The organism is Treponema socranskii subsp. socranskii VPI DR56BR1116 = ATCC 35536, assembly GCF_000468115.1.
Taxonomy (GTDB): Bacteria; Spirochaetota; Spirochaetia; order Treponematales; family Treponemataceae; genus Treponema_D; species Treponema_D socranskii.
Genome location: NZ_AVQI01000080.1, coordinates 56,783 through 114,453, shown reverse-complemented (window position 1 = coordinate 114,453; position 57,671 = coordinate 56,783). Strand labels below are relative to the sequence as shown.

General features: G+C 48.4%; 52 protein-coding genes (2 of these 52 running past the window's edge). 26 read left to right on the top strand and 26 right to left on the bottom strand.

From position 1 onward, the window contains the following. The 4 genes from lnt to HMPREF0860_RS11365 form a co-directional block, all read left to right on the top strand. A protein-coding gene (gene lnt / locus HMPREF0860_RS11380; RefSeq protein ID WP_021331485.1) for an apolipoprotein N-acyltransferase crosses the window boundary here: on the top strand, positions 1-78 show its 3' portion. It extends 1,710 nt beyond the left edge of the window; the window shows 78 of its 1,788 coding nt (coding positions 1,711-1,788); its start codon lies beyond the left edge, outside the window; the stop codon is at positions 76-78. A 113-nt stretch (positions 79-191) separates the two neighbouring features. Next, on the top strand, positions 192-644 hold the full coding sequence (locus tag HMPREF0860_RS11375) for a YegP family protein (protein WP_021331494.1): 453 nt from the start codon (positions 192-194) through the stop codon (positions 642-644). A gap of 253 nt (positions 645-897) precedes the next feature. After that, complete coding sequence (locus HMPREF0860_RS11370; RefSeq protein WP_021331467.1) at positions 898-2,190, top strand: NCS2 family permease; 1,293 nt, start codon at positions 898-900, stop codon at positions 2,188-2,190. A 2-nt stretch (positions 2,191-2,192) separates the two neighbouring features. Then, a complete protein-coding gene (locus HMPREF0860_RS11365; RefSeq protein WP_021331447.1) occupies positions 2,193-2,687 on the top strand; it encodes a deoxycytidylate deaminase in 495 nt (164 codons plus the stop codon). Positions 2,688-2,726: 39 nt separating this feature from the next. Here the strand turns inward: HMPREF0860_RS11365 and HMPREF0860_RS11360 are convergent, their stop codons facing one another. Further along, positions 2,727-4,181: a monomeric [FeFe] hydrogenase gene (locus tag HMPREF0860_RS11360; RefSeq protein WP_021331471.1), complete on the bottom strand. Its 1,455-nt coding sequence runs from the start codon at positions 4,179-4,181 to the stop codon at positions 2,727-2,729. Positions 4,182-4,599: 418 nt separating this feature from the next. On the opposite strand from HMPREF0860_RS11360, the gene HMPREF0860_RS11350 reads away from it, so the two are divergent. After that, complete coding sequence (locus tag HMPREF0860_RS11350) at positions 4,600-5,268, top strand: hypothetical protein (RefSeq protein WP_156002200.1); 669 nt, start codon at positions 4,600-4,602, stop codon at positions 5,266-5,268. After that, positions 5,258-6,184, top strand: a complete 927-nt coding sequence (locus HMPREF0860_RS11345) for a hypothetical protein (RefSeq protein WP_021331477.1) — start codon at positions 5,258-5,260, stop codon at positions 6,182-6,184. Before HMPREF0860_RS11350 ends, HMPREF0860_RS11345 begins: the two co-directional genes overlap by 11 nt. Before the next feature lie 6 nt (positions 6,185-6,190). Here HMPREF0860_RS11345 and HMPREF0860_RS11340 read toward each other — a convergent pair whose 3' ends face one another. The 6 genes from HMPREF0860_RS11340 to HMPREF0860_RS11315 all read right to left on the bottom strand — a co-directional run bounded on the left by HMPREF0860_RS11340 (position 6,191) and on the right by HMPREF0860_RS11315 (position 14,460). Further along, positions 6,191-7,324 carry an AI-2E family transporter gene (locus tag HMPREF0860_RS11340; RefSeq protein WP_021331465.1) on the bottom strand — a complete coding sequence of 378 codons (1,134 nt, stop codon included), beginning with the start codon at positions 7,322-7,324 and terminating at the stop codon, positions 6,191-6,193. 3 nt (positions 7,325-7,327) lie between these two features. Then, complete coding sequence (gene serS / locus HMPREF0860_RS11335) at positions 7,328-8,626, bottom strand: serine--tRNA ligase (protein ID WP_021331463.1); 1,299 nt, start codon at positions 8,624-8,626, stop codon at positions 7,328-7,330. A gap of 71 nt (positions 8,627-8,697) precedes the next feature. Then, positions 8,698-9,402, bottom strand: coding sequence for an SIMPL domain-containing protein (locus tag HMPREF0860_RS11330; RefSeq protein WP_021495793.1), 705 nt, complete (start codon positions 9,400-9,402; stop codon positions 8,698-8,700). 75 nt (positions 9,403-9,477) lie between these two features. Then, complete coding sequence (locus HMPREF0860_RS11325) at positions 9,478-11,100, bottom strand: outer membrane protein assembly factor BamD (RefSeq protein ID WP_021331438.1); 1,623 nt, start codon at positions 11,098-11,100, stop codon at positions 9,478-9,480. After that, on the bottom strand, positions 11,097-11,465 hold the full coding sequence (locus HMPREF0860_RS11320) for a hypothetical protein (protein ID WP_021331497.1): 369 nt from the start codon (positions 11,463-11,465) through the stop codon (positions 11,097-11,099). Before HMPREF0860_RS11320 ends, HMPREF0860_RS11325 begins: the two co-directional genes overlap by 4 nt. After that, positions 11,449-14,460, bottom strand: coding sequence for a chromosome segregation SMC family protein (locus HMPREF0860_RS11315; protein WP_021331458.1), 3,012 nt, complete (start codon positions 14,458-14,460; stop codon positions 11,449-11,451). The genes HMPREF0860_RS11320 and HMPREF0860_RS11315 overlap by 17 nt, the downstream gene beginning before the upstream one ends. A 221-nt stretch (positions 14,461-14,681) precedes the next feature. Here HMPREF0860_RS11315 and HMPREF0860_RS11310 point away from each other — a divergent pair, with 221 nt between their 5' ends. After that, positions 14,682-15,800, top strand: a complete 1,119-nt coding sequence (locus HMPREF0860_RS11310) for an N-acetylneuraminate synthase family protein (protein ID WP_021331472.1) — start codon at positions 14,682-14,684, stop codon at positions 15,798-15,800. A gap of 474 nt (positions 15,801-16,274) precedes the next feature. Here HMPREF0860_RS11310 and secA read toward each other — a convergent pair whose 3' ends face one another. Continuing rightward, complete coding sequence (gene secA / locus HMPREF0860_RS11305; protein ID WP_021331493.1) at positions 16,275-19,085, bottom strand: preprotein translocase subunit SecA; 2,811 nt, start codon at positions 19,083-19,085, stop codon at positions 16,275-16,277. A gap of 65 nt (positions 19,086-19,150) precedes the next feature. On the opposite strand from secA, the gene HMPREF0860_RS11300 reads away from it, so the two are divergent. The 4 genes from HMPREF0860_RS11300 to HMPREF0860_RS11285 are packed head-to-tail and all read left to right on the top strand — an operon-like array spanning position 19,151 to position 21,778. Further along, on the top strand, positions 19,151-20,359 hold the full coding sequence (locus HMPREF0860_RS11300) for an LIC_12708 family protein (RefSeq protein WP_021331436.1): 1,209 nt from the start codon (positions 19,151-19,153) through the stop codon (positions 20,357-20,359). Between the two features lie 43 nt (positions 20,360-20,402). After that, positions 20,403-20,966 carry a hypothetical protein gene (locus HMPREF0860_RS11295; protein WP_021331488.1) on the top strand — a complete coding sequence of 188 codons (564 nt, stop codon included), beginning with the start codon at positions 20,403-20,405 and terminating at the stop codon, positions 20,964-20,966. An 18-nt stretch (positions 20,967-20,984) separates the two neighbouring features. After that, on the top strand, positions 20,985-21,416 hold the full coding sequence (locus HMPREF0860_RS11290; protein ID WP_021331440.1) for a hypothetical protein: 432 nt from the start codon (positions 20,985-20,987) through the stop codon (positions 21,414-21,416). Between the two features lie 8 nt (positions 21,417-21,424). Beyond that, positions 21,425-21,778 carry a hypothetical protein gene (locus tag HMPREF0860_RS11285; protein WP_021331451.1) on the top strand — a complete coding sequence of 118 codons (354 nt, stop codon included), beginning with the start codon at positions 21,425-21,427 and terminating at the stop codon, positions 21,776-21,778. A 167-nt stretch (positions 21,779-21,945) separates the two neighbouring features. Here HMPREF0860_RS11285 and HMPREF0860_RS11280 read toward each other — a convergent pair whose 3' ends face one another. Further along, positions 21,946-23,346, bottom strand: a complete 1,401-nt coding sequence (locus HMPREF0860_RS11280) for a formylglycine-generating enzyme family protein (RefSeq protein WP_021331460.1) — start codon at positions 23,344-23,346, stop codon at positions 21,946-21,948. A gap of 101 nt (positions 23,347-23,447) precedes the next feature. Continuing rightward, entirely contained in the window at positions 23,448-24,755 is a 1,308-nt protein-coding gene (gene hisS, locus HMPREF0860_RS11275) for a histidine--tRNA ligase (RefSeq protein WP_021331502.1), read from the bottom strand. Positions 24,756-24,789: 34 nt separating this feature from the next. Here hisS and HMPREF0860_RS11270 point away from each other — a divergent pair, with 34 nt between their 5' ends. Continuing rightward, the gene (locus HMPREF0860_RS11270; RefSeq protein WP_021331454.1) at positions 24,790-25,584 is read left to right on the top strand and encodes a type III pantothenate kinase; all 795 of its coding nucleotides are present in this window, start codon (positions 24,790-24,792) and stop codon (positions 25,582-25,584) included. Positions 25,585-25,700: 116 nt separating this feature from the next. Here the strand turns inward: HMPREF0860_RS11270 and lepB are convergent, their stop codons facing one another. Both lepB and HMPREF0860_RS11260 read right to left on the bottom strand, forming a co-directional pair. Continuing rightward, positions 25,701-27,446 (bottom strand): signal peptidase I, encoded by a 1,746-nt coding sequence (lepB, locus tag HMPREF0860_RS11265; protein ID WP_021331442.1) that lies wholly within the window; start codon positions 27,444-27,446, stop codon positions 25,701-25,703. Continuing rightward, on the bottom strand, positions 27,443-27,691 hold the full coding sequence (locus HMPREF0860_RS11260; protein WP_038081821.1) for a hypothetical protein: 249 nt from the start codon (positions 27,689-27,691) through the stop codon (positions 27,443-27,445). The genes lepB and HMPREF0860_RS11260 overlap by 4 nt, the downstream gene beginning before the upstream one ends. Positions 27,692-27,776: 85 nt before the next feature. On the opposite strand from HMPREF0860_RS11260, the gene HMPREF0860_RS11255 reads away from it, so the two are divergent. Then, positions 27,777-28,127 (top strand): Hpt domain-containing protein, encoded by a 351-nt coding sequence (locus HMPREF0860_RS11255; RefSeq protein ID WP_021331489.1) that lies wholly within the window; start codon positions 27,777-27,779, stop codon positions 28,125-28,127. Here the strand turns inward: HMPREF0860_RS11255 and HMPREF0860_RS11250 are convergent. Continuing rightward, positions 28,102-28,905: a TatD family hydrolase gene (locus tag HMPREF0860_RS11250; protein ID WP_162147018.1), complete on the bottom strand. Its 804-nt coding sequence runs from the start codon at positions 28,903-28,905 to the stop codon at positions 28,102-28,104. The genes HMPREF0860_RS11255 and HMPREF0860_RS11250 overlap by 26 nt on opposite strands. A 55-nt stretch (positions 28,906-28,960) precedes the next feature. Here HMPREF0860_RS11250 and HMPREF0860_RS11245 point away from each other — a divergent pair, with 55 nt between their 5' ends. Continuing rightward, positions 28,961-29,179: a hypothetical protein gene (locus tag HMPREF0860_RS11245; RefSeq protein ID WP_021331480.1), complete on the top strand. Its 219-nt coding sequence runs from the start codon at positions 28,961-28,963 to the stop codon at positions 29,177-29,179. 106 nt (positions 29,180-29,285) lie between these two features. Here the strand turns inward: HMPREF0860_RS11245 and miaA are convergent, their stop codons facing one another. From miaA to HMPREF0860_RS13640, 8 genes are all read right to left on the bottom strand, one after another. Further along, positions 29,286-30,263 carry a tRNA (adenosine(37)-N6)-dimethylallyltransferase MiaA gene (gene miaA, locus HMPREF0860_RS11240; RefSeq protein ID WP_021331423.1) on the bottom strand — a complete coding sequence of 326 codons (978 nt, stop codon included), beginning with the start codon at positions 30,261-30,263 and terminating at the stop codon, positions 29,286-29,288. Next, positions 30,264-31,508, bottom strand: a complete 1,245-nt coding sequence (locus HMPREF0860_RS11235; protein ID WP_021331424.1) for a class I SAM-dependent rRNA methyltransferase — start codon at positions 31,506-31,508, stop codon at positions 30,264-30,266. 77 nt (positions 31,509-31,585) lie between these two features. After that, on the bottom strand, positions 31,586-32,212 hold the full coding sequence (locus HMPREF0860_RS11230) for an HAD family hydrolase (RefSeq protein WP_021331431.1): 627 nt from the start codon (positions 32,210-32,212) through the stop codon (positions 31,586-31,588). Positions 32,213-32,319: 107 nt separating this feature from the next. Then, positions 32,320-33,312: a glycosyltransferase family 2 protein gene (locus HMPREF0860_RS11225; RefSeq protein ID WP_021331498.1), complete on the bottom strand. Its 993-nt coding sequence runs from the start codon at positions 33,310-33,312 to the stop codon at positions 32,320-32,322. 9 nt (positions 33,313-33,321) lie between these two features. Next, positions 33,322-36,891, bottom strand: a complete 3,570-nt coding sequence (locus HMPREF0860_RS11220) for a hypothetical protein (RefSeq protein WP_231364448.1) — start codon at positions 36,889-36,891, stop codon at positions 33,322-33,324. 321 nt (positions 36,892-37,212) lie between these two features. Next, a complete protein-coding gene (locus HMPREF0860_RS11215; RefSeq protein ID WP_038081818.1) occupies positions 37,213-37,428 on the bottom strand; it encodes a hypothetical protein in 216 nt (71 codons plus the stop codon). A gap of 308 nt (positions 37,429-37,736) precedes the next feature. Then, positions 37,737-38,054: a HigA family addiction module antitoxin gene (locus tag HMPREF0860_RS11210; protein WP_038081853.1), complete on the bottom strand. Its 318-nt coding sequence runs from the start codon at positions 38,052-38,054 to the stop codon at positions 37,737-37,739. Then, the gene (locus tag HMPREF0860_RS13640; protein ID WP_081670815.1) at positions 38,029-38,310 is read right to left on the bottom strand and encodes a type II toxin-antitoxin system RelE/ParE family toxin; all 282 of its coding nucleotides are present in this window, start codon (positions 38,308-38,310) and stop codon (positions 38,029-38,031) included. Before HMPREF0860_RS13640 ends, HMPREF0860_RS11210 begins: the two co-directional genes overlap by 26 nt. 635 nt (positions 38,311-38,945) lie before the next feature. On the opposite strand from HMPREF0860_RS13640, the gene HMPREF0860_RS11205 reads away from it, so the two are divergent. Both HMPREF0860_RS11205 and HMPREF0860_RS11200 read left to right on the top strand, forming a co-directional pair. Next, the gene (locus tag HMPREF0860_RS11205) at positions 38,946-39,269 is read left to right on the top strand and encodes a nucleotidyltransferase family protein (protein ID WP_021330160.1); all 324 of its coding nucleotides are present in this window, start codon (positions 38,946-38,948) and stop codon (positions 39,267-39,269) included. After that, on the top strand, positions 39,259-39,600 hold the full coding sequence (locus HMPREF0860_RS11200; protein ID WP_021330161.1) for a HepT-like ribonuclease domain-containing protein: 342 nt from the start codon (positions 39,259-39,261) through the stop codon (positions 39,598-39,600). Before HMPREF0860_RS11205 ends, HMPREF0860_RS11200 begins: the two co-directional genes overlap by 11 nt. 318 nt (positions 39,601-39,918) lie before the next feature. On the opposite strand, the gene HMPREF0860_RS11190 is transcribed toward HMPREF0860_RS11200, so the two are convergent. Beyond that, positions 39,919-40,770, bottom strand: coding sequence for a class II fructose-bisphosphate aldolase (locus HMPREF0860_RS11190; protein ID WP_021330157.1), 852 nt, complete (start codon positions 40,768-40,770; stop codon positions 39,919-39,921). Positions 40,771-40,925: 155 nt separating this feature from the next. Here HMPREF0860_RS11190 and HMPREF0860_RS11185 point away from each other — a divergent pair, with 155 nt between their 5' ends. From HMPREF0860_RS11185 to thiI, 8 genes are all read left to right on the top strand, one after another. Next, the gene (locus HMPREF0860_RS11185) at positions 40,926-42,407 is read left to right on the top strand and encodes a rhamnulokinase (RefSeq protein ID WP_021495784.1); all 1,482 of its coding nucleotides are present in this window, start codon (positions 40,926-40,928) and stop codon (positions 42,405-42,407) included. Between the two features lie 9 nt (positions 42,408-42,416). After that, on the top strand, positions 42,417-43,037 hold the full coding sequence (locus tag HMPREF0860_RS11180; RefSeq protein ID WP_021495780.1) for a class II aldolase/adducin family protein: 621 nt from the start codon (positions 42,417-42,419) through the stop codon (positions 43,035-43,037). A 59-nt stretch (positions 43,038-43,096) separates the two neighbouring features. Continuing rightward, complete coding sequence (locus HMPREF0860_RS11175) at positions 43,097-44,404, top strand: ABC transporter substrate-binding protein (RefSeq protein WP_021495779.1); 1,308 nt, start codon at positions 43,097-43,099, stop codon at positions 44,402-44,404. A gap of 94 nt (positions 44,405-44,498) precedes the next feature. Further along, the gene (locus tag HMPREF0860_RS11170) at positions 44,499-45,401 is read left to right on the top strand and encodes a carbohydrate ABC transporter permease (RefSeq protein WP_021495783.1); all 903 of its coding nucleotides are present in this window, start codon (positions 44,499-44,501) and stop codon (positions 45,399-45,401) included. Further along, positions 45,398-46,228: a carbohydrate ABC transporter permease gene (locus HMPREF0860_RS11165; protein ID WP_021331597.1), complete on the top strand. Its 831-nt coding sequence runs from the start codon at positions 45,398-45,400 to the stop codon at positions 46,226-46,228. The genes HMPREF0860_RS11170 and HMPREF0860_RS11165 overlap by 4 nt, the downstream gene beginning before the upstream one ends. Positions 46,229-46,230: 2 nt before the next feature. Further along, positions 46,231-47,688 (top strand): FGGY-family carbohydrate kinase, encoded by a 1,458-nt coding sequence (locus HMPREF0860_RS13945; RefSeq protein WP_021495789.1) that lies wholly within the window; start codon positions 46,231-46,233, stop codon positions 47,686-47,688. Between the two features lie 29 nt (positions 47,689-47,717). Continuing rightward, the gene (locus HMPREF0860_RS11155) at positions 47,718-48,953 is read left to right on the top strand and encodes an ROK family protein (RefSeq protein WP_021329243.1); all 1,236 of its coding nucleotides are present in this window, start codon (positions 47,718-47,720) and stop codon (positions 48,951-48,953) included. 116 nt (positions 48,954-49,069) lie between these two features. Next, positions 49,070-50,227, top strand: coding sequence for a tRNA uracil 4-sulfurtransferase ThiI (thiI, locus tag HMPREF0860_RS11150; RefSeq protein ID WP_169720809.1), 1,158 nt, complete (start codon positions 49,070-49,072; stop codon positions 50,225-50,227). Between the two features lie 10 nt (positions 50,228-50,237). Here the strand turns inward: thiI and HMPREF0860_RS11145 are convergent, their stop codons facing one another. Next, complete coding sequence (locus tag HMPREF0860_RS11145) at positions 50,238-51,371, bottom strand: MGDG synthase family glycosyltransferase (protein ID WP_021329231.1); 1,134 nt, start codon at positions 51,369-51,371, stop codon at positions 50,238-50,240. Between the two features lie 10 nt (positions 51,372-51,381). Further along, a complete protein-coding gene (locus HMPREF0860_RS11140; RefSeq protein ID WP_156005623.1) occupies positions 51,382-53,025 on the bottom strand; it encodes a hypothetical protein in 1,644 nt (547 codons plus the stop codon). Between the two features lie 338 nt (positions 53,026-53,363). On the opposite strand from HMPREF0860_RS11140, the gene HMPREF0860_RS11135 reads away from it, so the two are divergent. Both HMPREF0860_RS11135 and priA read left to right on the top strand, forming a co-directional pair. Then, positions 53,364-54,188, top strand: coding sequence for a uracil-DNA glycosylase (locus tag HMPREF0860_RS11135; RefSeq protein WP_038080260.1), 825 nt, complete (start codon positions 53,364-53,366; stop codon positions 54,186-54,188). After that, entirely contained in the window at positions 54,185-56,179 is a 1,995-nt protein-coding gene (priA, locus tag HMPREF0860_RS11130) for a replication restart helicase PriA (protein ID WP_021329235.1), read from the top strand. Before HMPREF0860_RS11135 ends, priA begins: the two co-directional genes overlap by 4 nt. A 104-nt stretch (positions 56,180-56,283) precedes the next feature. Here priA and truA read toward each other — a convergent pair whose 3' ends face one another. Beyond that, positions 56,284-57,075 (bottom strand): tRNA pseudouridine(38-40) synthase TruA, encoded by a 792-nt coding sequence (gene truA / locus HMPREF0860_RS11125; RefSeq protein WP_021329239.1) that lies wholly within the window; start codon positions 57,073-57,075, stop codon positions 56,284-56,286. A gap of 8 nt (positions 57,076-57,083) precedes the next feature. Beyond that, positions 57,084-57,671 carry the 3' portion of a DUF2225 domain-containing protein gene (locus HMPREF0860_RS11120; RefSeq protein ID WP_021329245.1) on the bottom strand. 297 nt of this gene lie beyond the right edge of the window, so 588 of the gene's 885 nt are visible here — the last part of the coding sequence; its start codon lies beyond the right edge, outside the window; the stop codon is at positions 57,084-57,086.

Here is a 57,671-nt window from a genome sequence, read left to right as displayed (position 1 = left end):
GTTTTAATAATAGCCTACTGCCTCTACCTTTCGCTCGCCTTCGTTTTCGGCGACGACTTTATCTACGAAGCGCATTAACAAAACGCCGTCCCTTAAACTTTGCCTCCGAATCGATAACACAAAGCGATGACAGCTTGTCACGCGTGCGATTTGTTTCTATAATAAACGCGATAAAAGGAGGCACTATTGCCATGAGCAAATTTATCATCAAAAAGGCAAAGACCGGACTTATGTTCAACTTTGTCGCGTCGAACGGTGAAGTCGTTGCAACATCCGAAGTGTACACGACGAAAAAAGCGTGCAAAAACGGTATCGCAAGCGTTCAGCGGAATTCGGGATCCGATGTCGAAAACCTTGCAGATAAAAACAGCGTTCACGTCAAAGGCGCAAAGTACGAAACGTATAAAGACAAGCGCGGCGAATTCCGCTTCCGCCTCAAAGCGACGAACGGACAGATCATCGCCGTCGGCGAAGGTTACAAAGCGCTCGCAAGCTGCATGAACGCGATCAAGTCGATCAAAACGAATGCGAAGAGCGCCGAAGTCGTCGACGAAACGAAAGTCGAAAAGACCGAAGTCAAAAAGCCGGCGGCAAAAGCGAAAAAAACCGCGTGTACCGGCTGCGGCTGTAAATCGAAAAAATAAACAGCTGCTTAAAGCAAGCGGAAAAAAACTGTTCGAAAACCGCAAGTCTATTGGCTTGTTCTGAATCGACGGGCTGTTGAAAAAGCAAACGCCTTTTGAGACAGCCCCTTTTCATTGCCTGAAATTTTATTAATCGGTACCGTATCCGCACGACAAGCTTTGATCGGAATGCCGGACGCGGTCAACTGAAATAATTATTAATTATAAACGGCAAGACTGCCGCATTGAAACAGATTGAGGAGATCTAATAAAAATGGAAAAATTTTTTAAATTAAAAGAACGCGGAACGACGATTCGCACGGAAATCACCGCCGGCTGCACGACCTTTTTGGCGATGGCCTATATCCTCGCCGTAAACCCCGCAATCCTTTCGCAGGCGGGCATGAACGCAGCTTCGGTTTTTACCGCGACAGCGATTGCGGCGGGCATTGCGACGCTCGTTATGGCATTTACCGCGAATCTTCCGGTAGCCCTCGCACCGGGCATGGGACTGAACGCATTTTTTACGTTTACCGTCGTTTTAGGCATGGGCTATTCGTGGCAGACGGCGCTCACCGCCGTTTTTCTCGAAGGCATTTTGTTTATCGTTTTATCGATTTTTAAAGTCCGCCAAGCGCTCATCAAAGCGATTCCGGCAAACTTAAAAAAAGCGGTTGCAGTCGGCATCGGTTTATTTATCACGCTCATCGGTTTGCACGACGGCGGCATCGTTTCCGGAGATACCGGAACGATCATCGGTTTTGTGCCGATGAAAGGCGCCGCCCTCGTTGCTATCATCGGCCTCGTCATCACGATCGTTTTGCTCTGCTTAAAAGTAAAAGGCGCGATCATCATCGGCATGATTTTGACGACGATCATCGGCTACCCTTTCGGCGTAACGAAAATTCCCGAGGGCTTCAGCCCCCTCTCACTTCCGGCAGCTCCGCTTTTCTTTCAGTTCGATTTTTCGACAGTGCTTTCGCTGAAATTTTTTACCGTATTTTTTACCTTCCTCTTTGTCGATATTTTCGACACGATCGGAACGCTTATGGGCATCGCCGAACAGAGCAATTTGAAAGATAAAAACGGCGACATCAAAAACGTCAACGAAGCGTTGCTCTCCGATGCGGTCGGAACGGTCGTCGGTTCAATGCTCGGTACGTCGACGATAACGAGCTTTGTCGAAAGCACGGCGGGCGTCGCCGAAGGCGGGCGCACGGGGCTCACATCGGTGACGACCGCTCTCATCTTTTTCCTCGCGCTCTTTTTGAGTCCGCTCTTTTTGCTCGTGCCGTCGGCGGCTTCCGCACCGGCGCTCATCGTCGTCGGCTTTATGATGATGAGGGCAGCCGCGAATATCGAATTTACCGATCTTTCCGAAGGCATCCCCGCTTTTATCACGATCATGACGATGCCGTTTTCGTACAGCATCGCAACCGGCATTTCATGGGGCGTTATGAGCTACGTCGTCTGCAAAGTCGCTTCGCGCAAAGTCAAAGACATTTCCGCGCTCACGTGGGTGCTCTTTGCCGTCTTCGTTGTAAAAACCGTACTCGACGCAGTGTAACTATGGCCGACGAAACGAAATACGCGCGCCCGAGCTGGGACGAATATTTTATGGAAGTTTGCCGCACGGTCGCAAAAAGGGCAACCTGCGACCGCGGCAGAAGCGGCTGTGTCATCGCGCGCGACAATCAAATTCTCGTAACCGGCTACGTCGGAAGCCCTGCGGGGCTTCCCCACTGCGACGACGTCGGACATTTGATGCGGAAAATGATCCACACGGACGGCACGATTTCACAGCACTGCGTCAGAACCGTACACGCCGAACAGAATGCGATCTGTCAAGCGGCAAAGCGCGGCATCGCGATCGACGGCGCGACCGTGTACTGTAAGATGACGCCGTGCAGAACCTGCGCCATGCTCATCATCAACTGCGGCATAAAGCGCGTCGTGTGCGAAATGCACTACCACGACGAAAAAGATTCGCTCGATATGTTCAAACAGGCGGGTATTCCGATCGAACACGTAAACGACAAAACGCAAACCTACACGAATATGTAGCCCCGCTCGCAAATCGATACGCTTTTATCGGAAGCGCGCTTATGTTCCGCCTTTGGCGTAAGCGGCAAGCAGTCCTTCGGCGACACCGGGATTCGTGATAACCGACGGACCTCCGATGCAGCCGCTTTCGCACGCCATCACTTCGACAAGGTTCGGTGTGCTTTCGTTTTTCGCAATCTTCCCCTGATTTATCATTCCGTATGTCGCAAGCTTTTTCATACCGGCTCTGTCGAGTCCGTTGATTTGGGCGGCTTTGAGGATGCTTTGATCTTTCAGACGCACCCGCACCGCTTCCGCTACCCCGCCCGTCTTTGCAAATCCCCTTCCCGTCGACGTCGGAATGTGATCGGGCAGTTTTGCAGGGAGAGAAGCGATATCGATATTTTTTGCGATAAAAAACGCTCTGAGCTCTTCGACCGAAAGCACGTAATCGACCGCATCGTCATCGAAACCCTCCCTCCGCTTTGCAAGGCAGGGACCGATAAACACGGTAACGCAGTCGGCATCTTTTTGCTTTGCGATCTCCGCCGTGTAATGCATGGGGCTTCGCGTTTCGGACACGCAGGGCTTCAAAGCCGGCACGTGAATGTTTACCGCGCGCACATACGCCGAACAGCATGACGTCGTCATAAGCACGTCACCGCGCGCCATACGCTCTTCGAATTCTTTCGCTTCTTTATCCGCGCAGATATCCGCTCCGATCGCGACTTCGAGTACGTCGTCGAAGCCCAGAGCCGAAAACGCCGCTTCGAGCTGACCGGGAGCGGATTTGAATTGAGCTGCGATCGAGGGCGCATAGAGCGCGACGACGCGGCGCTTTTTTTGCATAATATGCTTGATAACGTCGACGAGCTGGCTTTTATCCATCATCGCACCGAAGGGACACTCGCTCATGCAGCGCCCGCAAAAAATGCATTTATCGTAATCGATTTTTTCGTGTCCCGTTTCGTCTTTGCTGATCGCGCCGACGGGGCATGCTTCTTCGCAGGGTACGGGAATTTTAATAACCGCATGATACGGACAGTTTTGCATGCACAGCCCGCAGTTGACGCACTTCGCTTCATCGATAACCGCTCTCCGGTCTACCGTGATCGCTTTGCGCGGACAGTTCATCATGCACGGGCGCGCAAAACAGCCCTGACACGCGTTCGTAATCATGTAGTGCGTTTTTACACACGCGTTGCACGCATCCTGCAAAACGGTGAGCATGGGCCAAGTCGGAGAATCCCGCTCGAGAGCATCCTTCGCGTATTCGGCAAGCGGGCGGTCGTCGTCGTAATTTTCGATCGATATGCCGAGCCTGGCAAGGACTCTCATGCGCAAAATCGCCCTGTCGTGGTAAATACAGCAACGTATCGATTTCGAATCGAGAGGCGCCATTTCGCGAGGGATATAATGCACGCCTTCGGCAAGTTTGCCGTCGAGTTGGAGGTGCGCGATACGCACAAGAATTTCACGCTTTACGTTTGCAGCGTTGTTGTTGATATTGAGCATCGTTTTTCCCTCATGCAGCTGTTCGTTTACGCGCGGCAGTATAACATATTTTTACAGTTTGCGCCAGAAAACGAATACGCGTACGGAAAAGAGCATCGGAAAATCATATTCTCTAAAAATCGGGCGCAAAAAAATCGGTCGTACTTCCGGCAGCGGCCCGCTTCAATCATCCCGCCCCGCTTCCGTATAGTCGCATTCAAAAAGACGTATTTACGGGTTTAAAGCCCTTGTGGGCGTCGGATCCCGACGTAAAAATTTATTCGTGCTGAGGGTTTAATACCCCGACGCTTGCGTCGTGGTTGTTGATTCGGTCGCATAATACGTATCGATCGCATCGCATGCAAACTGTGATGCGACCGCCCGTTTGCGCTTCAAATTCGCTTGGATTTTTTCGTAAAATTGTGTTATGCTTATCGGTATGAAGCGTACAATGAGGATAGTGACGCTCGGCGTTCTCGTTGCGGTTTTTTTTGCCGCCTCGTGTTCGGACAATCAACTGCTTATCGTCTCCGATTCGGGCGAAACGCTCCGAGCGAAAACCGCAGCAAAAGATGCGGATACGTTGTGGACGCGCGAAATCGAAAAAGAGCGCTTGGTGCAAACGATCGCTGCAAGCGAAGCGGTTTCGCCTTCGATAAAACTCAGCCCTGAAACGATGATCGCCTCTCTCGCCGCATCGGAAGCGGTGTATCCGTACATACAAGATTTTGCAAGCCTCGACACATCCCTCATGTCGCCCGACCTGCAAAAGGCGCTCGACGCTTTTGTCGCAGCCCTTTCCCGCAACGAGAGTGCGGACGCATCGTTCGCTTCTGAAAATTTATTTTCATACGTTTTTTTTCTGTCCGATTTGAAAAGCGGATGGAAAGCGCATTTCGGTTTTGACTTTCCCGACGCGAAAACACCGCTTTTTACTTCATCGCTGTGCGGCGCGCCTTTTATCGACGAAGCGGGGGCGGAAGTTCCCGTGCGTTTCGGTTTTTCGGGCGGCTTTATCGATGTGTTGCTGTATTTTGAAAAAGACGGAGAGACCTATACGATTAACAATATCGAAATACGGAAATGGGAGCGGGTCAATGGAAAATAATAATTTAACCGGTATAGAACGACAGCTCGTACTCCAATACCTGATCGACGGAAACGTTCCGGTCACCGTAACGCCGACGGAAAAGAATAACGGGGCGGAAGATGCGATACAGCCGCTTTCGTCGGCCGTGTTTCCCGTCGCGCTCAAAGCCGAACAGATCGCTTCGGGCGGCAACGGTATAATTTTATTAAAAAATCCGCCTCAGTCGGTGATAGGGTTTGCAGGCAAACACGTTCGCGTCGAATTTTATTTCAACCGTGTCGGTCTTTTTTTTATCACGGAAATGCGATCGGTAAAATCGGGACTCGCCTTTGTCGTCCCCGAAGCGATTTGCCGTATCAAAGATGCGGAAGCGAAACACGATTACGATTTTTCCGCGACGGTTTACTATTCATGCAGCAACAAGGCGACCGTCAATTTCGACTGCGTGCCGTGCAAGGGCTACGAGCTTTTTGCACGCCCCGTGTGGGCTTCGATTGCGCTTGAAAATCAAAAGACGGCAAAAGCTTATCTCGAACGATTTGTCACCGAAGCGAAAAAAGAAAAAAACGCGGGTAACGGGTTGCAGCTCATTCCGATATGCCGCTACCTCACGGAACGGCAGACGAAAATCGAATCGTTTTCAGGAAGCGTAAAACCGCTCGATATTTTGTACGTCGATCACGAGCGGATCGTTTTCGGCAGTGTCGATGAAAATTTTCAGCTTTCACACGGTGCCGAATATGCGCTCAAACTGTCCTTTTCGCTGCGGGAAGGCCCCGTCGCAAGCCGCGATGCCTTTGCGACCTGTACGCCGGCAAAGGTATACCGCGCGGATGAAGGGGGGCGTACGTGTGCGGATTGCGTCTATACGTCGCTGCAGGAAGAAGACCGCAGATTTATATACGAAAAAGCGACGAAAAATTTATGCGCGTGACGAGCATTATGCTTTGTTTTCACCGTTCTTTTCCACTTCGCTTTCCTCTTCGTATGCCGTAAATTCGAGCCGCGTGTCCTGCGGTTTATTGCCGAGTAAAATCGCGACGGGATGCAACAGCGGTATGTTTTCGCAGATGATTTTTATGATGACGGTGAGCGGAACTGCGAGGATCATGCCGACAAAGCCCCACATCCAGCCCCACAGCGAGAGCATGACGAGGATGACGAAGGGCGAAATGCCGAGGTTGTGCCCTTCGATGCGCGGTTCGATAAAATTGCCGAGCACTATATTGACTGTCGTCGTTCCCGCGACGATAAAAACGATCGGAGCCGGATGCGGAAAAAACTGCAGAAGCGCAAATACGGAGGTTGATCCGACCGAAACGATCGAACCGAAAGTCGGAATGAAATTCAGCACAAAGGCGAAAAATCCCCACACGACTGCAAAGTCGAGGCCGACGATTTTTGCCGACGCATAGATGAGCACTCCCGTCGCAAGCGAGATAAAAAATTTTATCGAAACGAAGCGCACGACTTGGATCATAATTCGCTTAACGATTTCGAACAGACGATTTTTCATCCGTCCTTCAAACGCTTCTTTGAGCTTTTCGCCGGTCACGTGCATTTCGACGAGCAAAAAGATAAACATCAATACGATGACGAGGATGTTGCGAACGACGGACACCATATTGGCCGAAAGGGAAAACAGCATACGGCGTATCATAATGCCGATATTGAACTGTTCGCCGAGCGCGCTCTGCAGATTGTAAAAAAAACTTTTATCCGCATCGAAACCCAAATTGAATCTGTTTGCAAAAAATTTATAGATCGAAAGAAATTTCGATTCGTATTTCGAATATTCGGAAAGGATCGTACGAAGGCTTGCGAATACGAGAGTACCGAGAACCGCGATGGCGACGACAAATAAAATTGTTACGATGACAACATTGAATATCCACGGCAAGTGAATTTTATTCATGCCGCGGACGATCGGCAAGAGCACGAATGAAAACATAATCGCGATGATGACGGGGATGACGACGCTCGCCGTTATTTTCAAAACGGTAAAAAGCAAAATCGTCGCGATGAAGATCAATAAATACGCGATCTGCCGTGAAATTTGTTCTCTGCCGGTCATCGCTTAAGCTCCGCGCTTTGCGTTTATCGAATCGAAGCCGCATATCGGACGCAACACTTCGGGAACGGTAACGGAGCCGTCTTCGTTTTGATAATTTTCGATGATCGCGAGCATCGCGCGGCCGGCCGCGATCGCCGTTCCGTTCAGCATGTGGACGTATTTGTTTTTGCCGTCGTCGTCTTTGTATTTGATGTTGAGCCTTCTTGCCTGATAGTCGGTGCAGTTCGACGTCGACGTTACTTCTCCGTAGTCACCGTCGGGATGCGCTTCGTCCGCTCGGCCGGGCATCCACGCTTCCAAATCCCATTTGCGGTATGCGGGCGCTCCCAAATCTCCGGTACACGTGTCGACGACGCGAAAGGGAATACCGAGCCCGATAAAGATTTCTTCTTCGATCAGGCGGAGCTTTTCGTGGATTGCGTCCGATTTTTCAGGCAGGCAGTACACGAACATTTCGACTTTATCGAATTGGTGAACGCGGTACAAACCTTTGCTGAAATGTCCTGCCGCTCCCGCTTCGCGTCTGAAACAGTGCGAAAGCCCGCAGTAAAAAAGCGGCAGTTTCGATTTGTCGAGTATTTCTCCCGAATGATATCCGCCGAGCGTGATTTCCGCCGTCGCGACGAGGCAAGTGCCTTCATCTTCGATACAGTAAACGTTCGATTCGTTTCCGCGAGGGTTGAAGCCGATGCCTTGAAGCACTTCCTGCTTTGCGATATCGGGCGTTACGAAAGGCGTAAAACCGCGCTTCCGTAAAATGCCGAGTGCGTACATGATGAGCGCCTGTTCGAGAAAGACCGCTTCGTTTTTTAGGTAATAGAATTTGGGGCCGGAAACCTTCGTTCCGCGCTCGAAGTCGATGATATCGAGCGCTTCTCCGAGCGCTACGTGATCTTTGGGCGGGAACGAAAAAACGCGCGGCGTGCCGACTTTTTTTACTTCGAGGTTTTCCGTATCGACTTTACCGATCGGGGCTTGCGGGTGCGCCATATTCGGAATTTTCCGCGCCGCTTCTTCGAGCTTTGCTTCCGTTTCCGTTAATGTTTTTTCCGCATCCGCGATGGCATCTTTGAGCTCTTTCCCTTTTTCGATAAACTCCCGGCGCTTTGCCTCTTCGAGCTTTCCTTTCATCAACGCGGCGTTTTCATTGCGCTTCTGCTGTAACTGCTGCAGACGCGTGACAAGAGATGTCCGCTCGTCGTAAAGGCGCACGACTTCATCGGCGTCGGCCGTCATATTGCGGTTTTCGATATTTTGTTTTACCGCTTCGAGATTGTCTTTGATAAATTTATAATCAAGCATATATATCCCTTATTAATAATGGTTGTCTAAAAATTTCGATTTTTAACGGTTTCCCTTGATTTTACTGCGCGTTATTGCAAAGCGTACGTGATCGTGACGGTCGAACTCACTTCGATTTTTCCGGACGACAGCGTTGAAACGGCTCCGCTGCTCATCGCCGCCGGTGCGTAGTTCATCATATTGATGCCGCCCGCATCGCTTTCTTCGATGATCGTAATCGATTCTCCGATTTTGCAGCCGGCAGCTCCAGCCAAAAGGGATGCCGTATCCTGCGCTTGCTGTACGGCGAGCGTCCGTGCCTGCCTCACAAGAGAGGTATCGTCGGAAACGGTAAACGTGAGGGACGTCAGTTCGTTCGCTCCTGCAGAAATCGCCGTGTCGATAACGTCGCTTGCAAGGGCAGTGTTATACACGACGATTTTCATTTCATTTCGCACTTGGTAGCGTCCGATCGACTGCCTCCCGCCGTCCCATGATTCCTTTCGATGTATGCTGTAGTTCGTCGTTGTAATATCGTTTGCGTTAACTCCCGATGCGACAAGCGCGCCGCGTACGCGCGTCATGATTTCGGCATTCCTATCCGCAGCGGTTTTTGCGACCCACTCCTGCGTTACGACCGAAACGACGACGGAGGCTTTATCGGGCTCAGCTTCCACGACGCCGCGGCCGGTCACGGTAATCGTCCGCGAAGATCCTTCCGCTCTTTTTACGAGCGAACACGACAACGATGAAAACAGCACGATAGCCGCTATGGAAATTTTAATAAACCGTTTCATATATTCCTCCGTTCGATGTATCAACAATCACCGCTTTCGATTTTTATTAAATCAAAATCCATCCGTTATTTCCGTTTATCGGATATCGACGTACATGCGTTTCAGATAAATGCTGCGCTTGCGTGCGGACTGCCACTGTTTACTCTCCGGCCACTTTTGCAAAAGCTCGTCGTACGCTTCGAGCGCGCCTTTGATATTTTGCTGCGCGGATTTTGCTTCGAGCGTTTGTCCCTTGAGATAGAGTCCTTCGTCGATACGGCTTGTCGCACGCGCAAAAAACAGATCGAGGAGAGCGAGAGCTCTCGCGTAGTTTTTTTCATCGTATGCGCTTTTCGCTTTTTCAAGCAAATCCGATTCGCCGAGCGCATAATCGCCCGCGCTGAGAGCGGCTGCCGAAGCCGATCCCGTTTGTTCTTTTGCGCTTTGAGAAGACACGGCATTGTTTTCGTCCGCCGAATCGCTTATACCGCCGGCTCCGCTTTCGGAATCCGCCGTTCGTCCGGAAATCGAAACGCCGCCTGTTTCCGCTCCCGAAATACCTTCCGTGCCGTTTTTTGCAGTTTCGGAAGGAGCGGCTTCCGCGTTCTCTCCTCGCGCATCGCCGGCCGAAGAGGCGGGACGGGGCGGAACGATGTCTGCATACGAAGGAGCTGTGATGCGTTCGGCCGCGCTTCCGGTTTTATCTTCGACGATCGCTTCGAGCCAGTCGTCGATAGCGTTTCCGGTGAGGATATCGTTTTTGTAAAAATGCAGTATCGCTTTTCCTTCATTTTTTGCACGGAGCGTAAAAATCGTGTCGGCATCTCCGAACCTTTTGCCGAAAAACGAAAACAGTTTCGTACCGTCCGTCTCTCCGAGATAGATCCATCCTCCTCCGGGATAGACGACATCGAGGTATTGGTTTTTCGCGATATGCACCGATCGCGACGGAAGTATTTTCGTGCCGATTTCGTCCGTGTCGACGAGCGGATCCGCTTGTTTCCGCGAGCCTTCCGTACCGTTTGCCGATCTGTCGGCGGAAACGATTTCCGCTTCTTTCGCGTCCCGTGCATTTGGAAGGGTTGTTTTATCCGCTTGCCGTTTGCGGACATCTTGCGCCGAGCGTGTCGTTTCTCCTTCTACCGCGTTTACATTCGTTTGCGTCGAACTTGTACCTGTCTGCGCAGCATCGTTTACAGCTTTCGTCGTCGGGTCTTTTTTGCCTTTCGGTGCGGCGTCTTTTTGAGCCCGACTTGGAGACGCTTTGTTTCGCGCGGTAGAACCCGCGCCTGCGTTTTCCGAAAATCCTTCCCGTACGACAGGTTCGTCTATAGAGGTGCTTCCGCGCATTGCTTCTTCGCTTTTTTCGGGAAGATCGCTTCTGACGCGTTCGGAAATATTTTCCGCATTCGAAGCCGCATCTTCGCTGTCGCCCGACTTTTCATCCGACGGCAAAGCGTCGTTGTTTTCGTGCGGCGATGCAGTGTTTGCGTTTTCCGCCGGATTTTCGTTTTCCGCCGATTCCGAAACGCCCTCAGGATGTTCCGATTGACGGGAAAACTCTTCGCTTTCGGTTTGCCTAGGGGGATCTCCCGCTCGTCCGCTTTTCGGAAGAGACGAGCAGGATACCGATACGAAAAAAATCGACAGACAGGCGATCGCCGAGAGAGAGACTTGTATCGGCCTCCATACAAAAGTTCGTTTTATTGATTTTTTCACGGAGCAGCCCCCAATATATCCGAAACGATTTTATCGTTTGCGCGGCGCAGATCTTCCATCTCTTTGCCCTCAGGCGGCGTAAACCACCGATCCGTATCGGCATCGCTCCACGCATCTCTCGCTTCGCGCGAAGCGATATAATCTTTTTGCTCCTGCGGGCCGTCGGGCGCAAGGAGTTCGTGGGACGGTGTAAACGTCCGTTCGGCGACGGGTGCTCGGCGCTTCTTTTTCGATTTTTGTACAATAAAAACTGCGAGCGCAATGCACGTCATCAAAATAAGCGTGCCCGAAATAAAAGCGACGTATTTTTTCCTTCCGGAAAAGAGAGCTTTGATACCGTCGAAAAAATCACTTTTCCCGATCATCGCTTTTTTTCTCCGCAGCTTTCGCTTTTTGCGCCGCTTCTTTTTCGAGGCGTTTCTCTTCTTTCACTGCGCGTTCGCGGTCGGGATCGGTTATCGTTCCGTCGGGATTGTGAATGCGCTTTGCGGGTCTCGGCGGAACGGTCGCCTCTTCGGGCGGCACGTCCTCTTCGATAAAGTCCTCTCCGTTTTCAGGAATAACGGCGCCGAGCTTTATGTCTTTGTCGAGGCGGAGCGAAAGTATTTTCGAAACGCCGGATTCTTCCATCGTGATACCGAGCATCGTCGTAGCTCCCATAACCGTCTTTTTGTTATGCGTGATGACGATGTATTGACTTACGTTTGCAAAAGAGCGTAGCGTCGTCACAAAGCTTGAAACGTTTTTGTCGTCGAGCGCCGCATCGATTTCGTCGAGGAGACAAAACGGAGAAGGGCGCACTTGGTAAGTCGCAAACAAAAGCGCAACGGCCGTCATCGTTTTTTCTCCGCCCGAAAGAAGGGCGATGTTTTCGAGCTTTTTTCCCGGCGGCTGCGCGTAGATGTCGATGCCGCTCGTGAGCACGTTTTCCGGATCGATGAGACGAAGCTCGGCTCTTCCGCCGTTGAAAAGGCGGCGGAACATATTGTGAAAATTCTTTTTGATTTTATTGTATGTGTCGAGAAACATTTCGGACGATTTCGATTTGATTTCTCCCGAAACGCGCTGCAGATTTTCGAGGCTCTTTTTCGTATCTTCGCAGTTCGTCTTCTGCCGCTCGTAGCGTTCTTTTTCTTCGGCGAATTCTTCGACAGCCATCAAGTTCACCTGTCCGAGCGCTTTCAGCCGTTCTTTCGCGTCGGAAAGTTTTTCCCGAATTTCCGAAGCGGGTTTTGTGATCTTATACATGCGCTCTTCGAATTCCATAAGATCGCGCGAATGCGTATCCTGAAAATTCTGTTTGACGTTTTTGATTTCCGTATCGGAGGAAACGAGCAAAAGCGAAACACGCTCGTACTGCGCCTGTAGCTTATTTTGTTCCTCCTGCTTTTGACGGAGCGCGTTCTGCTTTCCCGACACGCTCGTATTGCACGCAGCGATCGCATCGTCGAGTTTTTTCAGTTCGTCCGCGAGAGAGAGACCGCGCTTTTCTATTTCCGAAAGCTCTTCTTCGGCGCCGGATATTTCCGCATTCAAATTTTCGGCGCGCTTGTTTTCCGAAGCGATCTCTCCGTCGGTATCGGAAAGCGTTTTTTGCTGGCTTATCAAAGTGCGGCGGAGCATCGATACCTGTTCTTCGGCCGCCGTAATCTGCTCGTGCATCTGCGCTTCGTTTACTTTGAGCTTTCCGAGCGTTTCTTTATATTCGTCGATTTTTTTCGAAAGGTTTTCGTTTTCCGCATGCAGTTCGGCTATGCGTTCGTTGATCCCGGCAACGCGGGAACGGTTGTCGGAAATCTTTTGATCGATGGCGCGCTTTTTCGTCATGATTCCTTCCGGCGCGAGGAATTCGGTGATAAAGGCGGGAGAGTCTTTCATATAATCGTCGAGCGCTTTTTCAAGTTCGGCAACAAGCTTTCCCGTTTCGGAAAACGCGTCGGATGCTTCCTTCACCGTTTTGACGCATTCGTCGGCGGAATGCGAAGGAGAGGCTGCAAAATCGGCAAAGATGTTTTTGCGTCCCGCCGTAAAAATTTTCAAGCGTGCGATGACGTTGTCGAGCGTTTCTTTGGCGTTTTTCATCGCATTTTCGGAAAAGCCCGCGTCTTTTAATTTTGCGTCGAGCTTCGTGACGATGTCTTCGGTGATCGCCGTCAAATCTTTTTGCAAAAGCGTACGCGCTTCACGCAGCGCTTCGATTTGCGATTGCGATTCGGAGACGAGGGTATCGTTTCCGTCGATGCGGCTTCCCGCGTCGGAAATATGTTTGCCGAATGATGCGATATTTTTTTTGATATCGTCGAGCTGCTTTGTCTTTTCGTAAAGCTGCGCGTTTTTTTCGTCGATTTCATCGTTCAGCGCATCGATCTGAACTCCGATCGCTTTTTTATGCGCTTCGAGCTGTTCGAGTTTTTCTTTCGATTCGGAAAGGCGCACGTTGAACTGCTGAATCAAATCCTGTTTGCCGCTTTTTTCTTTTTGAATGCCGATTAAATCCGCCTGCTTTGCATACACTTCTTCCTGCATAGCCTTTACTTTGTCCATGTTTTCGGAAAGCGTGTTGCTGATCGCTTCGATTTCGTTTCGGATATCGCCTCGTTTTTTTTCGACTTGTTTGAGATGCTCTTCGTTTTGCGCTTTCGTCTGCACGAAGTTTTTTAATTTTAATAATGTTAAATCGAGTTCATCGTTGAATATTTCGTCTTTGACCGCGCGGTATTTGATCGTTTTTTCGGACTGCACTTTGAGCGTATCGTATCGCCGCTTGACTTCCGAAAGCGCGATTTCGATTTGCTGGAGATTGTTTCGAGTACGCTCGAGTTCCCGTTCGGCTTCCGCGCATTCGGCTTTACTCCGGCTTATGCCTGCCGCTTCTTCAAAGAGATAGCGCCTGTCTTCGGGTTTCGACGAAAGCACTTGATCGATCTTTCCCTGTTCCATGACCGAATAAGCCGCTTTGCCGATGCCCGTATCCATAAAGAGCGAGCGTATTTCCCTCGGTCCCGCCTGCCGGTTATTGATAAAGTATTCGTTTTCGCCTGAACGGTAGAGCCGCCGCTTGATCGCGATTTCGGATGCTTCGAACGGGATGAGCCCGTTTTCGTTCATGATCGTGAGCGTCACTTCGGCGACGTTGAGAGGCGGACGGCGTTCGGTGCCGTTGAAAATGATGTCTTCCATCTTGTCGGCACGCAGATTTTTCGAGCGGTTTTCGGCTAAAACCCATTTTATCGAATCGACGACGTTGCTTTTGCCGCAGCCGTTCGGGCCGAGCAGAGCCGTGATGCCGTCCGAAAAATCGATATGTGTTCTGTCGGCGAAGGATTTGAAGCCGAATATGTCGAGACTTTTAAGAAACACCTGTCCCCTCTCAAAGTGAAAGCTGTTTTTATATTATACACGATATGGCAGCCTCAATCAACTATTCGGAAACGGTATCGAGCGCGGTTATTCCGATATTTACAACCTACGAGAGTGCAGCCGATTTTTTACGTTATACGAACAAAGTTTCTCATGCGTAATCCCTGTCGGCGATACCGAAAAATCTCGACATCCGCTTAGATAAGCGCTATAGTTTCAGTATGATCATCGCGGAAATAGGAACGGCTCACGAAGGCTCGCTTGCAAAAGCGAAAAAGCTCATCGACGCGGCTTTTTTTGCAGGAGCCGATGCCGTAAAATTTCAATGGGTGTATGCGGATGAAATCCTGCACCCCGATACGGGAACGGTCGATTTGCCGGGCGGAAAAGTAAAGCTCTACGATCGGTTTAAAGCGCTCGAAGTGCCGAGCGATTTTTTTAAATCGGCGATGGCGTATGCGCACAAAAAAAATCTCCTCTTCGTCTGCTCGCCTTTCGGTCTCAAAAGCCTCCGCGAACTGCTTGCACTTAAACCAGACGCCGTAAAAATCGCATCCCCCGAATTGAATCACATCCCGCTTTTGAGAGCTTTGTCGGATTTCCGTACGGTGCAAAAAGCGCTCGGAGATGCCGTCGTCCCCGTCATCCTTTCAAGCGGCGTTTCAAAGCTCGCCGACATCGAACGCTCTCTCGACATCGTCGGAAAAGAAAACGTCACGCTGCTACACTGCATCACAAGTTACCCCGCTCCCGAAACCGAATACAATGTACGCCTCGTTTCCACGCTGCACGATATGTTCGGCGTACCCTGCGGCATCAGCGATCACTCGCTCGATCCCGTCCTCGTTCCCGTCCTCGCCGCCTCATGCGGAAGCGTTATAACCGAAAAGCACATCACGCTGAGCAAAAAGACTGACGGACTCGACGACCCCGTCGCACTTGAAGGCGAACAGTTCGGACAGATGGTACGTGCACTCCACCAGTGTGAAGCGGCAAAACGACGCTACGGCGGAAAACGCGGAGCGGCGCGCATACTCAAAGAGATGCGCGAACAATACGGCAGAAAAAAAGTACGTGAAGTTCTCGGCACGGGAATCAAAACGCTTGCGCCGTCGGAAATCGAAAACTACGGAAGGACGAACCGCTCGCTCCATTTTATGCACGCGATGAAAGCCGGCAGCGTCGTCGAAGAAAACGATATCGCAGTCCTCCGTACCGAAAAAACGCTCACGCCCGGCATTTCGCCGGAATACTTTGAAACGATTGTAAACGCGCGCCTTTCACGGGACGTCCCCGCTGGAGCAGGCGTCGATTGGGAAGACATCGTGCACCGCCGGTGAGCGAGGAAATAAGCGCCGTACAACGATAGTTTTTGAAAAACACCGGAAAATCCGCAAAGCAATTTTTTATCGCGGAACGGATATCTTTAAATTTTCGCTATCGGCTTTTTCCGTTTCCGCCCATTCGGGATGAATTGTATACCACGGCTTGAATTCCAAGAGTTCATCTCGTGTCAGCTTGGGACAATCGGAAAAATCTTTATTCGTGCGGAGGGTTTAATACCCTGTTGCTCTACGCTGTAACTAAGGGTATTAAACCCCGACTGCAACCACCTTATGAGAACAACATACCCCGATGCTCTGCGTCGGGGTTGTTGATTTTTAAAATCTTCCATTTCTTTTCCTACAAAGGAGGCAATTTTTTTATCTCATCTAAAGTCATAGTTACACTGTCACGGATTTTGCTATCCGTTTCTTCCGTGCAAGGGAGATGCGCTGCCGCGCATCGATCGACGAGAACTGTCACGGATTTTGCTATCCGTTTCTTCCGTGACAGTTCTTATACTTTTTCCCGGAGCCGCAGGGACAGGGATCGTTTCGGCCGATTTTCGGCATCGTGCGGCGGACAGTCACCGATTGCCCCTGCGTGTGCTTTTGCATCGCCCCGCCTGCGGCGGCCCTCCGCGCGGCATCTCCGCTCATCTGCATGGAAGCTTCCCGCTGCGCTTCGCCCGACGCGCCTCCTGCAAAAGACGCGGCTTCGGAATGCTGCGCGCTCATATCGCGAGAGCTCATCCTCCTCCGCGCTTCTGCTGCAGCCGGCGAAAGCTGGATGCGCACTTTGAATACGCGCGACATAACGGTCGTCCGGATCGAATCCATCATTTCGTCGAAAATATTAAAACCGTCGATCTTATATTCGGTAAGCGGATTTTTGCTGCCGTAGGAGCGCAAGTGCACCGCGTCGCGCAGGCTTTCGAGCTCTTCGAGCTGATCGAGCCATTTTTTGTCGATCGTCTGCACGTACTGGTAGCGGATAAACATGTTGAGATTTTCTTTGCCGGCGAGCGTTTCTTTTTCCGTCAAATCGTTTTGCAGCATCGATTCAAGCGTTTCGCGCGAAAGCTGTTCGGATGCCAATTGAATACCGAACATATTTCTGATGCGGTCGTTGAGTTCCGCCAAAGCGGCGTCCTTTTGCTTTTTCGTGTGCAGTTCGTATTCGTCGAAAATATCGTTTACGGCGTCTTTTGCATTGTTCATAACGCGCACGGAAAGGTTTTCGTCGGCGAGAATGCTGTCTCGCTGTTTGTAGACGACGCCGCGCTGTTCGTTTAAAACATCGTCGTAGTCGAGCAGGTTTTTGCGGATTTCAAAGTTTCTGTCTTCGACTTTTTCCTGCGCTTTTTTAATGCCGCGGTTCAGCCACGGGTGATCGATCGGCTCTCCGGGCTTCATGCCGATCCTGCTCATCATCACTTTCATGCGCTCGCCGCCGAACAATCGCATGAGATCGTCGTCCATCGAAATAAAGAATTTGCTGCGACCGGGATCACCCTGACGTCCGGAACGGCCGCGCAGCTGATTGTCGATACGCCGGCTTTCGTGACGTTCGGAGCCGATGACGTACAGTCCGCCAGAAGCTTTTACGTCTTCGTAATCTTTTTTCCACTGCTCTTTTTCGATTTTGTAAGCGGCATCGTATTGTTCGGGCGTTGCATTCGTTCCGGCTCTTTTTTGTGCGCGGAATTCGGGATTGCCTCCGAGCTTGATATCGGTACCGCGGCCGGCCATATTCGTTGCGATCGTCACCGCGCCTTTTGCACCCGCTTCGGCTATGATGAGCGCTTCCCGCGCGTGATTTTTCGCGTTCAGCACTTCGTGGCGGACTCCTTTGCGCGTGAGCATCGCCGAAAGGTGTTCCGATTTTTCTACGGAAACGGTACCTACGAGTACGGGCTGTCCCTTTGCGTGAGCCGCGGCGATTTCGTCGCAGATCGCCGTCCACTTGTCGCTTTCGTTGAGGTAGACTTCGTCGTTTTCGTCTTTTCGGATAACCGGCTTATTCGTCGGGATGGAAACGACATCGAGTTTGTAAATTTTATTAAATTCGACCGCTTCCGTTGCCGCCGTTCCGGTCATGCCGGAAAGCTTGTCGTACATGCGGAAAAAATTCTGAAAGGTGATCGTCGCAAGCGTTCGATTCCGCTGTGCGATGCGCAAATGCTCTTTCGCTTCGATCGCCTGATGCAGCCCGTCGCCGTAACGCCTGCCTTCGAGGATACGGCCGGTAAATTCGTCGACGATCTGCACTTGTCCGTCTTTGACAAGGTAATCGACGTCGTTTTTGTACAACGTGTGAGCCCTCACCGCCTGCGTAAAATAGTGCACGTATTCGAAATTGTTTTCGTCGAAGACGGTGCCCGTTATCAAATTGTGCTGATGAAGAATTGCATCGATGTGGTTCATACCCGCGTCGGTAAACGACACGCGCTTCGATTTTTCATCGAGCGTATAATCGCCTTTGATATTTTTCCGCTGTTCGGGATCCATGTTCACTTCGTCGGGATAAAGCCCCGTCACGGGATCCTTTTCCACTTCGACAAGCTGCCCGACATATTTATCGACTTCGTGATACTTGTACGTGTCGTCTTCACCCTGCCCGCTGATGATAAGAGGCGTACGCGCTTCGTCGATCAAAATCGAGTCGATTTCGTCGACGATGCAAAAGCTGAATCCGCGCTGTACTTTTTGCGAAAGCTCTATCTGCATATTGTCGCGGAGATAATCGAAACCGAGTTCGTTGTTCGTCCCGTAGGTGATGTCGCAGTCGTACGCCGCTTTCCGAGCCGCGTTGTCCATATCCGAAAGGATCGTACCGACGGTTTGCCCCATGTACGCGTACACGGGCCGCATCCATTCGGCATCGCGGCCGGCAAGATAGTCGTTTACCGTGACGATGTGCACGCCCTTTCCCGAAAGGCTGTTCAAATAAGCGGCAGCGACGCACATAAGCGTTTTGCCTTCGCCCGTTTTCATCTCCGAAATGCGTCCCGAATGCAGCACGAGCGCGCCCATAATCTGCACGTCGTAGGGACGTTCGCCCAATACGCGGAACGACGCTTCGCGCGCGAGCGCAAAAGCTTCGGGAAGTATGTCGTCGAGCGTTTCGCCCTTTGCGAGACGCTCTTTAAAAATCGCGGTCTGTTTCGGAAAATCTTCCGCCGAAAGGGATTTTGCCCAGCTCTCTTTTTCGTTTACCTTTGCGAGGATCGGAGCGAGCGCTTTGACGTCGCGTTCGTTTTGGGAGCCGAAGAAAAACGTAAGAATCTTATCAATAAACATACCTATAAATATACGATATTTTGCAGTGCATTGACAAGACGAAAATCAATGTTTATGCTGAACGCATGATGAAAAAAATCACCGCGTGTATGATTCTTTTTTCCGTCTGCTTTTTTTCCTGCAAAAACTCGCCGTCGGTCGAATCGGTAAAAGAAGACGAACTCTTTTCGCTTTCATACGGGCGCTTCGAAGACCAGCTCAATATGTTCGATTTGTCCGATATCGGAAACGTGCACACAACCATGACAATGCGCGACGGTTTTTTTTACATCGCAAACGGAGAAGCCGAAAAGATCATGGAGCTCAATTCGTACGGCGACCTTTTGACGCTGTACTACAACGAACCGGAAGGAGAATCGGAAACTCGATCGATGCAAAACACGGCGAGCAAACGAAAATCGATCGCCTACCCCTTCACCGATCCGGGGGCTATCGCCGTCGATTCGAGAAAACGCATGTATGTCGTCAGCACTATGCCGAAAGAGCGGCAGGAAGAAAACGAAGACGGAACGCTTTTGTACAGCCAAATCATCCTGCGCTTTGCAAGCGACGGTACGTCCGAAGATTATATCGGACAACAGGGCATCGGCGGTACGCCCTTTCCGTTTATTAAAAATATCTATACGACATCGAGCGACGAACTTGTCGTCGTCTGCATTACGACGGAAGGAAGAGTCGTCTATTGGTTTTCCGAAGCCGGCTTTCTCATGTATCAGATTCCGATTTTAATAAAAGACGCGCCGAAAACGGACGATGCGAAAGCGGGGGCAAACGGTATTTCCGTTTTGCAAGACGTCATACCCGACTGTACGTCGAGGAGGCTCTTTGTCAAAGTCGATTACTATGAGCCGCGCATCGACGAAGATTCCAAAACCGAAGCGGGCATCGATTTTATAAAAAGCTGCATATTTCCGCTCACCGTGGAAACCGGCAAATACGGCAGTCCGATTGTCATTCCGCCCTACGAAGAGACGGTTTCGGCCGATTACAGCAAACTCGTGTTCCGTCTGCCCTACGATTTTCTCGGCGTGTCGAACAGCGGATGGCTCTTTTTTATCATTTCGACGGATACGGGATTCGGCATCGAAATGGTGCAGCTTTCGGGACAAAAGGTCATCAAGCGCCACTTCGACGTACCGCACGACGATATCCTCTACTACGTGCTTTCTCTGTCCGACAGCGGCATCATCTCTGCGCTCTTTATCGAAAAAGAAAAAGCACGTGTCGTATGGTGGCGGACGGATTCGCTTTCGGCCGCGATCGTAAAATCGTAAAAGCGCAGCGCCGAACGCGTAAAGTTCAAAAAAGGATCGGACGATGGATTTCAGTTTTATGGATGAAGGACACGAAGACGGAAAAGAAGCGCTGCATTATTACTTCAATCACGAAGAGCGCATAAAGAGAGCGCCGAAAATCGTGCGGGATTATTACAGCGGAGAAGGAATTCAAAGCCCGAAAGGGATTTTAAAATCGCTTGTCGCGACGAAAGCCAACCGTTTCGGTCTTTTCGCCGTCGCGATTTTTTGTGCGTTTATCTACGTCTATTCGCTTGTAAGCGAAAAACCCTACCGCAAAACCGTCGGAGGAGCCGAAGCGACGCTTGCGGCTTTTTCGTATGCGGATGAAATCTACGCAAGCCTCACCGTCCGTCCCGGAAACGATACGGAAAAAGCGATGAGAAGCGGCACGCTTGCCGTACGCTTTTCTTCGATCGACGTACAAAAGGCGACCGTCGGCGAGTCCGAAGATTCGCAAAACTATACGGGCAAAGAACTTTCGGTGCGGACAAAGTTTCCCGATTATGATATAGTAGCGGTGCGGGCGGAAGTACGGTTCCGAGGAGAAACGAAAACGCTCGTCGCGCGCGTCGTGCGCGAATAAAACGCCGAAGGATATGTTATGCTGCAGTTTTATTTTTTATCGATTTTATTAAATCTCGTTACGGGGATCATCCTTGTCTACGGCAAAAATCTCATCTCAGGCAAAAGTCCCGAAAGCAAAGCGCGCGGCATACTCGGTGAAAATGCGTTTTTCGACGATAAAACCTTCCGCCTCGTGCTCGGCATTTTGACCGTCTTCGTCGGCATTATGAAACTGCTTTCGGTCGTACGCACCGACATACCCGTCGTCGGCGATTTGATTCCTGCGGCAGCGGGACTGTTCGGAGGCTTTTGCCTCCTCGTCGAATTCTACAAAACGAATTCCGCATCCGAACTCACACTTCCTCATTGGATCGATTTTTGTTTTGTCGAAAAGCGGAACTACGTCGGCTATGCGTGCATCGCGGCCGCCGTCCTCCACTTCAGTTTTCCCGACGTGCTTTTGTTTTAGGTACATCGATGCGCGCTCTACGTGCGGCTCTGCTTTTTGCAGCCCTCGCCTCTTTTGTTTCGTGTACGAAAAAATCCTCGGAAGCGATTCGACTCGACACATCCGAGCCGCTCGCGCTTGCGCCGGACATCAGCTGGGCTGTCGTGCTCGATCCCTACGCCGCATACCGCCTGACATCATCGTGGAATGCGGCCGCCGCAGGCTATTGTCGGAAGGGCGACATTTTACAGGTAACGGGAAAAGCCGCCCTAAAAGAAAGCGGCGTGTGGTACAAATTCCAAGACGGCTGGCTTCCCGAATCCGCCGTCACGATCTACTCAAACCGCTACCGCGCCGAAAGCGCTGCCGAAAAGCTGAAATAAACGCAGGGGCTGTCGAAAAGCAAGCGACTTTTACGACAGCCCCTTAAAAAGATTTTTAGCCGTGCGTGCGTTTTGCAACGAGGAACTTCGCTCCGACGTTTCAAGCGAGCACACACGTTAATCTTGCGATGTTTGCCTTTCGGCAAACATCGCTATATAAAAGTATTTCAGTCGCCGCGCTTTACTAAGCGAAGTCCTACGAATATAACCGGTTCAGAGACATCCGGACTGTTCGAACGCATGGCAATACGGCAAGATTTCGTATTAAAAAACCAGTCGCCGCCGCGCATGGAACGATTATCCCTGTCAGCGGCCGGACATTCCGCTCCCGTAGGATCGGTAAGACCGTTCGGCGGAGTTTTATTTTCATAAACGTCCCAGCATACTTCGCCGACGTTTCCGCTCATATCGTATAAGCCGTAGCCGTTCGGTTTTTTCTTTTTCACTTCGTGTGTTCTTTCTCCCGAATCTCCTCCGGTTTTATCGTTATACCATGCGTAATATTTGAGCGCCGTCTGTTTATTCGTACCTGCCCATGCGATATTGCCTTTTCCGCCCTTGGCGGCCCATTCCCATTCCGCTTCGGTCGGGAGGCGGAAGCCGTTTTTACTCATATCCATTTCGACTCCCATCCAGTCTTCATTTTTTTCCGTGGGAATGTCTTCTACTTTGAGAGTTGCAAAATTGACGGGAACGCCTCCGACCTTTACCGTATAGCAGGGGGCAAGATTGAGTTTCAGACTCAGCTTATTGCAAAAAGCGATCATCTGGAAAAAACTTACATTTTCGACGGGGCGCTTTTCCTGCTCTTCTCCTAATGCGACCTTCGTATTAACCAGATACTCACCATCCATGCCCGGAAGCTGTTTTTTACCGCTATTGTCGAAAAAACTCGGATTGCTTCCCATAATCTCCTGCCACAACTCCTGCGTCACTTCGGTTTCTCCGATGGAATAAGCCGAAAGATTTGCAGTATAGGGCATATTGTCCGAAAAATCCATAAAGCCGGTTACATCTTTGTATCCCAACTGCGCGCCTTTTACGGCGGGGATCTGTCTCATGTCAAACTCTACGCTTCCGACCGTATAGGTTTTGCTCGGAAGATCGGTACTGTCATCCTTTGAATATTCGCCTTCATAAGGTCTCCCTTTCACTACAGGCAAAAAATCCGCAATGCCTGCCATCGGGATGATATTCGGTTCGCAGGTATACGGAATGTTTGTCGTATCGAATAAAAGCCTTACGTGCGTTGAAGGCTTGTTATTTGCCATATCCTCTTCTTCACCTTCGCTGTAACAGTTCACGAGCCATCTTCCGTCTCCGAGATCTTTATACGAAATAAGGGGATAAGAAAAGCTCATAAACGTACTGTTCAAATCGACTTTGTCGGCTTGAACGACAAGGCACATATCGGCGTTTATAGAACCGACAAACAGATGCCCCCAGTACGAACCGTAGAGATCTTCCTTGGTCAGATCATCGCTTGACGATGCATTGTTGCAGCTTAAAAACACCGTTCCCGCAGCCGCCAACAGCGCACAAATACACAAAGTATATAACTTTTTCATAAAACCTCCGTAAATTTTTTTTATTAGTTAGCATAAACTAATATTAATTATCTAATGCTAACTCAAGAATGGAGATTTGTCAACCTTTTTTATTAAATTTTTTATTTTTTATTTAAAATGAGTTTTGCCGCTTCGCTCACCGTAATGCCCGCAGACAGCTCCCTCGTCGAAAGATTTTTCAGATCGAACGTGCCGTCTTTTTCGTAAGTTTTTCCGACAAAGATTCCCCACGGGATTTTTTTTGCATCGGTGAGCGCGTACTGCTGAGCGATTTTTTTCGCGTCGGGAAACACTTCGACGGCAAGACCTTGTGCGCGCAAAGATACGGCGGCTTTTTGATAGAGGAGCGCATCCTTTGCATCGAGGCAGAAAATTTCCGCGTCGACATAGCTTGCGCGGCTTGAAACGACGCCGAGCTCGGACATAGCCGCAATGAGGCGGTCGAGCCCTATCGAAGTTCCTACTCCGGGGAGCTTTTCTTTCATATACAAGCCTGCAAGGTTATCGTAGCGGCCGCCCGAACACACGGAGCCGATCTCGGGCAAATCGTTTAAAAACGTTTCGTAGACGACGCCCGTATAATAATCGAGGCCGCGCGTAATGCTCGGATCGAGAGTATAATTTTTTTCGATACCGGCCGCTTCGAGCATTTCGTATATGTCGCGCATGCGCTCGCTGTCAGCCTCCTTTCCGCCTGCCATCTCTTCGATTTTTTTTAATGTCGCTTCGAAGTCCCCCGCCCCCTCGGTGTAGGAAAGGATTTCCGCCGCACGATCTTTGCTTCCGGTGATTTCCGAAAGCTCTTTTTCCGTTTTGTCCCGGCCGATCTTCGCAAGCTTGTCGACCGTACGCAAAATATCGTCGCTTTTTTCATTTACGCCGAGCTTTGTCAAAAAGCGGTTGAAAATCCCGCGGTGATTGACGCGCACGGTGATGCCCGATACACCGATCGCGGCAAAGGCTTTTTGTATGACAAGCAGTATTTCGAAATCGCTTGCCGCGCTGTCGCTTCCGACCGTATCGACGTCGCACTGAACGAATTCGCGGTAGCGGCCCGCCTGCGGTTTTTCGCCGCGCCACACTTTTGCGATGTGGTAACGCTTAAACGGAAAATACAGTTCGCTTTTGTGTTCCGCCGTAAAGCGCGCAAACGGAACGGTTAAATCGAAACGCATCGCAACATCGCGCCCGCCGTTATCTTCAAAGCGGAACACTTGTTTTTCCGTTTCGCCGTTACTTTTGCGAAGCAGGATTTCGGTATATTCGAGCACCGGCGTGTCGATCGGCACAAACCCGAACGATCGATACACCGCAGTTATTTTTTCAATTAAATCCGCTCGAGCGATTTCCGAAGCGGGCAAAAAATCTCGGAAACCTTTGAGCACGCGCGGTTGAATGATCGATTCCATAGCGCTATACTAACTCAAACGGGGGAAAATTACAATGATGCTCTGTTTCGACATCGGAAACACGAACTGCAAAACCGCACTCTTCGACGGAGAAAAACTCGTCCACGTGTGGCGGATCAGCTCCGACGTAAAACGCACCGGCGACGAATACTTTTCGACGATACGGACGCTCATCCGCGACGCCTCCGTCCCCCTTTCCGACATCGACTCGGCCGTCATAAGTTCCGTCGTACCGAATTTAACCGGACCCTTCGTAAACGTCACGCAGCACATCATCGGCAAAAAACCGCTCATCATCGGACCCGACATGTACGCCTCGCTCCCCGTAAAAATTCCCGAAAGCGCCGTCCACGAAATCGGAACGGATCTCCTGTGCGATGCGCTCGAAGCGTGGGAGCGCAACAAGTGCGCGTGCATCGTTTCGGATTTCGGCACCGCCCTCTCTTTCGTCGTCGTCGACGCAAACGCGAATATCGCCGGGGTTGCGATAGCGCCGGGCATCGGCACCGCGTTCAAATCGCTTTTTACGAATACCGCGCAGCTTCCGTCGGTACCCCTCGAAATTCCTGCGACGAGTCTCGGCACGAATACGACGGTCGCGATTCAGTCGGGCATCATGCTCGGCTACAAAAGCCTTGCCGAAGGACTCATCGAGAGGATGAAGTGCGATTTGGAAAAATCGACGGGTGTCGGACAGGCCGATATAAAAACGATCGCAACGGGCGGTCTCAACAGCATGATAAAACCGATCACCGACGTCTTCGACGAAGCGGACAAAGAGCTTACGCTCTCAGGCATCCGCCGCGCCGCATTGTACGCGGGTCTCTGACGTAAAACCGGGCGGCATAAATTAATAACGCGCCGATAAGTCATTACAATGCAAAGACTTAATTTTAAACTCGAGGAGCTGTCGAAAAAGTAAGCGACTTTTGAGACAGCCCCGTTCTATCGCCGTTTTCCGATTGCGCCGATCCGAGAAGGCGGCCAAAAGCGGAAGAGCGTCGTGCCGAGTATGTATTTTTTTCCGACATACTGCGGACTCATATTCGATTCGTAAGTTACAGAGTACGCATCGAGTTTTGAAAGCGGGACGAGCGTCTTCGTATACGAATGGCGCATATCGGCGGAATTGAAACGGTTATCCCCCATCATAAAATAAGAGCCCTCGGGAATATACTGCGGCCGTCCGTTTTTATTTTCGGGAAACACGGGCATATTGCGCTGATCGAGGAGCATCACGTACAGGTTGAGCATTTCAGCCCGTTCCATAAGCGAGCGGATTTCACCGTCGCTTCTGCGGGCATCGGAAGAAGAGGCCGCCTTTATCAATTCGGCATTTCTCACGACGAGACTTCCGACGCATTCTTTTATCATGATATTGAGCCGGTAATTCGCATCGCTGTAGATATCGCCTCCTGCATAGCTTCCCGCCTCCGGCTTCGACGCGATCCAATCGGTCATAAAGGACGAAAACCATGCAGTCCCTCCGTCCGCGCTCATGAGACGCTGCGTGAGGGCATCGAAATTGACAAAGAGATTGTATTCGTGCATCGAAGAGGCATCCATCGTAAAGGTTCCGCTGCGATCGGGAACTGCACGTTTGAAGCGTTCGGCGAGAGCGCGGCACGAAAGGGAGGCCGCATCGATATCGTATTCGCGGCGTTTTTTTTCACACTCGATCATGAGATCGTATTCGCTTTGCGAAAGCGGAAAATCCCGTATACCGCGTTTCGCTTTTGCCGCAACATCGTTTAAATTCCACGCGGCAAAGCGCGCATCTTTTTCGACCGGTTTGAAATCGCCCCCGTCTTTTGTGCGCGCATAGAGCACGCCGTCCTGCATCACCAGCTGCTCTCCCGGCACGCCCGCGACACGCTTTACGAGCGGATCGGGTTTCGGCATACCGTTCGCATCTTTATTGAGATTTACCGCCATAAAGGTGAGAAGGTAGACGAGCTGGCTCGTAACGGTTTTCACTTCCGATTTTCTGTCCATGCTGTAATGAGGATTTCGGAACACGACGACATCTCCCCGCTCGTAGGTTTTAAGAGAGGGGATGCCGACATCGGAGAGCGGAAACTTCGGACCGCTCTCCGTCTTAAAAACGACGACACGGTCGCCGACGAGAAATTCGGGCACCATCGATTCCGACGGAATCATATACAACTGCACGATAAAAATTTGAATGAGCAAAACCATAAAGATAGCCTGCACGAGCGCGTCCGCCCAATCGAGGGCTTCAAAAGCGGCACGCGCAAAGCCGCGCGGTTTTACGGAAGGATTTTTTTCGCGGTATTTTTTCCATTCGGGAGACAGAGTATACACGCGCTTTTCGTTCAAAAAATACAGCGCCGCGAGCGACGAAACGAAGATGATGCACCACAGAGAAACCGTTGCGATATCGTACCAAAACGGCGTTCCGTTTTTTCCCGCCCTTCGAAGCACAAAGGATGCGAGGAGCACGTACGGGAGATACTGCATCATTTTCCGCACGGCGGGGATAACGGAAGCATCTCCCCGCTTGAGTCGTATCGATTTGTAAAAGACGATAGCCGTAAACGCGAACGAAATCGGAAAAGCTAAAATCGATATGTCGGCGGAAACGGGGATGCAAAAAAACGCAAAGAAAAAAGAAGCGGCAAGAGAAGCGAACAGCAAAATAAACAATGTTTCGGTTTTTGATTCTGTCATAACGCCAGTATAGCAAAAATACCGCCCTTGGTGTATACTCGCAGTATAAGGGTGCCGGAAATATATTCTTTATGGAAATATTTTGTATCATAAAAACCGGCTGAACTCCCGGCACCGGCCTGCCGTTCGCCGCGGCAGACCGTAATCGGAATCGGACTGCGCAATCTTTTTTTCAAAAAGATTGCTTGCCATCGGTCTGAGCGGCTCGGCGGCAGTACCGTCACCTCGCGTTCAGCCCTTTTCATTATCCATGTGTTATTTTCACTAGGTACACATTTCCGGCACCCTTGTCTTGTACAACAAAAAAAGGAAATTAAGGTAGGTAACGTCATGCCGCGTTCGATTTTAAATACGGTTTCCGGTCTCGATATGCTTTCCGGCGATACGGAACTGTACGAAACGCTCGTCGATTCTTTTTTCGCGGAAAATGTAAACGACAAAGCGCATTTTGCGTCTCTTGCGGAAAACGCAACACAAGACAAAGGCTTCGTTTCCTTTGTGCACAAAACAAAGGGATCGGCCGGACAAATCGGATGCGAAGCGCTTTACGATGCCGCCCTCGCACTCGAGAGCGTGCTGCGCGGAAAAGAAGCGGGAAACGAGGCGGCACTGACACGGGTATTTTTTAAAATATACGACGAAACGTTTTCCGCCCTTAGGCAATACCGTAAGCGGATTTAAAATTATTAAAAATCGCATCGGAAAAGATTTGCATTTTTTCCTTTGTGCAGCTTTCCTCTCCGTATCGCAATAAAAATGCCCTTTCATATACGCGAGCGATCGCACTCATTTTCGTTTCGGCCTCTCCCCGCATCGTCTGGTACGGCGCATCCGTTTCCATGAGAAGCCGCTCGACGTCGAGTTTTTGCACGCAGCCGATCGCACTTTTATCGCCGAAGATGAGCGGGTTTCCGAAACTGAAATACGCGTTTACGCCGCGCTTTAAAAGAGAAGATGCGTCCTGTACGCTTCCCGTAAACGAATGAAACACGACTGCCGGGATTTTCGAAAGCGCTTTCGAGTCGCGGAACATTTTATCGAGCGCTTTGCGGCAGTGGACAACGAGCGGAACGCCGTACAGAGCTGCAAGCTCGCACGAAATTCGCCACGCCTCTTCCTGCCGCGCGATAGCGGCTTTGAATTCCTTTGTAAATAAATCGAATCCCGCTTCTCCGATCGCACCGATGCGCCGTTCTTTGAGAAGCGTTTCCATAAAGCCTGCGTTTTCGACGAGCGGAAGCTGCGGGTGCATACCGAAGGCGCACAGCACGTGTGTGTTTTCGTTTTCGTTGAGCTTTGCCGAAAGCGTTTCCTGCTTTAAAAACTCGTTCCGATCGTGTGCGCAGGAAACGCCGTAATAGGATATGGATTCAAGTCCGCGAAACGAATCTTCAAGCGAGTTTTCGGCGCAGCAGGCGAGGTGAAAATGAGCATCCGTCAATACAGAAAACGCTAACATCCGCATTGCATTGTACCGAAAATAAAAAAGCAATGCAAACATCGGGAGGTTGGAATTGAAAAGCTACACTTTAAAAAGCATCGGAAACTCATCGGATTATATGACGGTCGTGCGTGAAATGGAAGACGGATACGTCGTGCGCATCGTTCGCGACAGAGACGGATACGAAGAAGTGAAAACCGATTATATCGGCAAAGAACTCTTCGAAACCTGCATCCGCACGGGATACCTCGTCGAAATCGCGGAACCGGTAAAAATCGCCGTCAACGCGTAGCGCGGAAAATAAACGCGCCGCTTTTGCTTTCAAGCAAATTTCACGCGGCACGCATCGGTCGATGTAAACTCAGCGCTGAGTAACGTACGCATCAGCCGATGTGCGTTCAGCGGAGCGCAACGTACGCATCGACTAACGAAAGCGCGGCGTGTACGCGCACATTGATGTCGGAAACGCAGGGAAGCCAATGAATCGAGCTTCCCTGCGCTTTCATTTTACGCTCCATACCGCGAAACCACGTTTCCTGCCGCTTCGCAAATCTCCGTATGGCAACAACGAGTTTTTCGTACAGTTCGTCGCGGGAGGCGATTTTCCCCTGTAAATATTCGGCGACGAATCCGTACTCAAGACCGAGCGTTTCAAGCCGCTCCCACGATGCGCCGCCCCTGTGCAAATTTTCCACTTCTTCTATCATGCCCGAATCGAGGCGGGCTTTGAGACGCTTTGCAATGCGCTCACGCAGCTCTTCCCGCAAAAGCGTCATACCGATGACAAGCGGACGGATGTCGGGACGGCTCATCATCGTCTTTCGCATAAGAGCGGCTTCGGGACTTTTCATATACTCCGCTATCTCTATAGCGCGTATGCAGCGCGCTTTATCGCGGAGGTCTTCGCGCGTGTGGAGATCGGGTTTCAGCGAAAGCAAAAGGCGCGAAAGCTCTTCGATCGGCATCGCTTCGAGTTCGGCACGCCTCTTTTCGTTTTCGGGCACTTCAACCAAATCGTAATTTCTGATAACCGCATCGAGGTACATACCCGTACCGCCGACGACGACGGGCAATTTTTTCCGACCGACGATATCCTGAAAGACGCGGTAAAAATCTTTTTGATACTGAAATACATTGTATTCGCTTTTGAGATCGGTTATGTCGATGAGGTGATACGGAACGGGAATTCCTCCCGAAGCGTATTCGTCCAAGTCTTTTCCCGAACCGATGTCGAGTCCCTTGTACACTTGTCGCGAATCCGCCGAAACGATTTCACCGTTCCGCTCCCGCGCAATCGCAACTCCTATCGCCGTTTTGCCGCAGGCGGTCGGTCCCAAAAGGATGACGCAGTTGCAGCTCTTTCCGCTTTCCGCCACTCACAGCACCCGCGCAATCGCGCATTTCAAATATTCCGAGCGCTCATAACCGAGGAGTATCGGATGATCCTGCCCCGCTCCCCGCTTTTCCAATATTTGTACACGACGGCCGCTTGAGGCGGCTGCGTGCATGAGCATATCGTAAAAGGTGTTTGCATCGAAAAATGCGGAGCACGAACAGCTTATTAATATGCCTCCTTTGCGGAGCAGGCGCATCGCACGCAAATTGATTTCTTTATAACCGCCGTACGCTTTTTGAATGTTTTTCGCGCTCTTCGTAAAGGCCGGAGGATCGAGGACGATCACGTCGAAAGTTTCACCCGATCCTTCATATTTTTTTAATAAATCGAAAACGTCGGCGAGCACGGGTTTGACTGTATCCTCTTTTTTATTGAGCGCGACATTTTTTTCGATCATCGAAACGGCGTCTTCGGAGATTTCCGCAGCGACCACTTCACGCGCACCGGCAAAAGCTGCCGCGAGCGCAAAAGCGCCCGTATGCGAAAATGCGTCAAGCACGCGCTTTCCGTGACAAAACGGCATAATCGCTTTACGGTTATCCTTTTGATCGAGAAAAAAACCGGTCTTTTGCCCTTTTGCGATATCGACATAAAAGAGGATGCCGTTTTCGTTTATCGTAATCACATCGCTGCCGCTTCCGTATATCCAGCCCGTCCTTTCTTCGAGCCCTTCCTTTTCACGGACGGCGGCATCGCTCCTCTCGTATATGCCCTGAGGATTGCACGTTTTAATAAGAGCTGCCGTAATTTCTTTGCGGAAAACTTCGCACGCGAGCGCAAGGAACTGAACGACGAGGCAGACGTGTCCCTCGACGGATGCAAAGCGTTCGACGATGAGACCGGGGAGCAAATCGGCTTCGGCAAAAACGAGACGGTAGGAATCGCGCTCTCCGTAACGGATGCGCCGCATATTTGCCGCGTCGCGGATGCGCGCATCGATAAACGATTTCGTATTTTCAAACACTTTGTCCGCATGAGCCGAAGAGAGCATGCGCACGCATATCTTCGATTTTCGATTGATAATGCCAGTACCGATAAATCCGCCTGCAGCCGTAAACACTTCGCACGCGCTTCCGCATTCGGAAAGCGGCGCATCTTTTCGGCCGCTCCCGTCGGATGCAAAGTATTTTACATGGGAGATTTCGTTGTCGAATACCCACGGAAAGCCCTGTACGACTTCCCTTTCTTCTTTCGGTTTTAAAAAGATACGAAGCGCATCATTCATAGCAAAAGCATACTAGTGCGAATGCCGAGTTTTGTAAATGACCCGATTGCACTGCGCGGCAAAACCGTATCACAGTATCAGAGCCAAGGGCGCACTTCGTTTCGAAGATCGTCCGCGTTTGTAAAACGGAAAGTGCGGATGCCGAGCGATGAAGAGGCTGCGCAGTTCGCTTCGTTGTCGTCGGTAAAAAAGATGTCCTCAGGTGAAACGCCTTCTGCGAGCATGATGCGCTTCCAAAATTCGACGTCGGGCTTCGACGCGCCGATCATATTCGACGCATAGGTTTTATCGAAGAACGCATAATCGCTTCTCGCAAGGTGAATATCGTAATGGCTTTGAATCGTGTTCGTTCCGCACACGACGCGGTATTTTTTTCGAAGCGCTTTGACGATATCGACCGCGCCGTCGTCGAGTACCGGATTAAAAAAGAGACCGAGGTAGTCCATCGGCACGCGCACGCCCGTCCGCTTCTCAAACTCGCTCCAAAACTCATCGGTCGTCACTTCTCCGTTCGAAAGCATCGTCATGATATCGGCATCCCGTATATCGATTTTTTCGTTAATAATTTTTCCGCGGGCTGCCCTGTCGTATTTGCAGGCCGCATAGAATTCCCCTTCGCTCATGCCGACGGCTTTTGCGACGGCACCTTCAACCGCAACGTTGTGAGCAACGACGCCGCCCATATCAAATATAAAAAGCTTCATGGAAAACAAGTATAACGTATTTGGAAAAAAGAAACAAATGCGCGGCAAAGATCGCTCGAAGAAAAGCACATTGCGCGCATCATTGATTTTTTTAACCTCTTTGCTCCCTACCCTGCGATTTCCCCGCCCCACCACTCGTCGAGCACCGCGCGCGCTTCCGCTTTGAGAGAAGGGTCGACACAGACTTCGAGCTGCTTCAAATTATCGGCATAGTACGCGCGCCCCAAAGCCCGTACCGCTTCGCGTATGTCGTCGGAAAGGGGGTGCTCATCCAAATAGGAGAGAATGATCGTAAATACCGAAGAAGCCGAACACACTTTTTGCCATGAAGCAAGGTCGGCAATTTGTCGGCGCGAAGAAATGCCGGTATTGATGCGGTAGTCGTACACGACGTCCCTTATGCCGAAGTAGGTATCGGCATGTAAGGCGATAAAAAAGCAGGTAAGAATATCCTCCGCCATGGTACAATAGGTAAAGGGAATTTCTGCGTACGCTTTTTGAATAAGATGCGCTTTAAAGAGCTTACCCCACAAAAAGCCCGCATAGCACTGTTCTATCAAAAAACCGCGCATAATTGCATCTCCGGTAAGTGTACCGGAATACACATGCGCCGCTTTTTTCGCAAAGGTTTCGATGCGCGCTTCCGGCTCCCCTTCCGTACCGAATACCGCAGCTTTTCCATGCACTATATCCGCGCCGGACGCAGCGGCTGCATCGTACAAGATACGGAGAGCCGCAGGCGGCAGCTCATCGTCCGAGTCGGCAAAGGCGATGTATTCCCCCGATGCGGCGTTTACTGCCGTTCGCCGCGCTTCTACGAGGCCGAGGTTTTTACGGTGCTCCAAAAACACGAACGGCAGCCCCTGCTTTTTAAACAGCCTTGCGTACGTTTTAATGATACGCTCAAGCTCTTTTGTTCCGGAACTGCCGTCGTTTACAATGACGGTTTCAAAAAGCGGCGCATCCTTTTGCGCCAAAACACTGTCTAAAAACCGCCCCACCAGCCCCTCCGTCCCGTACACCGGCACGCAGAGACTGATAAGCGGTTTCTGCTGCGCCGCACGCCCGAAGCGCGCCGCACAGCGTTGGAGAAAACTCATCTTACGGGCTTATTCCCAGCTAAAGCCGGAACCGGGCTGCAATTCTTTGGAGAATTTTCCGGCGGCATCCTTTTCTTCCGGTGAGTTCAAATTTCCGTCTAAGTCGTATGTCAATACTTTGTTGTCATTATGCACCGGATTACCGGACGAACCGGAAAGGTGTCCGTTTACATCATAAGCGCCGTCCGAAGCAATCACAAGTTTTTTCGGCTTAACGGCGATAAAGCGGTAAAATCCATACCCGACTCCCGGTTTTGGACCCACCGGAGGTACGGGCTCCTTTTCAGTGAGCTTCTCTGCGTTGCCGGAGAAGCCCTCCTCCGTCTTACCGATTTTGTACAGGGCGCTGCTCATCTTAAATTTATCAATGGTACATTTGCCTGCATCATTATTCCATTTCTTGGTCTCTTCTGCCTTTGACGTAATGGCATACAGCGTACCCTCAACCACCTGTAAGTCGTTAATTGCTTCTTCGTACTCGATATACGGTAGCTGACTGCTACTATACGGCTGCGGATTTGGTATTGGAGTATCAGTATTGTCGGGATCCACATACGACGAAGCATTTTCAACAACCGTAACCGATCCGTCGGCATGCTTTCCTTTCAGGAATTTTTTTACCTTTAACCGGTATTTAGGAATCTGGTTGCCTCCTACAGTCTCTTCATATATCTGCTTTACACCGACGAATACCCCGTCCTTGTTTGCGGCAAGTGCGGTAAGTTGTTCGTTTTCGGCGGATATAAACGCCTGCGGCTCTTTTTCTCCTACAAAATGATCTGACCATTCTATCTTCTGTACACTCAACCTCAGGTTACCTACGACTGGCACAACATTAATGCCGTAATACAAGATATTAGTACCGCCGGAGACATCCACTGCAATAGATACGGGCCGTTCCGATTCATCCTTGATTTTCATATCTCCCGTGCTATTAAAGCCGGTATCCGTAGGCGTAAAGCGTTTAACCTGATAGTCCGAGCCATCACGCATCACGATATAAAGATTACCGTTTTGGTCATAGCAGAACACATCGGTAAGATGTTGGGAGGGGGTAGTACTAAGTGCAGAGGATGGAGAATAGGCTTCCGTTCCGTTGTCACCTACCCAATATTGGCTGCTGCCTTTCTCCCACAGCAGCATCTTCGTTTCGGGATATGTGTACTTATCATAGCTTTTAAACCATGTTGCACCGTCCAAATCCAAAGAAGAAGCGCTCAAAGTGTTGTTCTTGCAGTCAAACGCCATAATGCGGTCTTTATTGCCGTTGACATGGAAATTTTCGTTCACCTCCTCGATATTTACGCCATCGTCTGCAATGTACAGGGTATCCCCGTCATAGCCGAGAAAGCCTGCCGGATAGGAAAAATACTTCGCATCATATCCGATGGAGCCGGGGTTTGCAGCAGCCGGATTAAGGCCGCTGTTATTGCCCGACAGTACGACCGGCGTTAATTGGGTAGAACCGTCATACGTGTACCGTACTATTTTTCCCAGCGCATAGAGGTCTGCTCCTCCGGTGGTATTTTTTTGGGCAAGCACGCCGTAGACGCCCTTTCGGTCGACAAACAGACCGGTGCATACCATCGGGCTTTTGGCGGGATGCTGCCAAAGTTGAGAAAGTTCCGTTTCGGCTTTATCCGCAGTAAATGCAAAACTTCCTGCCGTCTGCATCTTATATGCGTACAGCTTTTTAACATCGTCCGCGCCAACCTTCACATCCATTGCGAAAAAGAGCGTTCCGTCAAACGCAGCGACGGAATCGATAGTTACCGACCCCCGAACATCGGGCATAGGAACTGTCGCGGGGCCGCTGAAAGAAGCATAGCCGTTATCAGCCTTTGCCATATATGCGGTAATCATAGTATCCGTGAGGCCTGCCCTCGTGCGTTTGAGCAAAAAGACATCCGCCGTTTTAAAATCTACGGCAAGATCGGTTATACCGGTATCGGGAAAAGTAAATCCCGTCTTTGCAGTTCCGAAGCTATCGTCTTTTGTACCGTCCGCGCTAAAGCGTTCAAGGTGAAGCTGTGGAGCAGGCGTATTGTCGAGATACAGCACATAAACATTCCCCGTGCTGTCCCGCGCGGTCATCAGCTTGTCCTGCTGCCTTGTGCCGATATTTTGAACAAGCGGTTTTACCGTTCCATCCAAAGTTTTCAGATTGAGAGCGACAGCCCCTGAATAAAGATCGCGGCTCCATAATAAGCGCGGTATCTTCGTTTCGCGGCGGCGTCCGGCGTATTCTGCAAACCACGTCGCGTTACCCGCATCGTCAAAGGACATGCCGTTCGTTTTACGGTTGAATGCTGCGATACGGTTTTTGTTGCCGGTAACACACCAGCCGAGATACTCGTCCTCGTGTATGTCAACGCCGTCGTCCGCAATGTAGATGTTTTCTTCATCATAGCCGATAAAGCCCGCAGGAGAAGAAAAATACCGCGCATCAAAGGCGATCGATTTTTCGGTTGAAACGGTATTATCAGAATTAAGCCCTATCTCGGTTTTCTTGGTAAGCGTACTGCCGGAGTAGATATAATGTACGAGCTGTCCGAGCGCATACTGCATCCCGTCGCTTAATTTATGCTCTTCAAGCAGACAGTACACGCCGCCTTCGTCGGCAAAAAGGCCGGTACACTCGGTGTGATTATTGTCGAAAGCATTGTCTTGACGAACTTTAGGGAGCTGTTTTTCGATTTTATTTAACGGCGTTAATGTAGAGCCCGACAGTTCGGCTTTACAGGCAAACAGCTTATTCACCTGAGGAAGGGAAGCGCTGAGCGGGACGGTAAAAAACAAAGTACCGTTATATGCCGCAACGGCAGAAACAGTGCTTATCGAAGGGTCAATCGTGGACAGGGGCAGTTGGCTTGAACATGTAAAAGTATTATGGGTGTTTTCTTTTAGACAATAGATACCAGTAAAGTCGAACACAAAGATAGTGCCGGTTTTCGCATCGACCGCCATGTTTGTAAGTACGGCGCTGGACGGAAGCTTTCCTTTGACGGCGGCCTCAAACCCGTCATCCTCATCCCCTTCTACATCAAAACGGGTAAAATGCCTGGAACCGCCTTTATCATACAAGACATATATCCTGCCGATGCCGTCACGCGCGGTTATCGGCCGCTTCAGATTACCGCCGATTTTGACATTTTCAATAAGATTGTCACCGCAATCCAGCTTGAGCGTTACTTCGATACCCGAAGAATCGTTTTTCACAACGCGGGAGAGAATATTCCCCACGCTCTTCGGCGCTTTCGAAAGCTGCAAAAAGATATCGTTTATGCCCGCTTGTACCGTGTGTCTCTTTGACGCGCTCCAAACGCCCGCTTCGGTAGTAACACGCGCCGTTACAATGATCTTCGTTCCGACCGCAACGTCCGCAGAAAGCGAAGTCGTACCGCGGGCGATTTCCGTACCGTCATCGTCGATGATCGTGATAGTCGTATTTTCGTTGTCGAACTCCGGCAAGCCCGTCTCGGGATTTGCCGAGCGCAGCGCCCCACCCTCGCCGAGAAAAACGCGTATTTCGGCGCGCTCGCTTCCGCCGTTTACATTGAAGTTGCAGGCGGCAAACACCGTACAGAGCATCGCCGACACGGCAAGCATTTTAAAACCGATTTTTTTCATAAGTCTCCCCCATGGAACTTTTACGATACATCGTACATTATTAAGGATAATCTCTAAAAATTGCAATTTTTAAAAGATTCCCCATTTTCAATATAATATTATAACATAAATCGAAAAAAATAACAATTATTTTTAGATGTGTATTATTTTTATATTAAGTAATCGAAGACATTCCTAGACCTTGTTTTTTGTCTTGTTCAAGTCTTTGCTGAACTTCGGTTTTCCCACGAAGGTAGTCGATAAGAACGCAAGTATCGCAAAGATAAACCATTAAGAACGTCTCCAAGCTTTGGTTCTTATTTCCTCAATAGAAACCGTCCTGTCTTTCCATAAGCCGAAGGCTGCATTAAAGTCTGAGAATTCTCTTTTATGAGTTTTTACGGGTCTATGTAAAGTCTTTACAATCTTATCAAGTAATCTGATTTTTTCAGTATAAGAAAGCATATCAACTTGTGTTGAAAGTTGTTTAAAAGCTAATTCCGACATATAAGCCACTCCATTTCTTCTAGTATACAATATTTTATAAAAAAAATCATCTCCCAATCATTAAAACCAACACTTAATTTCATATAACTTAATGATTTTAATATAGGTGAGTTTTATTTTTCTTAATAATTAATTATTACAATTACCATAATCGTTCGAGGGACTTATATTTCGTCGATTCTATTAATTTGTGCTTTTGCCGACGCGAAGCCTAAGGCAAAGTTGGCGCGAAAGTTGCAGTGCGTATAGGCACTTTAAGCAACTTTCGTGACAAACAAATGTCAGCGTTGAAGCGGGTGTTAGGCAATTTAGGCATATGCGTACATTTTTATTGTTTCAAATTCTAGGGAGTGATTATTGTTTTCTTCTTCTAAATCATACAGATTCTGAAGATTGAGCCAGAATTCTGCTGTCGTTCCAAAGAATTTTGAAAATCTGATAGCGGTATCCGCAGTAATTGAACGCTTTCCGTGAATTATCTCTGAGATTCTTGTTTCAGGAACATTGATTTCTTTTGCCAGACGATATGCAGAAATATTCATCGCATCTAAAAAATCTTCTTTAAGAATTTCTCCCGGATGAATATTGGGTAATTTTTCATCAGTGATAATCTGTGATTCTAACATTTTCTGCACCTCCATTTTCAAACTTAAAGACAATTCTCCATTGATCATTTATTCTGATTGAATAAAATCCGTCTAAATTCCCAACAAGTTTTTCAAAACGATTACCTGGAGGGAGCCTTAAATCTTCTACAACTTTTGCAGCTTCAATCATTCGAAGTTTTCTTCTTGCAACATTCTGAATCGTCATCGGTAACTTTTTACTTTTATTACCTTTGCATATTGATGCCGTTTCTATATCATCAAAACTTCTTATCATATTTCTATGCTAATGCTAAACAGAAGTATTTGTCAAGAAGAAACTAAGGTTAAAATGCAAAAAGTAAAGTTTGATTTTTCCTTGCATAAGCAGCCATTATATAAAACATAAGTTTATTCAAAAAACTAAGTTACTAATTTTAATTTTAAACTTTAATTTATAAAAATACATCCTATTTTTCAAAGTTACAGTTTATCGTACCCGTAAGGCATCCGTCTAACACATATTAGACCCTTTTTTATTATACCCCGTCTTTCCCATTTCTTCAATCAAATAAATAATCAAACAATCATATCGCGGAGGCTTTTATATCTCATCCTTAAACACCCGTGCAAACTCGAGATAAGAACGCTGCGATTTCGAGCAATGCGCAGAAATCGCGAGTGTCTCCGATAAAAGAAAAACGCTTCAGCGTTTTTCGGCTTTAGACTTCAGCGACGGCGCTATTTCAGCCGTTGCTTTTTATCGTACTCCTGAACTTTTCATTCCGTTTCGCTTTTTCGACAAGCACATCGATGTGCGGTGTAAAACCGCTCGTCGCCCGCCTCTCGCAAAGATACTCCAACAAAGCGCTCAATTCAGGTTCGTCTTGCGATTTTGATCAAGACGAGGTATATTAAAAAAAGGAAAGAAATATGACAGGCTTTGAAAAACTCTCGAACAACGGAATCTATTTAACGCACGAAGATTTAGACTACATAATTTCCAAGTATAATATTAAAGAAATATCCGTATTCGGTTCTTCAATACGAAATGATTTTACGAACGAAAGCGATGTCGATTTTCTTATCGAGTTCAAAAATTCCGAAAAAATATCACTTTTTGATATACTGGATATTCAAGACTATCTCCAAAATATTACAAAAAGAAATGTTGATATCGTAGAACCGGCCGGTTTGGTAAATCCATATAGAAGAGAAGCAATAATGAATTCGCGAGAACCTCTTTATGTTGTGTAATGAGCGTGATAAAAGTTATATTTACGATATATTAAAGTATTCACAAGAAGTAATTGATATTGTAAAAGACGAAAATCACAATAGTTTTGTAAATAATCGTATAAAAAGATTAGCGATTGAAAGATTAATACAAATAATCGGAGAAGCGGCAAATCACCTTTCCGGAGATTTTATACAAGAAAACCAAGATATTCCTTGGACAAAAATTATCGGCTTAAGAAATAAAATTGTTCATGATTACGGGGAAATCTTAACAGATCGAATTTGGCTTATCGCGTCGGAATCAATTCCTGAGTTAATGTATCAAATAAAATCGAAAAATTTCATCTAATCTCGCTTCAAGGATTCCCCTTATGAGGACACACAGCGCGGCGTTTACGGCACACTGTGTGATAGGACACGCTCGTTGCAAGTGGCGCGGGGAACTTCGCGCTTACGCGCTCGTTGCAATACGCGGCACGGACGCCGTATCGTTACTCGGCATAACAGTTGCGCATTTTTGCAGAGCAAAAATACGGTCGTTCGCGGTACACGGATGTACCGCGAACGACCACCGCTCGGATTTGCTCTGATTAAGTCGAGAGAAGAAAAACGGCCAAGCCGCTTATTATGACAAAATCAATAAAAGTGTCGAGCTTTTAACTCCTGTTTAATCTCGTGCAAATGTCCGCAGCAAGTCGATTTTGTGTTTTGCCGTTGCTTTTACGTACTCTCTTGCTTGTCCCATTACGACTCTCAGCGGAGCACTTTTTCCGTGTTCTTGAAAAGCGTTTAAAATACCGTCGTTGTATGCTTGCATTAAATCGGTTCCGATATTGATTTTTGCAACCCCCAGTTTGCATAATCGGATTATATCTTCGTCGGGAGTGTTTGAACCGCCGTGCACTACAATGGGGACATCAAGCGTTTTTACCAATTCTTCCGCCAACGAAAAATTTATAGTAGGCTTTGATGAATATACACCGTGCGCAGTTCCTATGGATACGGCTAAAGCGTCTACGCCGGTTTTTTGAATAAAAATCTTTGCTTGAGCAGGATCTGTAAAGCCTGAAGTTCGAACGGAATCCGATTCGGAAGCGTCAAAGATTGTTCCCAATTCGGCTTCAACCGACACCCCCCTTTCGTGGGCGTAGTCGACAACTTCTTTTGTCGTTTGTATGTTTTTTTCAAAACTGTCTTCGGATAAATCTATCATTACACCGGTAAAACCCGCTTCAATACATTTTTTTGCTTGCATAAAAGACCTTCCGTGATCCAGGCTTACACACACAGGAACGGATACTTTTAAAGCCGCCGTTTTTGAATTGGCTATCATAAAATCGGCGCCGGCATATTCCAAATCGGCGTGATACAGTTGCGCTATAAGCGGCGAGTGTTTTTCATCGGCAGCGGAAACAACCGCTTGTATTGTTTCCATATTCGAAACATTAAAGGCAGGAACCGCATATCCGTGTTTTCGGGCGTGTTCAAGCATAGCGTTAAATGAAACCAAATTTCCCATAAAAACCTCCATAAAACCAAGTTCTCTATAAAAACTATACCACCACATGGGCAATAATTCAAGCTAATTTTTTCTTTTTCGATAAAATTTTTATTGACAGATCTAAATAATGCTGTATACTATGTATATAAAACGGACTTCTTTTAAGGATTTTTATGGAAAAATACCTGTGTTGCGCAGATATGGGTGCAACAAATATTAAAATCGGTCTATATTCCTTTAACGGAAAGCAAATTTCGCTTGCTAATAGTATCGTTTTCGATAATAAGCCTGTTTATGTGTATCCGTCTTTATATTGGAATTTTTTTTCATTGTATGATGCCGTAATAACAGGATTGCAAACTTTTTCTGTGCATAAAAAACCATGTTCACTGGGAATTGATTCTTGGGGAGCCACTTTCGGCTTTTTAAATGCAAAGGGGCAATTAGCGGAACCTTTGTTTCATTACCGCGATTTGCGGACAAAAGATATTTTGTCGTACATGGAAAATATTTACAGTAAAAAAAATGTTTTTTATAAAACGGGATGTCAGCCTGCAAGAACGTACAGCTTGCCGCAATTGGTTTCAATCGCTCAAGCAAAAGAAAGCATACTGCATTCCGCTTCCGAAATTTTATTTTTACCGGATTTGGTTTCGTATTTTTTATGCGGTATAAAAACGACGGAATTAAGCTTCGCGGGTACGACAGCCCTGCTTGATATTAAAAACAATACATGGAGTAAAACCGTTTTAAATAAATTTAAAATTCCGCAAAGCTTATTTACAAAAATTGTGAATGCAGGAACGATAAAAGGAACATTGTTACCGGCAGTTGCCGAGCACTATAATTTGGCCGGCAGTATACCGATCGTTTCTGTCTGTTCTCATGATACGGCTTCTGCCGTTACGTCCGTTCCGGGTTTTGATGAAAAAAGCATTTATATCAGTTTCGGAACAAATATAAATATGGGAGTTGAAACCGACATCCCCTGTGTGTCCGATGAGGCATTCAATTTCGGTTTAAAAAATACGGGCGGTTTTGCCGGAAAAAATCTGTTGTACAAAGATTTTTCTGCCGGCTGGTTTATTACAAAACTTCAAAAAGCTATTGAAAAAACGGGAGTGCCGTTTTCTTTCGGCAAAATTAATACGCAAGTGCAAAGAGTGTGCAATAAAAATTATATAGACATTGAAGACCCAAATTTAAACAACGATACGGTAAGCATAAAATCGGAAATAAACGCATATTTACAAAAAACGAAGCAACAAAATACGCTGAATTCCGACGCCGAATATATGAGTTGCGTTTATGAAAGTATAGTTTTAAAAATAAAACACACGGTAAACGCATTTCAAAAATTATTCAATAATAAATTTACTAAATTGTATGTAATCAGCGGCGGATCAAATAATTCTCTATTGGCACAATTTATATGTAATGCAACCGGAATGCCCGTATATGCCGGAAATCCGAATGCGTCGGCACTCGGAAATGCGCTGGTACAATTGTATGCTCTAAAAGAGCTCAGTTCTCTTACGGAAATACGAGAACTAAGCCGCGTTTCTTGCAAAATGAAAGAATTGTATCCGAGTGCGGCTGAAAAAGAAAAATGGGATGAAAAATTTGAAATCTGTATAGAAAAAAATATTTTATAGGAGATTTTTATGGATATTTCTGCAATCAAAGAAATACTTGAGGTTTGTAAACGCTTAGACAGCAGGGGTTTGGTAAACGCTTACGAAGGAAACGTGTCGATTAAGAGAGACGGGTATATATACATTACTCCTTCCGGTCAAAATAAAGCATTTTTAACGGAAGAAAAGATAGTTGTTCTTGAAGAAAGCACAATGAAACAAGTAAGCGGTATCGGGAAACCTTCTTCCGAATTGATTTTACACACCGGTTCGTATCAGGCACGGCCCGATATTTGTGCGGTCGTACATGCGCACCCCACAATGCTTACCGCCTTTGCTTTATGCGGAAAAAATGTGGAAACAAAGGCCTATCCGGAGATGATCGGAAATTTTAAAATAATTCCCTGCGCGCCGTACGGAAGACCCGGTTGCAGTGAAATTTTCGATGTAGCGCGCGAATATATTTTAAAACACGATATAGTGCTGCTCGGTAATCACGGCGTTGTTGCCGTAGGTAAAACGCTTATGGATGCAATGAATAAAGTGGAAGCTGCCGAAGCGATAGCAAAAGTTTTGTATTATGCCGAACGGATGGGAGCCCCCGTAAAAAACTTGGAAGAATCGGAAGTGCAAATGTTTTTGGATAAATAGTGTTTTATTTTCCTCGGTACGAGGGATAAAATATCGGGTTTTGCCATAAGGAGGCTGAAATGAAAAAAGGGTTAAAGACGATTCTGGTTCTGTTTGCTGTTTTTGCTCTTCTAACGAGCTGCAGTAAAAAAGAAAAAGCTGACGGCGCTATGATGAGCAGCGGTGCAAACAATGTAAGTATTTGGACGTGGACACCGATACCGAGAACCATCAATAAAATGATCGGTGCGTTTGAAAGTGATAATACGGGTATAAAAATCTCGTATACGAATTACAATTACAATCCCGAATATTTGGCGGCTTTGGCGGCAGGCGCCGGGTCAAATACCTTAGGCGATATTTTAGGTTTGCAGCCGGGTTCTCTGACACAGCAGTATAAAGACTACTTGATCGACTTGAGTGCGTATGCAAAAGCCGAGTGGGGCGAAAATTGGATGGATAAGTTTTATAAAATAGATGCCGATCAAATCAAATTGGGCAATGCCGCCGGTGATGACAGCGTATATATTTTGCCCGTTGAATCGCAAATCATAAATATTATCTACAACAAAAAAATCTTTGATGAATTGGGGTTATCCGTTCCTACTACGTGGCAGCAGTTAAAAGATGTGTCGAAAAAGCTTACTCAAGGCGGTTATGCGCCTTTGTATTTCGGCGGAGCGGACGGATGGCAACACGTTAATGTATTTTTAATGTTGGCATACCAAAACGGCGATTTTGTAACACGAGCGCAAAACGGAAGTGCAAAATGGACGGATCCCGTTTTTGAAAAAACAATGACGGCTTTTAAAGACATGTTTGACTCTGGAATCATTCAAGTGGGCGCTCTGTCGAACAATGCCTATCCGGACGGGGTAAATTTGTTTACCGCAGGAAAAATCGGCATGATGGCGCTCGGTTCTTGGTGGTGGCAGGAATATACCGCTCCGGATCCCGTCGATAACGTAAAAAATTGGGTGTACGACAGCTTTTATCTTCCGCCTTATACGGACGGCGGTAAAGCTTCACCGCCTATCGGGGGAATGGACTTCGGTTACGGAATCAGTAAATCGTGCAAAAACCCCGAAGCCGCATGGAAAGTGTTGTCTTCGTTTATCGGCGGAAAAGCAAACCAAGAAGCGATAAACGATTTGAATAATCTTCCCGCGTTTAAGGGCATAGCGCCGCAGGGGAGCATACCTGCAAACCTGAAAACTCAAATAAATGCCTATGCTTCAAAGCTGGATGTAGCGGTAAACCAGCGCATTGCTTCTCCCGAAGTCGAAATTGCTTTACAAAACGCATGCCAGGGGGTTGCCTCCGGTCAGCTGACTATAAAAAAAGCATTGTCGGATTTACAAGCTGCACAAGATAAAGTGCTGCAATAAAAAATAACACTTTGGGGCTGTCTTAAAAATCGTTAACACACGGTTTTGGCAGCCCCAATTTTCCATTCCGATTTTTATATTATGGAGATATACTGTGAAAAAACGTGATGTTATAAAAACAACAATATCGTGTTATTTGTTTATAGTACCTGCTGCCGTTTTTTTTATTGTTTTTATTGCCTATCCGGTGTTTTTTATTATATATGGAAGTTTTTTCAACTGGTCTTCTTTAGCGAATATGAAATTTATCGGTATCGGAAATTATATTGATTTATTTAAAGACAGAGTTTTTTTTACGGCAGCGCGCAATGCCTTATATTGGATTTTAATTACCGTTTTTATACAAATGGTATTGGGTTTTTCTTTGGCATACATAATTGAAGAAAAATTGTTTTGTAATAAACCGTTTTTTAGAACGCTTTTTTTTATACCGGTTGTTACGTCCGTTGTTGCAATCGCGATAGTGTTTAAAAATATGTTTTCCCCGTATCAGGGGCTTATAACGAATGCTTTGTATAAACTGGGTTTTAAAGGTCCTTTTAATTGGCTGGGAGATTATAGAAGTGCTGTTTTTGCCGTAATAGGAGTAAATATTTGGGAATGGACGGGCTGGTCAATGCTGTTGTATGTTGCCGGTCTTTCGCAAATTTCTACGGATATACGAGAGGCGGTGGAAATAGACGGTGTAAGCGAAATAAAAAAGATTTTTGCAATATATGTGCCGCTGTTATCGTCCGTTCATAAAACGCTTATTATGCTCGGTATTATCGGTTCTTTGCAAACTTTTGCCCTGGTATATACGATGACCAGCGGCGGACCGAATTCGGCTTCGGAAATGCCCGGTACATACATATTTAAAGCCGGTTTTCGCATGCAAAAAATGGGATATGCGTCCGCCGTTTCCGTCGTAGTTCTTTTAACGGCTTTATTGCTAACCATACGGCAAGTGGTATCTTTCGGTTCCGGTAACGTAAAAAACAAGGGGGCTGCGGCATGACTTTAAAAGTAATGAAAAAAAGGCAAATCCGTTGGTCTGTAGTGCTTTTAATTATCGGTTTTTTATGGATGTGCCCGCTTATTTTTATGATAAGTATGTCGTTGCGAAAACCGGAAAAGGCTTTTGAACCGGTACTCTTTTTATTTCCTGTTGTTTTGCAAAATTTTAAATTGGTTTTTCGGCAAAATAATTTATTGCCGAATTTTATTTCAAGTCTTATTATAACAAGCTTTTCGGTTTTTTTGGTTACTTTGACGGCGGCAATGGCTGCTTTCGGTTTAACGCGGAAACAGGTCCGCGGCAAAACAATTATTTATAATACGCTTATGCTTACGTTGATGGTTCCTATAAGCGCGTTGGTTATTCCGCTCACACAAATCAACAGCACTTTGGGATGGATAAATACGTACCAAGGCTTGATATTTCCTTACACGGCTTTAGGTATTCCTTTCGGTTTGGTTATTATAAAAGCGTTTTTAGATAACGTGCCGCCCGATTTGGAAGATGCCGCTATTGTGGACGGATGCGGTGTGTGGCGTTTGTTTTTTTTAATTATACTTCCGGTTATCCGCCCCGGTTTAATTGTTGTTATGATTTGGCAGTTTTTAACGTCTTGGAACGAATTCTTTTTAGCCTTGGTTACGATGAGCGAAACCTCTATGAAAACACTCACTTTGATTCCCATGCAATATCAAGGTTTTTATTTTAGCCAGCCGGGTGCGCTGTTTGCAATTCTTGTCGTTATCTGTACTCCGATGATTTTATTTTATATTGCGGTACAAAAATATTTTGTCCGCGGAATGCTCGCCGGAGCGATAAAAGGATAGCCGTGTTTATAGGTATAGATTTAGGAACCACAACCGTAAAAGCGTCTTGTTTTGACGAAACGGGAAAGCTCGTGTGTGTAAAAAAACGGCAAAATATAATTTATGTTCCTCAAGCAGGCTGGGCGGAATTGGATCCGTATTCGCTTTGGAAAAACGTGTGCGATCTTTTGTGTGAAATAACCTCATGTGTAAAAGAAAAAATTCTTGCCGTAAGTTTTTCAAGTCAGGGCGAAGGCGTTGTGCCCTTGGATTCGCACTTTGTTCCGGTCGGAAATATTATTTTGTCTTACGACCGGCGGGCAAAAAAAGAAACACAAAGTTTGCGTAATCGTATTTCGGATGAGCAAATCTATGAGATTACCGGACAAATCGTATCGTCCGTACATACCGCTCCTAAAATTGCGTGGATTTTAAATAATCAACAGCGGTATAAAACACCGCCCGTTTTTTTTGCCTGTGTCAGCGATTATATTATTTCGTGTTTCGGCTTACCGCCGTCTTCGGATTATTCTCTTGCCGCCCGGACAATGATGTTCGACGTACAAAAACTGGCGTGGTCGGACGAGATTTTAAAAATACTAGGAATAACAAAAACCCAATTGCCGCAGGTTTTTAAAGCGGGAACGCTATTGGGAAAGCCGGACAAAAAAATTTGTAAGCAAACCGGACTGCCGGAAGATGTGTGTATCGTTCAAGGCGGACACGATCAAGCGTGCAGCGAATACGGCTGTGCCGTTTTAGGTGAAGGGGAAGCCGCTTATTCGTTGGGAACTACGGAAACGTTGATTTGCGAAACGTCTTCATTTATGCCCGAATTGAGGAATATCGGTCTTCCGTCTTACCCGCATATTGCAAACGGTAAATTTATTACGTTACCCGGAAACTTTACGGGCGGAAATATCATACAATGGTTTTGTTCACAGTTTGCGCAAAATAAGTCTTATCAATCCGTTGTCGCTGAAATGGCACAAGAACCGACTAAGTTGTTGGTTTTACCGCATTTTACTTCGACCGGATCCCCTTATAACGACGATTCAAGTGCGGGGGCGGTAATCGGCTTAAATATACATACGACAAAAAATGAATTTTTCCGTGCTTTAGTGGAAGGTGTTACGTACGAAATTTTGCTGAATATACGGCTGTTGCGCAAAAAAGGAATAAAGATAATGAAGTTGATAGCTATGGGCGGCGTAAGTCAATCCGGCACGATTATGCAGTTAAAAAGCGATGTGTTCGGTTTACCGATAGAAGTATGTCCTGTGCAGGAAACCGCATGCCGGGGTGCTGCAATGCTTGCCGCTTCGGCTCTTGATATACATTTTGTTGAGCTTTTTTTTGAACATATTAAAAATGAAAAAAGACTGTCTTTTATTCCTAAAAAAGAGTATACTTCGGTATATGCTAAAAACTTCAACGCTTATAAAAAACTGTATAAAGCCGTGAAGCATATTATTTCCTAATGCAGTAAGGGTATTCTCTTATATCTGTTATGTCAGACGATCAAAATACGGCAGATTCGATTGTAAAAAGCCGAAAAACATTTAAGCGCAATAAAATTCTCAGTATTATTAAAAACAGCGAACATCTTTCCCGCTTCGATTTAAAAAAAATAACCAATTACAGCATGACCACAATTCTCGGTCTTATTGATGAATTAATAGAAGAAAAGTTTCTTTGCGAACAGGAATCCGTTGATGCGCGTGTCGGAAGAAAACCTCTGTGGCTGAAAATAAATCCCGATGCGGGATATTTTATCGGAATCGAATTCAATTCATTTAAACTTGATTGCGTGTTGATGAACTTCGATGAACAAATTGTTTTTAACGATAAAATCGAATTTTCTAAAAATATTTGTGCCGAACAAGTGCTTGACGGGATTTTTTCCGTTTTAGATAAAATAAAAAACCGCTTTGAACACAACAAAATATTTGCCATCGGTATAGGTGTTCCCGGCTATTATAATTCGCAAACAGGTGAAGTCGTTGAATATGCCTATATTCAAGATTGGAAACATATACCTTTAAAAAATCTGATAGAAGAGCGTTACAATATAAAATGTTATATCAAGAGCAATGTATCCGTTATGGCTGTCGGTTATAAACGCAAGTACAGTATGGCATATCCGGATTTACAGGATTTTTTATTTGTTTCGATCCGTAACGGAATTCGGGTTATTCCCGTTATAAACAACGAGATTTTTTTAAGCAACGAAGGTTATGCCGGGCAATTGGGACACCTTAAAATACCCAACAGCAACCGTCTTTGTTCGTGCGGAAAACACGGGTGCCTGAATTCGGAAATATCCGATGTAGGAATAAAAGTAAAACTGATAGAAGCGGTTTCTTTAGGAAAAATGAGAGGACTTTTTGACCGTGTTGAAAACGACTATAACCGCTTAACGGTAGAAAACCTTGTTTTAACGATACAAGAGGGTGACGGCGAATCGATTGAATTTATGAAATCGCTTGCCGAATGTTTGGGCTCTGCGCTGGGGATTGTCGTAGATATTTTAGCGCCTGCTTATATTGTGCTGTACGGAACGCTTGCACAAGCGGGCGATGTTTTTATCGAAACCGTATATAAAGCATTATGCGAAAATTCCATTGCGGAAAATTCCAAACAGCTTAAAATTCTAGCACCCCGGCTCGATGAAAATATGGGGGCATACGGCGCCGCATGGCTTGCTTTTGAAAAAGAATTTCCTTATATAAAAGAACAAATATAAAATCAAATAAGCATACTATTAAAAAATGTGATGTGAGTAAAAACTAAGTTTTCCGTTGTGCGAAAGCCTGTATAAGACGGGCACCGCTCTTGCCCGACTCGACGCGATTATTTATACTGGCGCGTATGACGTATCTTGCAAAGGTCGGAGAGCTTTCTCTCAAAGGTTCGAATATCGACGAATTTAAAAACCGGCTTGCGGCAAACGCGCGGCGGCTGCTCAAAAACGCAAGCGCGAAAGTGAGCGGAAATGCGGGACGGCTCTATATCGACTGCGACGACGAAGGGGCGGCGCGATTCGCGCTCGAGCACCTCATCGGGATCACGGGCTGGGCAAAAACGGCAGTCGTCGAAAAAAACATCGATTCCATAAGTCTGGCAGTCTACGAAGAAGCCGTGCACGCAAAGGAAAAAGGTGCAAAATCGTTTAAAATCGAAGCGAGGCGGCAGGACAAAGACTTTCCGTTCACTTCCTATGAAATCTGCTGCAAAGCGGCCGACCGTGCATCTCGCGAAGGCGTGCTCGCAGTCGACGTGCACTCCCCCGACGTGCGCATCTATGTCGAAGTGCGAGACCGCTGCTTTGTCTTTTCCGATGCGGAAAAAGGACGGCGCGGCCTTCCCGTCGGATCGAGCGGCAAAGGACTTCTCCTGCTTTCAGGCGGTATCGATTCGCCCGTCGCGGGCTACCGCATGATGCGGCGCGGCATGAAAATCGACTGCGCTTATTTTCACTCGTATCCGTACACGTCGGAAGAAGCGCAAAAAAAAGTTGAAAGTCTCGCCGCATCCCTTGCAAATTACGGACTCGATACGTATTTGAATATCGTTCCCTTTACCGACGTGCAGATGCGCATTAAAGAAAAAGCGCCCCAAGCGTGGACGACGCTCATGCTCCGCGTGTGCATGATGAAAACGGCAAACCTCATCGCAGAGCGGACGCACGCGGACTGCATTATCACCGGCGAAAGTCTCGGACAGGTTGCAAGCCAGACGATCGCCAATTTGAACGTTACCGAACACTTCGCGTCCCGCCCGCTTTTGCGTCCCCTCGTCGGACTCGACAAAGAAGAGATCATCGACACGGCAAGGGAAATCGGCACATACGAAACGTCGATCCTGCCCTATGAAGATTGCTGCGTGCTCTTTTCACCCAAGCATCCGGTGCTCCGCGCATCAACCGAAGAAGCCGAAGCGATTTACGCGTCCCTCGACGCCGATGCATTGATACAAGAAGCATTCGAAAAACGGGAGATAAAACACTTTTCGGTTTGAACGCGCATTGCTATTTTTCGAGCAAAAGAGAAGCGACTTTTCCGGCATCGGTGTCGAGGTGCACGCTGTCGAAATTCTTTTTCATCTCTTCGTCGAAATTTTTATCGACAAGCAATTCGTTGATTTTTCGGTACACGTCGCGCGGCTTTGTGATATACCAGCCGACTTTATGATCGACTGCAAAGCGCATATTACCGAGCTCCTGATTGTGAATGTATTTGATGATGATGACGGGCTTCCGGCACGAAATCACTTCCATAAGCGTCGCAGGCCCCGCTTTGATGACGGCGCAGTCGCATATTTTAATAAGTTCGTCGAGGTAATCGATAAAGCCGAACACGTGCAGATCGAGTTTGGGGTACGTGCGCCTGAGGAGTTCGAGCGCATCTTTAAACGCTCTGTCGCGGCCGCATACGATTGCGACCGAAAACTGCGCGCGGTGGAACACGCATTCTTTAATAATTTCAACCGCACCGGGAAGCCCCTCTCCACCCCCGACGAGCAGCACGATTTTTTTGCCGGCCGTAAAACCGTACTTCGCTTTTATCGCTGCAATTTCGTCTTTCGACGGCAGCGGCATAAGATATTTTTCGTTCATCAAAAACGGAACGACGGTGACGTTTTGTTCGGGCACGCCGCAGACTTCGACGGCCTGCCGTTTTGCCTGTTCCGAAAACACAAAAAATTTTTGATCGTTTTCGTAAAACCATGCGTTCGGCAGCGTAAACGGATCGGTAACCATTACCGTAAAATTGATCTTTTCGGAAATTTGCCGGAGCGCCGATTTAACAAAGGGCGTGAGGGCAAAGTGAAACGATACGATATCGGTCGGCTGCTTTTCGCGGATGACGCGGCGGAGATAGCGCGTCGTGTGAAAGCGCAGCGGAAGCACGAACATCGTCTGGCCCCAGCGGTGCTGCGCCATGTCGTAGATGAGCGGAAAGGCACCGTGAACGTAATTCGTCGCGTAATTGTATCCCTTTTCGAACATAAAGTGCCCGAAAAAATTATACTTGTCGAAGCCGTTGAGCATTTCGATTTCGACGTCGGGATCTTTTTCTTTTAAAGCCGCAGCGAGCACCTTTGCTGCGGAAATATGACCTGCGCCGGTATTGAGATATAAAAAAAGAAATTTCCGTTTCATCGCGCCTCCGCTAGTATGTCCATTTTACACCCAGCGAAAAGAATATGTCGTATTCGTCGTGCAGTTGATTTTCCCAAGCGGTACGCATAAGGTTGAATTGCGCATCCGCAGTGCTTTTAGTCGCGCCGGAGAATATCGGAGTGTCCATGCCCGCGTTGCTGATATACGTGTATGCGAAGATGCCGTTCAATTCGAAGACGCCCGCGTTGACGCGCGGAAAACGGTATGAAACTTCGACGCCGCCGCGCGCAATATACATGACGTACGACTCCGATAAAAACTGCGTCGAAGCATAGCGCTGCGAATTGATGCTGCCGTCCGTCGCGCGTCCACCTTTGGAAAGCATCTCCCGCAGTTCATCATTGGAGTACGACTGATATACGTTCGCATGACGAGTAATGGAAGCAAAGGTCGAAACGGTAAAACGCTTTACCGGCTCGAGTTTGATTTTCAACGAAATATGATCCGAATTCGGCGGGAGACTTTGCCCTATGCTCCGTCCCCAATTCGTATATGAATGATAATTATATGATTCGCCGTTCGTCTCTTCGGATGTATACATATACGGAGAGATGATCGTATAGCTTAAAGTCAACAGTTTGCAAAGCGAATCATTCGGCGTATAGGACAGTCCCGTTTTAAACGCCAAACGGTTATCGGCATTGAAGCGCAGGCGAGCCATCTGCGGTATGTCGAGCTTATTGATGCTCAAATCGGTAAGCCACGAAACGCCTGAGAAAAAATTATATTCGAACAAAAGACCTGCGATTACGTTATCGTCGTATCCGTTTGCGGAAGCTATAAATCCGGCAGGAAACGGAATCAAATACGACGGATCGAAGCGTTTACCGTAGACGACCGAATCGTAATACGAAAGGCGGATTTTCCGGTTCGGCGTAAAGCGCAGCGCGTGGAAAGAAAGGAATTTTCCGTAGGGACCGTTTTTTCCGAGCATATCGGACGCACGGAGAGCTGCAAAATGCTGTACAAAATCGAAGCGGTGACCGTCATAAGCGAACGAAAACTGAGGCGCGTTGAACGCGGCGGGACTCAAAACATTGCCGCCGTCGATATAATTCGTATAGCCCGTGCGGTTGTACCCCGCGCTCAAGCTGATTTTTTCGTTCGCATAGGAAGCGATCGCGTCGACATCGAAATCTATCGCAGCCGCCCCCGTTTCAATCGTATCGATAAACGTATCGTAGGCGGGAGACGCCCACGCATCTTTGAACACGCCTGATGACGTATCGATGAATTTAGCCGAAACGCCCCCGCGGTACCCCGCGCCGAAGCCGTTTGCAAACAGCACATCTCCGCCGACGTGCCGCGAAAAAAAGATCTGTCCGTCGATATCGCGCTCGTCCGTCGTTCCGTTCCGCGAAATGAGAGTCGCACCCTTTGTTTCCGCCGATACGTGCCACGCTTGACCGAATATCTGATCGTAATATTCGCGGGCGTCGGACGCTTCTTCACGGTCGCCTCTTTCCATAACCGCGAGCAGGATACGGCGTACGGTTTCCTGCGGATAGGGTTTGAGCTGCGGCAGTTCGGAAACGACACCGCGGATATGCCAACGGAGAGCTGCTTCATAAAACTCGTCCGCGGGATCGACGCTTACTTGAGTATATGCGGCTGAAAAAAATACTGCCGCCAAAAACAATATTATCGATAATTTTTTTATTTTCATAAAATCGTTTTTACTAGGTTCAATTTCGAGTTTTCTAAAACTCGAAATTTTCCATCTGTTTCGCTCACCAACTGAATGGCGAGTTTCGAAAAACAAATAAAATTATGCTCAAGGCGAGGTTCCGGCTGCGTGCCGTTTCGAGCGTTAGGCTTGCGGAAGCCTGTCCTAAAAAGCTCGACCGCGGCTAAGCGGACGGGTTCTCGCTAAAAGCATACCTTTATTTAGAAATATTTTCGAAACTCGATATTCGACCTACTATACCTTATTCTTGCGTAAAGCACAAGCAATGTGTTATGCTTAAGTATATGCTTGCCGCAGAAAAACAAGCAGTGTGGAATCTCCTCAAAACGGCATCGTCGTCGCTGTGCGCTTACATACCGCGCGCTTTTTCGGAAGCGCCCTCTTTTTCCGACGATGCCGAACCTGCGACAAATGCGGAAGCCTCCGATCGGACGGCCTACGTTTCCGCATCCTTCGGACGCGCCGGCGATTATGCAGACGCGGAGCCGGCCGATCGTGCGAGCGCCGGACAGGGACGGAGCGGCATCACGCTCGAAGATGTCGCACAAAAAGTCGCCTCATGTTCGCGCTGCGCGCTTTCGAAAAAGAGGACGCACACCGTGCCGGGCATGGGCGTTCCCAATCCTGCCGTTCTCGTCGTCGGCGAAGGGCCGGGAGCGGAAGAAGACGCTCAGGGACTTCCCTTTGTCGGGCCTGCGGGAAAGCTCCTCGACAAAATGCTCGAAGCGATTTCCCTTTCGCGCGATGTGAACTGCTACATCGCAAATATCGTAAAATGCCGCCCGCCGAACAACAGGACGCCGCTCCCCGAAGAAGCGGATGCATGTATTTCCTTTCTCGAAGCGCAGATTCATATACTCAAGCCCAAGCTCATCCTCGCAGCAGGCAGAACTGCGGCGCAGAATTTATTAAAAACGACGGAAGCGCTCGGACGACTTCGCGGCACTTTCCGCGATTACGAGGGCATACCGCTCCTCGTCACCTATCATCCGAGCGCCCTGCTTCGGGATGTGTCGCTGAAGCGGCCGGCGTGGGAGGATTTAAAACTTTTCCGCGCGGAACTTTTGCGTCTCGTCCCGGATTACGCAAAAGATTTTATTAAAAAATGATATACCTCGACGTCGTTTTAAACGTGCCGGTAAACCGATCGTTTACGTATTCGTATACACCCGACGAAAAAGAAAAAGCCGAAATCGGAATGCGGGTCGAAGTGCCCTTCGGAAACAGAAAGCTTACGGGCTTTATCACGGGTATCAAAGATACGGCGCCCGATGATGTGCCGAAAGAAAAAATCCGCGCCGTACGGCGCATCGTAGACGAAGAGCCGCTTTTGACGAGCGAACTCTTTACACTCGCAAAATGGATGGCCGATTACTACCTCTGCCCGCTCGGCGAAATCGTTTCGGCGATGATTCCGTCCGGAAGGCGTGAAGCGGGCGCCGGAGGATTTTCATTTACCGACGACATCTCTTCAAGCGAAGCATACGCACTTTCCGACGAACAGAAGCAGGCGGTTTCGGATATCCTTTCTGCAAAAGCAAAGCGCGCGTCTTTCCACTACGTGTACGGGCCGACGGGAAGCGGCAAAACGGAAGTGTTTTTGCGCGTCGCCGAATCCGTCCTCGCACAAAACAAAGGTGTCATCTATCTCGTCCCTGAAATCGGCCTTACGCCCCAAGTGATACGCGCGGTTCGCTCTCGCTTCGGAGAAACCGCAGCAGTCCTCCACTCCGGCCTCACAAAAAGTAAAAAGTTTTCCGAGTGGAAACGCATACTCCGAAAAGAAGCGCGCGTCGTCGTCGGAGCGCGGAGCGCAGTGTTCGCTCCGGTGCCGGATTTGGGACTCATCATCATCGATGAAGAACACGACGCTTCCTACAAAAGCGGAACGACGCCCCGCTATCACGCGCGCCAAGTTGCAATGTACCGCGCATCGCGAAGGGCAATTCCGCTCGTTATGGGAAGCGCGACGCCGTCGGTCGAATCGTGGCACCTCATGAACGAAGGAAGCCTCGTCCGTCACACGCTTACAAAGCGCCTTGCAGGAGGGGCGATGCCCGAAATCGCGCGCATCGATTTGACAAAGGAACAGACTGACGGCTGCCTTTCGCGTTCGCTTGCAAACGAAATCAGGACGACGCTCAATCTCAAAAAACAGACGATACTTTTTTTAAATCGGAGAGGCTTTACCCACTTTTTCCGATGCGGAGACTGCGGCTACGAGATGACGTGCAAAAACTGCTCCGTGCCGATGACCTACCACAAAAGCGAGCGGCATCTTCGCTGCCATTACTGCGGATGGTCGGTCGAACCGCCCGAATCGTGTCCCGCATGCGGTTCGCTCAATATCGGCTATTCGGGATTCGGTACCGAATACATCGAAGCGGAAACGAAAGCGAAATTTCCGAACGCGAAGATCGTCAGAATCGACACCGACGCGTTAACAAAGCGAGGCGAACTCGAAGAAAAACTTACGGCCTTCGGACGCGGAGAATACGACATCATGCTCGGCACGCAGATGGTCGCCAAGGGGCTAAACTTTCCGAACCTGCGCCTTGTCGGTATCGTGCTCGCGGACACGGGGCTGCACGTGCCGGACTTCCGCGCTTCCGAGCGGACATTTTCGCTTATCACGCAGGTTGCAGGCCGCGCGGGACGTTTTTTCCCCGACGGAAAAGTGCTCGTGCAAACCTACAACCCGTCGAGAGAGCCCGTCGCGCTCGCGTGCACCCACGATACGGAAAAATTTTACGCGTATGAACTCGGACAGCGAAAGCTCCTGGGCTTTCCGCCGTTCAGCCGCCTCGTCCGCCTCGTATTCCGTTCCGCCGATAAAAACGCCGCCGAAGAAACGGCAGAAGAAGGAGCGAAACTCCTCTCCGACGAAGTAAAAAAAATGCATTTCGAAAACGCCGTCGAAATACTCGGACCTGCCGAATGCCCGATTTTAAAAATATCGCAAAACTACCGCTATCACTTGCTGCTTCGAGGAAGCGATATCCGCCCCCTGCAAAAAGCCGCAAGAACACTCCTCTTCGGCTACAGCCATGCGCAGTCGGTGTACATCGAATGCGACGTCGATCCCGTCTCGCTGTTATAAGGCGACGAGTATACGAACGGCGGCAGTTCCGCTGCCCCGCGTTCCGCCTTTAATTATACGCTTCTTTTTCGTGTATACATTTCCGGTGCGTTTTCGCCGTCCCGCTAAGCGTGCCGCCTCTTTCCGTCGAATTTGACTTCGTGTAAAAACAATCCCTGAGGCGGAGCGGTTATGCCGGCTTTTTTTCGATCCCGCGCATCGATGATTTTTTTGAGTGCGTCATCGGGAGCTCCTTTTTTTTCGAGCTGTAAAAGCGTGCCGGTGAGCGTACGCACCATCTTCCACAAAAACGCATTCGCTTCTATTTCGAATACGACGAGGGTACCGTACGGAAAGACCTGTTCGGAAAAAAATCGCGCACTCTCTATATAGCGATTTGTCGAAAGACTTTCGTCCCCCGAAGCGGCAAAAGACGCGCAGTCGAGCTCTCCGGAAAGGCATGCGGCGAGCTTATTGAGCTTTTGTACATCGGGCATTCTGAAAAGCGGCCACACGTAACGCGCAAGGTGCGCCGGAGGGGTGCCCGATGCGAACATACAATAACGGTACACTCTGCTCGTCGCGCTGTAACGCGCGTTGAACTTTTCATCCGTACACGCGGCGCTCATAACACGCACGTCGGGCGGCAGCATATTGTTGATTATTAAAGGATATTTTTCGATCGGAATCGAATCGATCGGAGAAAAAAAATTCGCCGCTTGCGAAAGCGCGTGCACGCCGCTGTCGGTGCGCCCCGATCCGTAGAGCGTAACGTGCGAGCCGTGCAGTTTTGCAAGCGCTTCTTCGAGGACTGCCTGCACCGTGCGCACGCTCTGTCCCGCATCGCTTCGGTCCTGCCGCTGCCATCCGCAAAAATCCGTGCCGTCATAGGAAAGGGTCAATAGGATATTTCGCATCGGCTTTTCTAAATATTGTCGTCGCGCACTTCGGCCGAAAGTTTATCGTAGAGGTCGCGCGATTTTTCGAGCAAGGGGCCGGGCTTCGCTTTCGACGACTTTCCGAGCCCGAAGATGCGCGCGATTGCCGTTTTCGCCTGGCTCAATTTTTTGAGGCGGAGCTGCTGGTCGTTCGTCTGTCCGTATTTGTATTCGAGCAGGGCACATAGGTAAATGACTCCGTCCCAGCCGTAATTTTTATCCATATCGGGGCCGCAGTTTACGAGCGTCGAGCTTTTTTCGACGCGGTTCATTTCGTTTACGACAGCCTGCTCGTAAAAAAACGTCGCCTTTTGATAGAGCACTTTCGACATATAATCGTAATTGTGACCGGGACACCTCTCGTTCAATTCCGACGTAAGCCACGCGAGGCGCAACGTCAAGATCGCGCGCTTCATCGTCGGAAGCATTTCGACGTTCGCATCCTCGTAGGTAAGGAGTGCAAGGTAATACATTGCACAGCCGTCGAAAAGCGAGCGCTGTCGGTGCAGGTCGAAATACGGAAAGACGATATTGACCGCTTTTTTTCGCTTTTCGGAATTGGAATACATCTTTTC

Excerpts from the sequence above, each read along its gene's own strand:
- HMPREF0860_RS11375 (WP_021331494.1), top strand. The coding sequence starts at position 192 with ATGAGCAAATTTATCATCAAAAAGGCAAAGACCGGACTTATGTTCAAC.
- HMPREF0860_RS11210 (WP_038081853.1), bottom strand. The coding sequence starts at position 38,054 with ATGTTAGAATCACAGATTATCACTGATGAAAAATTACCCAATATTCAT.
- HMPREF0860_RS11260 (WP_038081821.1), bottom strand. The coding sequence starts at position 27,691 with ATGAAAAGGGCTGAACGCGAGGTGACGGTACTGCCGCCGAGCCGCTCA.
- HMPREF0860_RS11190 (WP_021330157.1), bottom strand. The coding sequence starts at position 40,770 with ATGGGAAATTTGGTTTCATTTAACGCTATGCTTGAACACGCCCGAAAA.
- HMPREF0860_RS13640 (WP_081670815.1), bottom strand. The coding sequence starts at position 38,310 with ATGATAAGAAGTTTTGATGATATAGAAACGGCATCAATATGCAAAGGT.
- lepB (WP_021331442.1), bottom strand. The coding sequence starts at position 27,446 with ATGACAGAATCAAAAACCGAAACATTGTTTATTTTGCTGTTCGCTTCT.
- HMPREF0860_RS11300 (WP_021331436.1), top strand. The coding sequence starts at position 19,151 with ATGATGAAAAAAATCACCGCGTGTATGATTCTTTTTTCCGTCTGCTTT.
- hisS (WP_021331502.1), bottom strand. The coding sequence starts at position 24,755 with ATGGAATCGATCATTCAACCGCGCGTGCTCAAAGGTTTCCGAGATTTT.
- HMPREF0860_RS11230 (WP_021331431.1), bottom strand. The coding sequence starts at position 32,212 with ATGAAGCTTTTTATATTTGATATGGGCGGCGTCGTTGCTCACAACGTT.
- HMPREF0860_RS11270 (WP_021331454.1), top strand. The coding sequence starts at position 24,790 with ATGATGCTCTGTTTCGACATCGGAAACACGAACTGCAAAACCGCACTC.
- HMPREF0860_RS11215 (WP_038081818.1), bottom strand. The coding sequence starts at position 37,428 with ATGTCGGAATTAGCTTTTAAACAACTTTCAACACAAGTTGATATGCTT.
- HMPREF0860_RS11200 (WP_021330161.1), top strand. The coding sequence starts at position 39,259 with ATGTTGTGTAATGAGCGTGATAAAAGTTATATTTACGATATATTAAAG.
- priA (WP_021329235.1), top strand. The coding sequence starts at position 54,185 with ATGATATACCTCGACGTCGTTTTAAACGTGCCGGTAAACCGATCGTTT.
- HMPREF0860_RS11365 (WP_021331447.1), top strand. The coding sequence starts at position 2,193 with ATGGCCGACGAAACGAAATACGCGCGCCCGAGCTGGGACGAATATTTT.
- HMPREF0860_RS11285 (WP_021331451.1), top strand. The coding sequence starts at position 21,425 with ATGCGCGCTCTACGTGCGGCTCTGCTTTTTGCAGCCCTCGCCTCTTTT.
- HMPREF0860_RS11165 (WP_021331597.1), top strand. The coding sequence starts at position 45,398 with ATGACTTTAAAAGTAATGAAAAAAAGGCAAATCCGTTGGTCTGTAGTG.
- HMPREF0860_RS11250 (WP_162147018.1), bottom strand. The coding sequence starts at position 28,905 with ATGTTAGCGTTTTCTGTATTGACGGATGCTCATTTTCACCTCGCCTGC.
- HMPREF0860_RS11155 (WP_021329243.1), top strand. The coding sequence starts at position 47,718 with ATGTCAGACGATCAAAATACGGCAGATTCGATTGTAAAAAGCCGAAAA.
- HMPREF0860_RS11320 (WP_021331497.1), bottom strand. The coding sequence starts at position 11,465 with ATGATCGGGAAAAGTGATTTTTTCGACGGTATCAAAGCTCTCTTTTCC.
- HMPREF0860_RS11360 (WP_021331471.1), bottom strand. The coding sequence starts at position 4,181 with ATGCTCAATATCAACAACAACGCTGCAAACGTAAAGCGTGAAATTCTT.
- HMPREF0860_RS11205 (WP_021330160.1), top strand. The coding sequence starts at position 38,946 with ATGACAGGCTTTGAAAAACTCTCGAACAACGGAATCTATTTAACGCAC.
- HMPREF0860_RS11185 (WP_021495784.1), top strand. The coding sequence starts at position 40,926 with ATGGAAAAATACCTGTGTTGCGCAGATATGGGTGCAACAAATATTAAA.
- secA (WP_021331493.1), bottom strand. The coding sequence starts at position 19,085 with ATGTTTATTGATAAGATTCTTACGTTTTTCTTCGGCTCCCAAAACGAA.
- HMPREF0860_RS11145 (WP_021329231.1), bottom strand. The coding sequence starts at position 51,371 with ATGAAACGGAAATTTCTTTTTTTATATCTCAATACCGGCGCAGGTCAT.
- HMPREF0860_RS11225 (WP_021331498.1), bottom strand. The coding sequence starts at position 33,312 with ATGAGTTTTCTCCAACGCTGTGCGGCGCGCTTCGGGCGTGCGGCGCAG.
- HMPREF0860_RS11330 (WP_021495793.1), bottom strand. The coding sequence starts at position 9,402 with ATGAAACGGTTTATTAAAATTTCCATAGCGGCTATCGTGCTGTTTTCA.
- HMPREF0860_RS11235 (WP_021331424.1), bottom strand. The coding sequence starts at position 31,508 with ATGAATGATGCGCTTCGTATCTTTTTAAAACCGAAAGAAGAAAGGGAA.
- HMPREF0860_RS11310 (WP_021331472.1), top strand. The coding sequence starts at position 14,682 with ATGATCATCGCGGAAATAGGAACGGCTCACGAAGGCTCGCTTGCAAAA.
- HMPREF0860_RS11180 (WP_021495780.1), top strand. The coding sequence starts at position 42,417 with ATGGATATTTCTGCAATCAAAGAAATACTTGAGGTTTGTAAACGCTTA.
- HMPREF0860_RS11370 (WP_021331467.1), top strand. The coding sequence starts at position 898 with ATGGAAAAATTTTTTAAATTAAAAGAACGCGGAACGACGATTCGCACG.
- HMPREF0860_RS11255 (WP_021331489.1), top strand. The coding sequence starts at position 27,777 with ATGCCGCGTTCGATTTTAAATACGGTTTCCGGTCTCGATATGCTTTCC.
- serS (WP_021331463.1), bottom strand. The coding sequence starts at position 8,626 with ATGCTTGATTATAAATTTATCAAAGACAATCTCGAAGCGGTAAAACAA.
- truA (WP_021329239.1), bottom strand. The coding sequence starts at position 57,075 with ATGCGAAATATCCTATTGACCCTTTCCTATGACGGCACGGATTTTTGC.
- HMPREF0860_RS11175 (WP_021495779.1), top strand. The coding sequence starts at position 43,097 with ATGAAAAAAGGGTTAAAGACGATTCTGGTTCTGTTTGCTGTTTTTGCT.
- HMPREF0860_RS11340 (WP_021331465.1), bottom strand. The coding sequence starts at position 7,324 with ATGACCGGCAGAGAACAAATTTCACGGCAGATCGCGTATTTATTGATC.
- HMPREF0860_RS11135 (WP_038080260.1), top strand. The coding sequence starts at position 53,364 with ATGCTTGCCGCAGAAAAACAAGCAGTGTGGAATCTCCTCAAAACGGCA.
- HMPREF0860_RS11295 (WP_021331488.1), top strand. The coding sequence starts at position 20,403 with ATGGATTTCAGTTTTATGGATGAAGGACACGAAGACGGAAAAGAAGCG.
- HMPREF0860_RS11350 (WP_156002200.1), top strand. The coding sequence starts at position 4,600 with ATGAAGCGTACAATGAGGATAGTGACGCTCGGCGTTCTCGTTGCGGTT.
- HMPREF0860_RS11290 (WP_021331440.1), top strand. The coding sequence starts at position 20,985 with ATGCTGCAGTTTTATTTTTTATCGATTTTATTAAATCTCGTTACGGGG.
- HMPREF0860_RS11345 (WP_021331477.1), top strand. The coding sequence starts at position 5,258 with ATGGAAAATAATAATTTAACCGGTATAGAACGACAGCTCGTACTCCAA.
- HMPREF0860_RS11280 (WP_021331460.1), bottom strand. The coding sequence starts at position 23,346 with ATGAAAAAGTTATATACTTTGTGTATTTGTGCGCTGTTGGCGGCTGCG.